This is a genomic window from Photorhabdus tasmaniensis (genome assembly GCF_011189505.1).
GTDB classification, from domain to species: domain Bacteria; phylum Pseudomonadota; class Gammaproteobacteria; order Enterobacterales; family Enterobacteriaceae; genus Photorhabdus; species Photorhabdus tasmaniensis.
The window spans coordinates 1-57,485 of the sequence record NZ_PUJU01000030.1 but is presented as its reverse complement, the minus strand read 5'-3'; the positions used below and the strand labels follow the sequence as shown (position 1 = coordinate 57,485).

Here is a 57,485-nt window from a genome sequence, read left to right as displayed (position 1 = left end):
TGTGCTGCGGTATACAGCGGGCGCTCACTATTTGCCGGGTTATCCGGGCCATCTTTACCCGTCAACCCACTTTGTGCCTGATAAGTGAAAGCAGATGTTGTTTCCAGTAATTTAAATGGGTTGCTTGAACCCAGGGTATCAGGATGGGCTAACAAGTCAGCCTCTTCAATATCACCGCCACGAGTATTGATGGTCAAAGAGAGCACATCAGTTTTAACCGTGATCAGTTTACCTTTTCCACTGCCTGGCACTGCCTGATTCTCACTGCTAGGCATATCCGTTTGTTGCGTGGCCTGTACTGTAGTTGGTTGCGGATTTTTATCTGCTTCCCATGCTTGCCAGACCAAGAAAGAAACGAACAGCAAAGCGATGAGAAGAAGATTACGTTGCGAATCCATCGTTAGTGTTCTCTGTTATCGTTGTTTTTTTCAGGTGGGACAGGATCATCACCACCTTCGTGTAAAGGATGGCATTTTAATATGCGTTTCACCGTTAACCAACCGCCTTTTATCATCCCAAACCTGCGCAGCGCCTCAATTCCATATTGAGAACACGTAGGATTGAAACGACAACGAGGTCCCAGCAGTGGACTTATCACTAACTGGTATCCTCGGATTAATGCGATCAGGAAGCGCGAGCCAAGCGACAGTGACGACGCCATAATTTACCCAAAGCTTCCGTTAACTCACGGTTATCAAGCTCAGCAACCCCTTTCTTAACCAATACCACAAAATCCATAGGAGGCAAATTATGTTGGTTCAAACGAAAACTCTCACGGGCCAACCTCTTAATCCGGTTACGCTCATGAGCACGTTTAACATTTTTTTTGGCTATAGTAAGACCGATACGGGGATGCCCCAGCTCATTAAGGCGACCAAGGATAGTAATCTCTGGTGAACTTGCCCGTTGGGGTTGCTGGAAAACATAAGTGAAATTCTTGGGAGTTAACAAGCGTAACTCCCTCGGAAAAGCGAGCGTAACCACTAGATGGTTAGCTTTATTACTTAGAAACGGTCAGACGAGCACGGCCTTTTGCACGACGGCGAGCCAGAACCTGACGACCATTTTTGGTGGCCATACGAGTGCGGAAGCCGTGAGAACGGTTACGCTTCAGTACGGACGGTTGGAAAGTGCGTTTCATAGCGATTTCTACCTAACTTAAAATTATTACTGATTCAGTAAACGCGTTGGCAACCAGTGAGAAGTAGACACCGATGCCTCAATCGCAACATCAATATAAAGAAGCGGGATTGTAATAAAATGTACAGCTATGAGTCAATTGGCATGACACAAGCCGGCCGGCTTTTCTACTGAGTTGAATGTTTACCAACAACCTGCCCGTGCTTACACCGGAACCCCTCACCAGCTACTACCGGCAAAAAACTCTGGCATTGCACGCAGGGTGCAATATTATACGGACTGTTGAGCAAAGCGCAATGATCACCCGTTGATCTTCGTTTTCTATTATGATCATAGGTCCGGTTTTGTCTTAAATATCGGCTTATCCTCGATCTTTGTTTGATATATGCCATAACCACATTAAAGCACCTTTTACAGCCCTTTATTTCACAGGCAATTTTAACCTGTGGATAAAAAGCGCTTAAACTGTGTAAAAGAATGAAGATCTATATCGTCTTTTGCGCTATGATCGCAGGTCATGATCTGGATCTTATCTGCGGATCATGGGTGAGCGATGACATTAAAAATCGCCATAAACATGACAATTGATCCTTCCCTGCCTTGAAGGAATCGTTGTTTTGTACCCAATATTAATGAGCTAACCACTCCGATTTCTTTAATTGTTAATTGGCCTTGTTTTAGGGGAGTCCGCCGTGTCACTTTCGCTTTGGCAGCAATGTCTTGCCCGATTGCAGGATGAGTTACCTGCCACAGAATTCAGTATGTGGATACGCCCCCTTCAGGCCGAGCTAAGTGGTAACACTCTGGCACTTTATGCCCCAAATCGGTTTGTTCTGGATTGGGTAAGAGAAAAGTATATCAACAATATCAATGGGTTGTTGAATGACTTTTGTGGAGCAGAAGTACCGTTATTACGTTTCGAAGTTGGCAATAAACCTGTTTCCCAAAACGACAGCCGACCACAGAGGGTTGTTGCTCATACACCGGTTACACCTGCACCACAGAGCGCCTCAGTACGTCCCAGTTGGGATAACTCTGCGGTACAACCAGAGCTGTCTTACCGCTCTAATGTTAATCCCAAACATAATTTTGATAACTTTGTTGAAGGTAAATCCAACCAGCTTGCCCGCGCTGCCGCAAGACAGGTAGCCGATAACCCCGGTGGTGCCTACAATCCACTATTCCTTTATGGTGGTACAGGTTTGGGTAAAACCCACTTATTACATGCCGTAGGTAACAGTATTATGGCACGTAAGGCAAACGCCAAGGTGGTTTATATGCATTCTGAACGTTTTGTTCAGGATATGGTCAAAGCATTACAAAACAATGCAATAGAAGAGTTCAAACGCTATTACCGCTCTGTCGATGCGTTACTGATCGATGATATTCAGTTTTTTGCCAATAAAGAGCGTTCTCAGGAAGAGTTCTTTCATACGTTCAATGCATTACTGGAAGGTAATCAACAGATTATTCTAACATCAGATCGCTATCCAAAAGAGATCAATGGGGTAGAAGATCGGTTAAAATCCCGTTTTGGCTGGGGGCTAACCGTTGCTATTGAACCACCGGAACTGGAAACCCGTGTCGCTATTTTGATGAAAAAAGCGGACGAAAACGAAATCCAGTTGCCAGGAGAAGTCGCTTTCTTTATAGCCAAACGCCTGCGTTCTAATGTCCGCGAGCTTGAAGGCGCATTGAACAGGGTAATAGCGAATGCCAATTTTACCGGCCGAGCGATTACTATTGATTTTGTACGTGAAGCATTACGTGACTTGTTAGCACTGCAAGAAAAACTGGTTACCATTGATAATATTCAGAAAACAGTCGCTGAGTATTATAAAATCAAGGTGGCTGATTTACTTTCCAAACGGCGTTCCCGTTCCGTTGCCCGACCAAGGCAAATGGCAATGGCGCTGGCGAAAGAGTTAACCAATCACAGCTTGCCTGAAATCGGGGATGCCTTTGGTGGACGTGACCACACAACCGTGCTGCACGCTTGTCGTAAAATCGAGCAACTGCGCGAAGAAAGTCATGACATCAAAGAGGATTTTTCTAACTTAATCAGAACATTGTCTTCCTAGCGCTATGAAATTTATCATCGAACGTGAGCAATTGTTAAAACCTCTGCAACAGGTCAGCAGCCCACTGGGCGGGCGCCCTACTCTGCCGATTCTGGGTAATTTATTATTACAGGTCACAGAAGGTTCTCTACTGTTGACCGGCACAGATTTAGAAATGGAAATGATGGCGCGTGTCGCGCTTTCATTGCCACACGAAGCAGGTGCAACCACTGTACCGGCACGTAAATTCTTTGATATCTGGCGCGGTTTGCCGGATGGTGCCGAAATCAGTGTGGAACTGGATGGAGACCGCCTGCTGGTACGCTCCGGCCGCAGTCGTTTTTCGCTTTCTACATTGCCCGCTGCTGATTTTCCAAATCTTGACGACTGGCAAAGTGAAGTGGAGTTTTCGCTGCCACAAGCCACACTGAAACGTCTTATTGAATCGACGCAGTTCTCAATGGCTCATCAGGACGTCCGCTATTACCTCAACGGTATGTTGTTTGAAACCGAAGGCGAAGAACTGCGGACAGTGGCAACGGATGGTCACCGTCTGGCAGTCTGCTCTATGGGAATTGGTCAAAATCTGCCTTCCCATTCGGTGATCGTGCCACGTAAAGGCGTGATTGAGCTGATGAGATTACTGGATGGCGGCGATACGCCGTTACAGTTACAAATCGGCAGTAACAATATTCGTGCCCACGTTGGCGACTTTATTTTCACCTCTAAACTGGTCGATGGGCGTTTCCCTGATTATCGTCGCGTATTACCGAAAAGCCCGGATAAAACCCTGGAAGCCAGTTGCGATATGCTGAAACAGGCTTTTTCACGTGCGGCAATTCTCTCTAATGAGAAATTCCGCGGAGTTCGCCTCTATTTTAGTGAGAACCAGCTAAAAATCACAGCAAATAACCCTGAACAGGAAGAAGCCGAAGAGATTGTCGATGTCAGCTATCAAGGTACTGAAATGGAAATAGGTTTTAATGTCAGTTATGTTCTGGACGTACTCAACACATTAAGATGTGAAGAGGTTCGTTTACTGCTGACCGACGCTATTTCCAGTGTTCAGATAGAAGACTGTGCCAACCACAATGCGGCTTATGTCGTGATGCCAATGCGCCTGTAACAGGATTTACATTTCAGGTATATGACTCTTACGCGTTTACTTATCCGCGATTTTCGTAATATCGCCGCCGCAGATTTGCCTCTGGCTACCGGATTTAATTTTCTGGTTGGTTCTAATGGCAGCGGCAAAACCAGTGTACTGGAAGCGATTTATACTCTGGGTCACGGGCGCTCTTTCCGCAGCATTCAGGCTGGGCGAGTCATCCGCCATAACTGTGATGAATTTGTTTTGCATGGACGACTAGGACAACAGAAGAATGAACGGGAACTATCTATCGGTCTGAGCAAAAACCGTCATGGCGATAGCAAAGTTAGAATTGATGGCAATGATGGCGGTAAAATTTCAGAACTCGCCAAGATGCTGCCTATGCAGCTTATTACCCCGGAAGGATTCACCCTGTTAAATGGCGGGCCAAAGTATCGCCGGGCCTTTATTGACTGGGGTTGTTTCCACAATGAGCCACGTTTTTTTTCTGCCTGGGTAAACTTGAAACGACTGCTTAAACAACGCAATGCAGCACTGCGACAAGTTACTCGCTACAGCCAGATACGGCCCTGGGATCAAGAACTAGCGCCCCTGGCTAATCAGATAAACCAGTGGAGAACTGAATATGTTACAAACATCACTCAGGATATTGCTGATACCTGTAAACAGTTCTTACCCGAATTTATATTGAGTTTCTCTTTCCAACAGGGATGGGACAAAGAGAGTGATTACGCTGAATTACTGGAACGCCAGTTTGAGCGTGACAGAGTATTAACCTACACGGCTTCCGGCCCGCATAAGGCAGATCTGCGCATCCGTGCGGAAGGAACGCCAGTAGAAGATATGTTATCCCGCGGTCAATTAAAATTGCTGATGTGTGCACTGCGGCTAGCACAGGGTGAATATTTCACCCGACAGAGCGGACAACAATGTCTGTATCTGCTTGATGATTTTGCCTCCGAACTGGATGCCGGCCGTCGTCAGTTACTGGCCGAACGTCTAAAATCCACGCAAGCTCAGGTCTTTGTTAGTGCGATAAGCCCTGGTCAGGTAACCGATATGCTTGATGGAAATAGCAGGATGTTTCGCGTGGAAAATGGCAAAATAGAGGTTCAACCACAGGATTAAAAATGAGCGAGAAACGTTGATGTCGAATACATATGACTCCTCAAGTATCAAGGTATTAAAAGGGCTGGATGCGGTTCGTAAACGTCCGGGCATGTATATCGGTGATACAGACGATGGTACCGGCTTACACCACATGGTCTTCGAGGTTGTCGACAACGCTATCGACGAAGCCCTCGCAGGCCACTGTAGTGAAGTTATCGTCACTATCCATGCTGATAACTCTGTCTCCGTACAGGATGATGGCCGCGGTATCCCTACCGGTATACACGAAGAAGAAGGTGTTTCAGCAGCCGAAGTTATTATGACGGTGCTGCACGCGGGGGGGAAATTCGATGATAACTCTTATAAAGTTTCCGGCGGCTTGCACGGCGTAGGGGTTTCTGTTGTTAACGCCTTGTCTGAAAAGCTGGAACTGGTTATCCGCCGTGATGGCAAAGTTCATGAACAGACTTATCACCTTGGTGTGCCGCAAAGCCCACTAAAAGTTGTCGGTGAAACCGAACAGACTGGTACTCGTGTCCGCTTTTGGCCGAGCATGGATACTTTCAGTAACAACACTGAATTCCAGCACGACATTCTGGCTAAACGTCTGCGTGAACTGTCCTTTCTGAATTCAGGTGTATCTATCCGCCTGCTTGATAAGCGCACCAATATTGAAGATCACTTCCATTATGAAGGTGGTATTAAAGCGTTTGTTGAATTCTTAAATAAAAACAAAACACCAATCCATCCCAATGTTTTCTATTTTTCAACAGAAAAAGATAGCATCGGTGTTGAAGTTGCCTTGCAGTGGAACGATGGTTTCCAGGAAAATATTTACTGCTTTACCAACAACATCCCGCAACGTGATGGCGGTACTCACTTAGTGGGTTTCCGTACCGCAATGACCCGTACCCTCAACAGCTATATGGACAAAGAAGGGTATAACAAGAAATCTAAAGTCAGTGCCACCGGTGATGATGCCCGTGAGGGTTTGGTCGCGGTTATTTCCGTTAAAGTCCCTGATCCAAAATTCTCTTCTCAGACCAAAGACAAACTGGTTTCTTCCGAAGTGAAAACAGCAGTTGAAACACTGATGAACGAGAAGCTGGTGGAATACCTGCTGGAAAATCCAAATGACGCCAAAACCGTCGTCGGCAAAATTATCGACGCGGCCCGCGCTCGTGAAGCAGCTCGTAAAGCACGCGAAATGACACGTCGCAAAGGAGCGCTTGATCTGGCCGGTCTGCCTGGCAAACTGGCAGATTGCCAGGAGCGTGACCCTGCGCTGTCCGAACTCTACTTAGTGGAAGGGGACTCTGCGGGCGGTTCCGCAAAACAGGGGCGTAACCGTAAAAATCAGGCAATCTTGCCACTGAAAGGTAAAATCCTGAACGTTGAAAAAGCGCGTTTCGATAAGATGCTCTCTTCTCAGGAAGTCGCAACCTTGATCACTGCGTTAGGTTGCGGTATTGGCCGTGACGAATACAACCCGGATAAGCTGCGTTATCACAGTATTATCATCATGACGGATGCGGATGTCGATGGTTCTCATATCCGTACTCTGTTGCTGACTTTCTTCTATCGTCAAATGCCAGAAATCATTGAACGTGGTCATGTATTTATTGCGCAACCGCCACTGTATAAAGTGAAAAAAGGCAAACAAGAACAATACATTAAAGATGATGAAGCGATGGATGAGTACCAACTGTCCATTGCATTGGATGGCGCATCACTTTACACCAGCAAACACGCCCCAGCCCTGAAAGGGGAACCACTGGAAAAACTGGTGACAGAATTCAATGGCGTGCAGAAAATCATTAAACGTATGGAGCGCCTGTACCCACTAAGTTTATTAAACAATCTGATTTATCATCCAAAGCTAACCGAAGAAAAGCTGTCTGATAAGGTCAAAGTTGAAGAATGGATTAAAACGTTGGTCACTCGTCTGAATGACCGTGAACAAAACAGCAGCAGCTACAACTATCGCCTCCATGAAAATCGTGAGCGCCAAATGCACGAACCCGTTCTGTGTGTTCGTACACATGGTGTTGATACTGACTATCTACTGGACTTCGATTTTGTCCACGGTGGTGAATACCATCGTATTACCCAATTGGGCGACAAACTTGCCAATTTGATCGAAGAAGACGCTTATATTGAGCGTGGTGAACGCCGCCAACCTGTCTCTGATTTTGAGCAGGCTCTGAACTGGTTAACCAAAGAGTCACGTCGTGGTCTGTCCATACAACGTTACAAAGGTCTGGGAGAAATGAACCCTGAGCAGTTATGGGAAACAACCATGAACCCGGAAACCCGCCGTATGATGCGTGTGACAGTAAAAGATGCTATTGCAACTGATCAACTGTTCACAACCCTGATGGGTGATGCTGTTGAACCTCGCCGTGCATTTATTGAAGAGAACGCTCTGAAAGCGGCCAATATTGATATCTAATTGCTATTCTTGACAATCTTCCAAAGCGCTCATATTTATTCTCTATGAGCGTTTTTTTATCTGTTATTTATAACCAATAAAGTGTAATTTATCTAATGTTTCTGTAAAACATAACTTAAATATAATCTAAGGATATAATATGGCTGACATGATTTACATGACGGTGAAGGGAAAAAAACAAGGGTTAATATCAGCTGGATGTTCTTCTGTTGATTCTATTGGTAATAAATATCAAGCAAACCACTTCGATCAGATATTAGTTTATAGCCTAAGCCATGCGATAACACGGGCTCAAAACGTCGATCATCAACCCATTGTTATCCAAAAACCCATCGACAAATCATCACCATTACTTGGTGTTGCTATTTCGGATAATGAGTCTCTTGAATGCTCTATTGATTTTTACCGAACTAATTCAAATGGTGCTCAAGAACGTTATTACAATATAAAGATCACTGGTGCCACAATCACTGAGATAAGTGTTTTACATCCGCATTCATTGAATCATAATGAGCTTCCACCACAGGAAAGTATTTCGTTAAAATATACAAACATTACCTGGAATCACCTTATCGCAGGTACTGGCGGTTATAGTATTTGGGATGACAGAATTTATTAAAATAGCGAAACAAGGCGTTTTAATTTCACGCCTTGTTTCATTAATGAACTTTTTTCGGTAGGACCAAAGCATATAAAATAGAGAATATCATACTTCCTATTTTAATCTCTTCACTATTTAAATTAATGAATTTCGATATAAAATCATGGTGCTCATTAAGGCCAACAACAAATAGTTGTATATAACCAAATATAATTATTAAAATAGAAACAAAAACATACAAAATATAATTACCTTTTTTGTCCACAATCTTTTTTATAAAATAAAATGAGATAAAAACAACTAAAGACATAATGTAATAAAGAGAAATATCCCACCAAGTTGGTTTGGTAGAAATTATAACATCGATATAATCCATATTTTTCCTATCTTAATAAACAAATACTCAAAATAGAATATTATAATTTTTTCAGTAATCAAATAGTTATTTTAAGCTTATCATATCCATTAACAAATTAATTTCATAAGCATCTGATCTAAAAATAATTTCAATATTTTCTTGGCAACATGCAAGCATATAAAACAGAAAACATTACACTACCCACTCTAATTATCTCACTATTTAAATTAATAAACATTGATATAATCTCATGATAACCACCATATTTAACAATAAACAATTGAATTGAACCTAACATTACTATAATAAAAAAACCAAGAACAGAGAGAATATAACTTCTTCTTTTCTCTATGGTCATTTTCATGAAAAAAAGAAAAAACAAAAGTGCTAATGATAAAAGATAGTACAGAAAAATATCCTGCCAAGTAGATTGAGTGGAAATTGTAACATCGATATAATTCATTATTTATCCTCTTGTAACTGATAAATACTCAAAATTGTAGAACTATCAACGATACCTTCTGTAGTTAAGCTCACAGTTCCCATTTCTCTCCACCCTCTGATAAAATCATTATCTATATTTCTGAATAACTTCCATGACTTCTCTCTTGGCTTCAAAACCTTTCTAAAAGCACCATAACCTGAAAGAGCTAAATCAACAGTTGCATAAGCAATATCTACATCTTTATCACTTAAACCGATTTTGTTAGCAATATACCTGTATCCTTCTCTGACACCACCATTAATATTTTCTCTGTACAGTAAATAATATCCATTTTCAACAACGTTATTGTATCCATGAGCCATTAATGGAGCACCGAATGAAGCACATGCTAACCCTAAAGAAGCCTCACAGACTGTGTAACCCGCAAGAACCTGAGTACCACCACCAACAAATCCGATCTGTTTTAATATAAGATTAGCATAACTTGATTTCTCTTTTTCCCTTTCAATTATTGCATATTGCTTTACTCTATTTGCTGTTAAATAGAAAACTTGCTCTTTCAGGTGATCTATTTCAAATTGGATAAACTCAATTGCACCACTTGAAGATAAACAATGAACACGAACCTGTCCCAATATATCCTCTATGAAAACATTTACATCTGAATTAAAATCTATTTTAATTTTACTATGACTGATATAGCGAAAAGATAACGTTCTTGCCAGCTCTCTTAATTCTCTTACTTTTAAACTCAGTAGCTTATCTTGTTCCATTCCCGTCATCTCCATAAAAATGATTTACCAGGCAGATACAAACCATAAATATAATTTATGAAATATAACAAAAATAAACCAATAAAGAAACAACCAACAAAACCATCAAATGCTATATAGAGAAATCCACCCGAATAACGAGTGGATTTTTACATAACTAAATAGATTAAAATGATTAAGCCAGAATACGTAGCATACGACGCAGAGGCTCTGCTGCTCCCCACAACAATTGGTCACCTACTGTAAAAGCAGATAAATATTCCGGGCCCATATTCAACTTGCGTAAGCGCCCCACAGGAGTATTCAACGTGCCTGTTACCGCTGCCGGGGTCAATTCCCGCATACTCAGCTCACGATCATTTGGGATCACTGTTACCCAGTCATTATGCGCAGCCAGTAATTGCTCAATTTCAGGAATCGGAATATCTTTTTTCAATTTCAAAGTAAATGCTTGGCTGTGGCAACGTAAAGCTCCGATACGTACACACAAGCCATCAACGGTAATAATCTTATTACCGGTATTGAGGATCTTGTTGGTTTCTGCCTGCCCTTTCCACTCTTCACGGCTCTGGCCGTTATCAAGCTGTTTATCAATCCATGGGATCAAACTACCTGCCAGTGGTACACCAAATTGGTCTGTTGGTAAAGAACCGCTACGGGTGAAATCTGTTACCTTTCTTTCAATATCCAGGATAGCAGATGCCGGATCCTGCAACTCTTTTGCTACCTGAGTATGCAAAGAACCCATCTGAACCAGTAATTCGCGCATATGACGGGCACCGGCACCAGAAGCTGCCTGATAAGTCGCAACAGAAGCCCATTCAACCAAATCATTAGCAAACAAACCGCCCAGAGACATCAGCATTAAGCTAACAGTACAATTACCACCAACAAAAGTTTTTATACCTTTATTAAGACCTTCCTGAATATGAGCATGATTGACCGGATCAAGAATAATGATGGAATCATCATTCATACGCAGCGCTGATGACGCATCAATCCAATATCCCTGCCAACCCGTTGCTCTTAACTTCGGATAAACCTCATTGGTATAATCGCCACCCTGACAACTAATAATAATGTCCAGAACACTAAGAGCCTCAATATCGAAAGCATTCTGTAAGGTACCCTGTTGACCGGTAAAATCAGGTGCAGTCTGCCCATGTTGTGATGTCGTGAAGAATGCAGGATGAATAATATCAAAATCCCGTTCTTCAATCATACGTTGCATTAATACTGAGCCAACCATACCGCGCCAGCCGATAAAACCCACATTTTTCATCATTATTGTCCTGCTTTGGTGAGTGTTGATAAGATATTCTGATTACACTAAAGCTGACAAAATATGACCGGGGACGCAAGTGAATTTATTCACTATTCACGAGATATTGAGCAACGTAGTTAATTGAGGAGCATAACAAGTCCGGCACACAATAAAAGCCACCTATTATCGGTGGCACACATCTGCAACCCACTTCTAATCTTCAAGCCAAATTCAGTTGAGTTTTAGGCTTTTCTTTGGGATGTGGCTTAACGCTTATCACTTCACCCGGCTTGGAAATAAAACGGACAAACGTTTCATGGCTAACGAAAGTTGCACCACAATTGATGTTTTGACACTGGTTATAACGTTCTTTTGTCTGACTAGAATGCTCAAAGCTACTGCGTGCATGAGCAGCTTTACCACAAAGAGGACACTTGATCATATTTCTCTACCCTTAACTAAAACATGAGCTCTCATCATGCGAACAATATAGCAATAAGGTCTTATTTTAAAAATAATTATTTCATATCGAGATCATCAATTTTTAATTCCAGAGTCAGTGCTGTTGTAAAACCTCCCCCCGATCCATTCATCGTGTGGATGACCGTCGTTAATGTCCATTCCGCAGCATCTATTTCTGATTTAAAACCAGTCACTTTTATGGGTATTTCAGGGTAGAGATCGGCACGTCCCCGAGCCAGTTGAATTGAAAATGTCGCAGCCCCACGTTGCATTTTTTCCCAGACAACTTTTGCAGCACGTTTAGCGCTGTCTTCATCAGCATAAACACGAGGAAGTTCCAGTACGTTATCTTTACTACCTACCAGATAGGAATTTGATCTATCAGAATTTTTCTGGTTTTTTCGTTCAATGGCTACAGTATGTTTTTCCTCCGGCTTACGGGTATTCAGCCAGTTTGCCACCACACCGGTATAAGCCTCACGGTCAGAGAGAGTAAAATTGTGGCTGTCCCCTGACTGACGCGTGATCACTAATGCAGGGATAACCTCACCGCTGGCTGTTTTATTCTGCCCTTGCCGAATGAATATCAACTTGCCATTTTTTACTGAGGCAATTGCTCCTTCCTGTTTCGCCAAGCGAGTAAGAAAACTACCATCAGACTCATTAGTCTGATCAATATGATTAATAAATACCTTCGCTATATCCTCATGTAAATCAGCAGTAAGGTTATTTCTGGCAGCAATAGTATGAACAATCTCACCAATCGTTTTCTCATGATAAGATTTTTCACGTCTCATATTGAGAGATTCACGGAAATCAGCACTACGGGCGCGGATAGTTAATTTATCCGGCGCTCCACTGTGCCCAATTTCATCCACAGTAAAACGCCCTTTACCAATCAATGACTGCCCCTGCCAACCCAATGCCAATGAAATCACATTACCTCGGGAAGGCAGCATCAAGGTGCCATCGGCATCATCCAATTCAATATCAAGCTGATCGGCCTCAAAACCGCGATTATCCGTCATCGTCAGTGATATCAGGCGCGATTGAATGCGCCCGCTGATATCTTTATTATCAATTTCCAGAAGAAATGCCGGTGTATTGCCCTTTTCGGTAACCCAGTCAAATTCAGACATCATGGCAATACCTCCCTGACTCTACCTGCCAAATTGTCTGTAATCATTGAGAATTGATCCTGAAGATCACCGAACATTTCACCCAGAGCACTATCAACTCGCCGTAATGTTAAAGTGAAATCAATTTTGCGCGCAGCACCATCCGACATAAATTCAGTTTTTGTCTGATCAATACTTTCAATCACAAACATGCCGTAAATCGTGCCACTGCCATCTATAAAGGACCACGCTTTACCGCTATCAGCCATAACTTGTAAAGCCACCAATGACAAACGACCACCTGTAATTTCGGGATATAACGAGCCGGAAAGTGTCATAGTGTCATTATCCGGTCCCAAAAATTGCCAAGCAGGCCGTATCCCGATACGGCTATTAAAAGCATGTCGCCATGACTGTTGATGTTGCAGACTCTGATATGGCGTCGTTTTTAACATAAAAACAAATAAACCCAGTGCAGCCATCATAATTAGAATTCTCCTCTATCAGAGAATGAACTGCGTAAACGAGCTTGCTGTTTACGTTCCCGATCATCCAGTTCGCGCCTAACCATTGCGGCAATATCCTGCGCAGATTGCCCCGGTGCACCATAGATATTTATATGATAGACCGGCGATTCATTGCGGTACTGTATTTGGCGTCTGTCCACCTTTTCCTGAATCTGTGAATAAGCATGAGCCGGTAAACTCTGAGTATGCAACGGTGCTGTTCTAGCAGCCACAGAGGGTGTCATCACGCTTAACGAAAATGCGGCAGCAGCAGCAAGTCTGGCAGTCTGCCGTCGGCTAATGACATTGACAGGCCCTGCGACAATCTCTGGTCCGTATTCGCCAACAATACCAAATCCTCCAACGGGAATAATTCCCCCTCTGTCATGTTTAGGCAGAATTGAACTGACATTAGGATTCATATTATTACTGACGCCTTTTGAAGCATCTTCCCATGGCCGCATCCAGTCAGGAATATAATCAGACAATGAAGTCAATTTCTTTTTCAACGCTTCCCATTTTTCATTAATCCCATCCAGCAAACCATTAACTATCTCGATGCCAAACTCTTTAAACTGATTGGGCAAATTCATTATACCGGTAATAATTTCATTCCATTTATCCGAAATCGATATTCTAATATTTTCCCAAGTTTCCAATGTGTTCTGTTTAACGGATTCCCAGGCATTACTGATATTAGTTTTAATATTCTCCCAGGTTTGCAGAACACTCTGTTTAATGGATTCCCATTTCTCACTTAGGTTGGTTTTAATATTTTCCCAAAGCTGAGAAAATTTCGGCCCCAATGTTTCCCAGTTTTGCCAAATATAAACAGCCGCCATAGAAATCAAACCAATAATGGCGAGGATTGGGTTAGCCATCATCAGGCGACCAACAATCATCATGGTACTTCCCAACATTTTCAGCGCATTGCCGACAAACCCCAGCGCTCTCACACCAGTACCACCAAAGAGGGTAAGGCTATATTTCGCTACCGCTAATGGAAGTAATATTGAAGCGATCGCCTGTGCCAATGCGCCGAAAACAGTTAACATCCCTCCGACTACCATCGTGATAGTCGCAAGCATTGCAGCCAAACGTGGGTTGGCCTTCATCCACTCACCGACTTTATTAACCACATTTGTTGCTTGCTGAGTCACTCCCCTTAAAGGACCTTCTACGCCGGAAAACATCTGTACCCCCAGATCACTCCAGGCGGCATTAAGCTTTTGGATATCACCGGTGAGGTTATTAGTCATTACAGATGCCACTTTTTGAGATTCACCTTGAGCACTTTTTAGTTCGGCGATAAAAGCCTGTAATCCTCCCTGTCCTGCTTGATTCACCAGCACATCCAAAGCTGGAGATGCATTTTCACCACCAATTGCCGTGAAATAACTCGTACGTTGCTCGCTATTCATTGACCGGGTTTTACTATCCAGTTCAGCAAGGATGTCCGGTAATTGCCGTAAATTACCTTTAGCATCACGGGTTTTAATATCGAGTTGTTTCAATGCGGCGGCGGCAACTTTAGGTGGTTCAGCCAATCGTCCTAGTACACGGCTCAGAGCCTCTCCAGCTTCACTTCCTTTGATATTGACATCACTCAGCTTTCTGGTAGCAGCAGCAACTGTTTCAATATCAATCCCCAAAGAAGAAGCGGTCGGCGCAACAAATTTCATGGTGTCACCCAATGCCGCCAACGTCGTTTTTGAACCAGTCAACGTTGCCGTTAAAACATCACTCACACGGCTCATCTCTTCAGATTGTAATTTGAACCCTTCCAGCACATTAGTGCCAATATCAATGGTAGCGGCGAAATCTGCACCACTAGCCTGTGACATTGATATCGTACCGGGCATCATATTCTTTATCTGAGCAGGGGAATAACCAGCAGAGGCATAAAGACTCTGCCCTTGCGCAATTTTGCTAGCATCAATTCCGGTACTTTTGCTCAACTCACGACTTTGATTGAGCAACATGGCATATTCAGGAGAATTTTTTTCAATATTAGTTTGTACCCGAATTTTGGCCATTTGAGCATTAAGATCGTAACCTGGCATTAAAAAGTTTTTGCTGGTTGTCAGTATCTTAACACCTGCCGATTTTGCATTAGCACCATGCTGGCTAATACGATCACGAAGATCTTTAGTTTTGCTATAGCGACTCTCTTCCTTTTTACTACTGTCATGCGCAGTTTCCTGCGCATATTCAGAAACAGAATAAGGTTTAATTGCTTCCCAAGTCTGATTTAACTGCTTGAGTTCACCACGGTTTTGCCGGATGGAATCCGCCAACCTTTTATTATTTTGCTGTGCGGATTTCAAAACGCTGGTCAGCTTATTAACGGACTGTATTACCCATTTAAGCTGTGACTGTGTATTACTCATTTTCTGCACCACTTCGTAAGATGGCCCGATGTCGCCAGTCCAGTAATTCCGTCAATGACATTTCACTTGTCACTGCCGGAGACCAGTGGAAAACGGTGGCAATATCTGCCACCAAGTCATCTACGGTTAGTCGGTCTGGAAACCGGACTTCGCCGACTTCGGTAACAAAAAATTGACCACCTCAACACTGAAATTAATCAGATCGCCCGGTGTCATTGCCAACAGGTCGCTTTTAGTGAGAGCGGGAGTGGTAACACGTGGCAAAACTAGCATCATTGAGTCCACATCCATCTCCAGCAAAGCCTGTAGCCGAGCACCACGCAGCGCTCCACTGTTAGGTTTGCGCACCACCACTTCAGTGATGTTGCTATTACCACGTGCAAGTGGTTCTTCTAATACGATTGTGCGCTGCTCGTCGTTTTGAGTAATGAGTGTTTCTGTCATGGTTCAACCTTGTTTATCCGATTAGATTAAAGACCCATAGCGCGGCGATGATCTGCCAGACGATCTTCACCATTAACAATTTCAACCATGTTAACGGTATCCACTTCGATCAGAACTTCACCATCCCACGTCAGTTTGAAATAGGTGTTTTTAGCACTGATTTTGGTCTGGGTGTTATCCCCTTGCTTATAAGTACCATGGTCAAACTCATGGAAGCGGCCACGCATCACGATTTCAACAGCAATCACATCATTGGTATCATCGCGCTGGTAGGAACCCGCAAAACGCAACATTACGCCGTCGGCTTTAGTTATTCCCCACTGCCGATAATGCTGAGCTTCCATACCTCCCAGAGTAAATTCAACATCCAATGCACCTTCATCTAGGCCCAAGTCCACTGTCGCGCTACCGTTCATACCACCGCCACGATAGGTTTCTAGTTTACGACTCAGCTTAGGCAGAATAAGTTCTTCCACTATTCCCTGATAACTATTGCCGTCATTAAACAAGTTCAGGTATTTAAGTTTGCGAGGTAATGCCATCTGTGTCCCCTTAGCCGTTTATGCTTTTCGCGAAATCCATCAGGTAACGATCTGTAATACGCTGGCGTAACATCATATTTTCCAGTGGTGGTACAGGTGTGTAGTCGTAATCGAGGGTCAATTTACCCGCTTTCAGAGTGTCTTTATCATTGGCATTTTCGTCGTACCAGCATTTACCATCAATGATGTACCCCCCGGACCTCAATTCACGGAACTTGGCGTTAACACCTTCGATAATGTCTCGTACCAGTGAAGCAGTCAGTGGCTTATCGATTGCCCACATATGTGCTTCCGCCATGGTATCAGCCAGTACTTGAGCAGTACGGGTGTAACTTTCGAACTGGAACAATGGATCATCAGCGCAGGTACGGGAACCCCAGAAACGGAATCCGTTCTTGCGGATAAGTGTCGTGATACCCTTTTCATTTAGATAACCAGCATCAGTTGCTGGATCTTGCAGATCCCAAAATACGTCTGCTGAAATACCAGTCACACCATTGACACCGATGTTTGACAGCGTTTTATGCCAACCGGTTTCTTCATCAATTTTTGCCCGCAGGCCCAGTGCACGGGCAGTAGCATAGGCGGTAGCTTCTTTTTTGGAAACAGTGTCCCAACTCAAGAAATCAGGCCAAATCAGCATCACTTCTCGCTGACCGAAGTTTTTACGATATTCAGCAACTTCTTCTTTATTCTTACAACCATAAGCACTGATATAAGCCATTGCTCTTAGTTTTTGTGCAATACTCGCCAGTTCAACAGCAACAGCTTTTGTATCCAGCCCAGGAACCCCCAGAATACGTGGCTTCACACCTAATTGGCCTTGTGCTGCCAACAGTGCCTGCATGCCGGTTTTCTTACCTTCACTCGTCGTAGTGCCAATGATGTTAGTGGTGGTATCACCTTCCGTTTCACCTTGTTCTACACGGACAACAACAGTAACGGGTTTAGCCTGGTCTGCGATAGCTTTGAGTGCCTGAGGCAATGTACCGGCATCACCCGCTTTGCCAATTGCCATCGAAACATCAGTAATCAAAACCGGGGTGTTTAATGGAAAAGCGTCTGCGTCTGCTTTAGGGCCAGTACAGACCATACCAACAATAGCGGTGCTAATTGTGGTGATGGTGCGTGTACCTTCGTTAATTTCCTGTACACGGACGCCATGATGATAATCTTGTGCCATATTAGCGGTTCTCCTATTAAGGTGTCCCGCTATGTTGAGGTATCAAAGTTATTAAATCATTCGATTAGAGATGTATGGCAGATGATACAAATTAGGTTGGTTAATTTATTGTTTTTTATAAAAATTTAACTGTAAGTGCTTTATAGATAAACAAGAAATGGAGCTTCTATAAATCAATGCATATTTCTTATTGTTGGGAATTTTTACCTCTGCTTATCAATTGTTTTTTTACAGATTTTTCCTGCAAAAATAGATTGTAATTTATACATATCAACACATTTCTCTGTAAATTACCGTTCTGGTCATTTGTTGACACCCGAATATAGCCAATCTTTTCCATATGTAACCCTGCTGAGTACCAATGAGAGACTATACTTTCAGAAATTTCACAGAATAGTGAGTTTTGAAAAATCTTGGTTTGGTGGAAATGGTGAATTTGGCTAAGACTGAGGGTTTATTAAACTCTAACGGTTACATAAATATTCCTTTGATGGCTAATGGTGTGCAAAAGAACTGGATATTTCAGTGGATGACTGGTCCAATTTGTAATACTGAGGATGTAACCTACCCGATATTGCAGTTTCCGCTCACTTTTCCGACTATGTGTTTAATAGCCCTAACTTCGACAAAAGGTAATGACACCAAATTATCTGACCAAGTATTTCAGGTATCTTCTTGGACAAATTCATCGGTAAAAGTATTCCCACAATGGTTTGGTACAGGAAAGCAGAGTCTATGCTATCCACTTATTATTGCTATCGGATACTAAGGATAAAAGGAGATGATCTATTTTTCAGCAACAACTCGGATCTTTTACCTAGAAAAATTAAAAGGCAGTTATCTTTCTGCGGAAAGTTGGTTCTCTAATGCAACCATTCTGAGTAACGAAGAATGGAATAGCTAGCTGGATTGATACTTCAAAAGCACTGAAAAATTGACTGGCCAACTCCACCATTATCATAACTGAAAGAAAGACCGGGGATAGACAGGTACCCGGTCTTAACCATTTTATTTATTCGGGTATTTGTGGCCACTCAATATCAGGAACCTGTGAAACATCAACCCGACTCAGTAATACCACATACTTTTTCCAAGCAAACAATGACGCTTTTTCTGCTTCTGATGCCATTTCAGTTTCAACAGCATATTGTAATAACGTCATGGCTTCATCTGCCTGTTGACGAAGAGTGGCACGTTGGTGTTCTGCCTGTTCAATCTGACTGGCTTTTTGGGCTTCAATATCCGTTACCCATTTTTCTCCATCCCATTTATCAAAATCGGTGCCTGGTTGTTTAAATGTTAGTGCTTCCGGTAATTCACCGGGTTTAATGATTTTCTGCTGTTCATGGGTTTGCGTGTTGTGAGCTGTTTTTCCGCGATAGTCGGGTACAATCAGCCAATGAGTTAAATCAGATGAACGGCAGGTGACATATCCCTCTTTAACTTCAGGTGGTGCATCTGTACATGAATTGGCAGGAAGACCGACACCGACAGAAATATATTCATCAGTACTGCTTAAATATTCTCGCGTGCTTGCATTGTAATTAAACACAATAATATTTCCGCTATTAATGGCAATATTATTTTTATCCAGTATAGCCTTATTCATCAGACAATCCTCACAATGTAATTAAATGCCACATTTCTCGGGCGTGTTTCATTTTCACCATTCATCCCAATAGATTTGTTTTCCCCTAAACTGCCCCGGTAGTTACGACTGCCAGTCATACCGCCACGCACGGGATCTGTATCCTCGAGACTAGTTTTATCACTGCTAGTGGTATAAATGCTGTGATTATGTCTTTTGAACGCATCAACTTGAATGCTCAGTAATTGGCGATCACTGTCAATGCCACGCGCATCATCCCACCCTCGGATAAACTCACCTCTTAAATCGGGTAATTTACCGTTAGGATAGGCTTCCGCTAATTTCGGATAGAGTGATTTATCAAAGATAGCACCATTACATTTAACCCATCCGTTTGGGGGGATGTCAGTCGGCCAAGGAAGCGGTATTCCTACAGGGATCACTTCGAATATAGGCATGCTCATTTATGCTGCTCTTACAATATAGTTAAATGCGACGTTGCGTGGCCTTGATACCCCTATATAAGCTGTACTAGGATTCCAAGTTGTTGCTGAACCAACACTCCTGGCTCTTACTGAAATAGCTTTATTTTGGGGAGTATCCCACTGTAACGCCACACGATCGTTCTGTGAGAAGTTAACAACATTATCAACTTGACCAACTTCCTGTACTAAATAAGATCCCTCCTGCCACACCAGCAATGAACGTGATGGATCGATTCCACGTTCATCATCCCAGCCGCGGATAAATTCACCACGTAAATCGGGTACATTACCACCCGGATAAAGCTTTGCTAACTCCGGAAATTTCGACTTATCAAAGGCCGCACCATTACATTTTATCCACCCCTCTGGCGGCATCGCTACTGGCCAAGGCAGCGGTACACCAACCGGAATTAACCTTTCCAATAAACCAAGGTTTTTCACAAAAGCATTTTTATCTGGGATATCCGCACCATTCTGATTTTTTGCTAAGGCGTTATCACTTGTTTTAGCTGCTAAGTCATAAGCTGTTTTTACCGCTTTAGGTGTTGCCGCTGTGGTTTCATCATTACTGTTAGTAGCACTATTGAGTTTCGTAAAACCTTTTTCTGTCAACGTAGCGTCTGGGTGATTGCGGCTTTTTTCATGTTTCTGAATAGAGCTATCTACGTAATCACGAGTTGCCAAAACTATGGAGGGATCAATTTTTAATGTCACTGATTCAGTACTGCTGACAATCAAGATCATCCTGACGGTTTGTGTTCTGCCTGAGCCTTCCTGCAATTGTGGTTTGTAGGTTTCCGGGCAATTTGCCACCGCAATCATGTTACCTTCACTGTCAAACAGACCAATCTCACGCATCCACCAACCACCTTCACCTTCTGGGATGATTTGCTCAGCAATAATTTGGTTGGTATTTACCGGATCGACACTCAACGTATTAATCGCAGCACGGCGCTTTTCATTAATTAATTTTGTCTGGTTGATGTCAGGATCAGGTAATTTACCACCTCCGTCACCAACGGCCATGTGAGTAATATCGACTTTTGTTCCCAAAGCAGCAGCGTTTGCCAGCTTTGCTGCTCCCAACTTGGTTAAAATTGCAAAGTATTTCATGGTGAAACCCTCAATGTATCTGTATCAATCAAATGAATTGCAGCCCCTAAAGGCGCATTGTTGCTAATAGTGATTACTTCAGGGATATACTGGTAAACAGTGAGTTCATCTCCGCTATAACTTGCCGCAGCACAATAAAATTCGCCCTTAACATCCAGATTGATTGACAAACCTATCAGATGACGACTTACAGGCTTAGCATCAGAAATTAACCTCTCCAACTCTAAAAAAGTTTCTTCGGTGATCCCATTTTCCTGTATTCCTATCGCCAGCCGGAATGTGCCCGGTGTTTCGTCGTTTTCCCACCATTCCTTTATTTGAATAAGATAGCCTAGCGGTTCTACCACGCGACGAACGGCACCAATGGTTCCCTTATGTTTGTGCAGAAACAGTGAGTTTTTTATAACTTCCCGCTTAGTACTCACCGACCAGTTTTCATCCCAGCGATCAACCGACCATGCCCATGCCAGATAGGGTAAAAGCTCTGGAGGGCAGGTGTCAGGATTCCAGAGTTTGCGAAGCGGTATTGGAATGTTTTGCAGTTGCGAACATGCTTTAGCAGCAGCCAACTCTAAAACGGTAGAACCTGTCGGCAACAGGCGGTCATTCATCATAACCTCCCTCGATTAGATCTGAATTTGGCCTGGAACAATCAGGAACTTGAGTTTTACGCAGTTCTAATTTTACACTAGTGCAATAAGAGGCCTGATCTTTACACAGAATTATATCCTCCGTCGGAACCCTCAATTCCACCTGTTCTATCTCAGTTACATGCAGTGCGGCATAAATGGCGGATAACCGGATATCTTGTCCCAACTTATGTTGATCTTTTACGTACTTATCTATACTTTTTTCAGCCAATTCACGAACAGACTCAGACTTAGGTGTCGGATTAAAATAGAGCACAGCATCAATCTGATATTCCACTATTTTGGCTGGTTGTACTTTTACCCGATCAGCAACCGGCCTGACATCTTTGTCATTGAGTGCTGCAACCACTTTATCCAGTAAATTTTGTGAAGCTACACCCTTATGTTCTTTATCTTCTTTAACATCCTTATCTTTTTCCCATTCCCATTTTCGCGACAAAATAGTTACGGTAACGTTAGCTGGTGATGGACTGACGACAGAAACATCCGCAACAGTTTGATATTCACCTTTGTATTCATCTTTATTAACACCAATACTTTCATTGACTTTAAGGGAATGATATTCATACGCACCTATTGGCCCTGCAACACTTAACCCTTCAAAGGCTCTTTGGATACGATCACGGAAGGTATTATCAGGTTCCAGGGCTGCCCGAATAACGTTATAGTTCGCCCCTAATTGGTCTAAATCGCTATTGGTTGCATAGGCAAGCATCACTGCACGAGCAGCTTCATTTACCCTCTGACGCAGTATCAATTCTCGGTAAGCATTTTCCTGAAGTAACTTAACCAGAGGTTCGGACTCCAATTCCAATGTTCGAGTAATAGCATCTCGTTCTTCTTTTTTTGAATAAAAAGATATCAGTTTGGCTTTACGTTCAGCCAATAGGCTTTCATAATCCAGTGGCTCGACGACATCAGGTGGTGGCAGTTGGCTTAAGTCAAGGTCAATGGTCGACATTGTTTTACCTCACAGGGATGGATAGAGAAAACTCCCCAGCGGACTGCTGATAATGACCGGCTATATCCACCGTCATTTTGCCGTCTTGTTGGGAATTTATGGTGATAGCTGTCAGATTAATTCGCGGCTCCCAGCGGCTGATAGCGGTATAACTGGCTGCCATAACTTGTAGGCGTACAGCTGCGTTCTGCGGCCAGTCAATTAATTCAGGTAGCAGAGAGCCGTAAGTGCGCCGTTCAACACGACTGCCTACAGGTGTTGATAAAATGTCACTGACAGACTGGCGTACATGTTCCAAATCTGTCAGGCTACGACCGGTTTGCCGGTTCATTCCAAGGTACATCATTATACTGGACCTCCTGTTGTTGCACCGCCTGACATGACGCCAGAGTGTTGATGAGAATGTAAGGTCACACCATTAGAACTGAGTTTTCCTCCGGTATTTTCAACATCACCTTCCAGTTTAGTTTTTCCTTTCAACGTCAGTTCTGATGCTTTCAGTTCCATTCCTTTTTTTGCTTCACACTTGACTTCATGTGCGCTCAGTGACAATTCTTTTTTGGCTCCTAGTCCAATTTTGTTGTCTGCCGACAATGAGATTTCGTTGTGCGAGGTTAATCCAATTTTGTTATCTGCCGATATTGAAATTTCGTTGTGCGATGACAATTCAATTTTGTTATTTGCCGACATTGAGATTTTATCATGTGCTTTTAATGTTATATTCGTTGCCTCAAGTGTTATGGAATATGAAGCTTGCACGCTAGCAGTCCTAATACCTTTTACCGTTAAAGCACCGAATTTCGGCTCATACTCCATTACTGCACCATCAGGGAAAACAATATGAACAGCTTGTTCAGAACGACCCGGTGGTGCCACAGATTGATCAGAATAAATGACCGGTAATCCACTATCAGGAAAATCAATATAGTCAGCTTCTGTAAGAAGAGTTGATGGTTCTGGAAATTGATCAGAATAAACAGCCGGTAATACAAAAGATGTGGTCAACTCACCACCAACAGATAATAGTAAAACCTGCTCACCACGGCTGGGAGCCCACCAAGTCCGGGAATTACCTGCTCGCATTGTCAACCAAGGCCGCCAGTCAGTTTCGAGATTGCCTGTCGCAATTCGACACACACCTCGTTGAGTATCAACCTCGGTGACAACACCAGTTCGAATCAGGTTACGCAGTAAGCGCAGAAGTTCAGTCAGTTGTGTGTCCATATATATCGGAAGAATGCCATCTAAGTAGTTGTGGGTTTATGTCTGAAAGAGTGCCATCAAAGATAGCTATCGACATCAAAAGCGAATTGTAGGAAAGATCAGACAAGTTTCTTGGAAAGGAAAAACGATAATAATATGAATTAGAAAGCCTTTCCCATAATTGAGAAAGGCTTTTATATAAACTGTAATTGTAGGTAGTTTTTTTATCAGAGTTTAACGTAATAATTCAAAAAATTTCGATCTTGCACTGTCTAACCACATACTAGATATAATATTGCAGGTGACTTGATTTGATCACTGATGATTCAAACTCGAATGTTACAAACAATGCATCCACAGTTGCTTCGATTGCTCACTTATCCAGTCCCTGACAGGCAAGCTTAGATTCAAACGTAAACTTAACTTTTAGGTTTTCCAAAATATCCTGCAAGATTCATGTACGCTTTATCTGCTCTTGGCGAGTTGATAAATAAGTCATGCCCCCCAAAACAACGCTGGCAAAAGCGCCAATTAAGAAAACTCTATTCATAGCATGATAATTCCATGAAAAAAGCCATCAAACTGGTAATATCATAAATGGCATAACTGTATTTATCCATTCGTTATCTTTAATCCCAAAGTTGCAGGATAGGTTTTGTTGTCGCTGACATAATCTCCGGCATTTCAACTTCAGTGCCATGTGGCAGGATTACGCTATATTCAGACAAGTTAGGAAACTTCTTAAATACCAATTCAACCAAGCCTGGGTTAGCCTCCAACACTCGTTCTGTCATGCCCTGAGTTCGGCCATAATGACGCCAGCATAAGGCATCAACTGTATCATTTTGCTGTGCAATTATTTTCATTAAAAGCCCTCTATATAGGAAGTATTGTTAAGTTAAAATGTCATGGTGTGCTAACAAGAGAAGGGAAACAATGAGGCAAGATTGTTAAGGGAATAGTACAAATGGAAGCAAGAAGCCACTTTTCAGTGGCTAATTCGACAACTCATCCATCTTCTCAAATAGACTGAACCATAGGAAAAATCTGTTTTTCAATTCATTTTCCAATGCAATTGGAACTTGGCTGAGAAACTTTAGATTGTTTATCACATAGAGTTTCCACTTGTATATCATTTACTTATCACATTTATTCTTCAAGTGCTTCGTGATGGTTAATAAGTTGTTTTGCAAGTGGTGTTGACAACTCAGCAATCCAAGCCAAAGCCAATTCTTTATCTTCAGCATGATTACATTCACAGCTTGTTGCCATTCTGGCAATAAAATTAATACGTTGAGCTGTTACTGATTCCATAAGAAAGTCCACTGACAAACTTACCCCCGTATAACATAACTGTATATAAGAACAGTACACGTTGATTAGAAAAAATTAAAGTGGTTTTTTATCATTTTTTAGAACTATATTTGATAGTGTTAATATATTAATTATTGTTTTTATTGAAATAATTAATGATTAAAAATGTTTCTTTCTGATTACAATTTACTGTAATTAATAAATTTTTCTTATTTTATAACTAGAGAATTTATTTCTCTTTATTCAGATGAATATAGTTTCACAAAGTATACAGATTGAAATTTCAATGCCTATGATGCAATATCTCTTATTGAATCTAATAAATTCATTTGGGATCACTCTGCTCTTGATTAGAGAACTTTGTGAAGACAGCAAACTCACTAAACTGTACTTTCAATGAAAAAAAACATAACTGAGATAAAAATGGGTGCAGATAGTGGAGGAAAACAAGCTATCGAACGCCTTGTTAGCGCATATGGATTCAAATCACGTCAGGCACTTAGTGATCATTTAGGTGTATCCAAAAGCACAATGGCAAACCGCTATTTAAGGGACAGCTTTCCAGCAGACTGGGTTATTCAATGCAACCTTGAAACTAATGCGTCATTGCTATGGTTAAGTACAGGGCAAGGCGAAATGTTCCCTAAAGGAGAAAGAGGAAAAGAAAACGTTATTGCTCCGACAATACAGTGTGTTAAATTAGTCGGTGGAAAGTTAAACACTGCCAACCCTGTGATTTTAGATAATGAATTTATTGCCAAAGAAATAAAAAAACCTCTCGTTGTAGATGACAACAACTCTTGGTATTTGCTAGATACAGAATGGCCTGATGTTCAGGATGGTTTATGGTTAATTGATATTCAAGGGATGCATAGCATTAAAAAGATCACAAAAATCCCAGTCTATAAAATCCGGGTCTGTGATAATAATGTGACCTTTGACTGTGCAATTGATGAAATTAACTTTATTGGTCGAGTTTATCTGACGATTTCCAAGTACTAACAACCTTTTTCATGGTTGATAAATTCATTTTTTAGATGTGTAAATCCATGCTTGATGGTAATCCGTTGCTTGAGAATATCCAAAAGCAATGGATTTCACATAAAATAGTTTTTTCTTAATCTATTTTTTCATAATGTGGCGGAAAAATCATCCCTATAGAAAAGCGATATATTTTGCATACATTAATATACCAACTGGCCTTAGATATTATATAGCATAAAATTAAACCGTTAATTAGCCACACCATAAAATATTAAGCTGATCAATAATCCGTTTTATTTACCGGAAAATATTTATATATCGTAGATAACGATGTATTGTAGATCAATGATAATTGTTTCCGCGAGTGGCCTTTCGCCAATAATCTTGCAGCTTGTTGTTGTTCAACAGATGAAAATGATACTGGTCTGCCACCAATTCTCCCTTGAGCACGGGCAGCTACCAATCCTGCATTTGTTCTTTCAACTATCAATTCCCGCTCCATTTCAGCCAAAGCACTCATCACATGAAAGAAGAATCTTCCCATAGAAGTGCTAGTGTCAATACTGTCAGTCAGGCTTTGGAAATGAATACCTCGTTCACTTAAATCAGAAATCAAAGTAACCATATTTTTCACGCTACGTCCTAGTCGATCCAGTTTCCAGACGACTAAAGTGTCATCTTTTTTAAGTTGTTTTAAAGCTCGTTTTAAACCAGGTCTATTGGCTGTTTTTCCACTGATTTTATCCTCAAAAATTCGCTCACAATTTATACTTATCAATGCATTTCGCTGTAAATCACTGTTCTGGTCATTTGTTGACACCCGGATATAGCCAATCTTCGCCATGTGTAACCCTGTTTAATACCAATAGGAGACTATTCTTATAGAAATTATCATGGATTAGGGAGTTTTGAAAAACCTTGGTTTGATGGAAACCGTCACCAAAGCTGCAGACGCGTTGCAACGTAATGGTGGCAATATAACAGGTAACATAACGATTACTACTGACTCTATGCTGAGTTGGAGCAGAAACACCGACTTTGCCTCTATCGGTTTTAAAAACATCGCAGATAATGATATAGACTCCTATATGTGGTTTAGAACAGGAGATAATGGCAACGAATATTTCAAATGGGAGCATACCCCCTCTGGAGGGACAACCACCGAATGGATGAGCCTTAAATCTGACAATCTTCGAGTTAGAGGATATAGGGTCTATCATGAAGGATATAAGCCAACAGCAACATCTATTGGTACTTACACTAAATCAGAGTTAGACACGCGTTATATTCAAGATATTCGCCTGGGTGCTAGAGAGAGTACTCAAATACAGAAAAATTCTGAATATATAGACGAAAGTGGATATGCCATTATTGCTGTAATAAATGGAAATAAAGATGAGTTAGTTGATATAGTAAACCGTAGGCCAATACAAAAGAAGATTAACAGCACATGGATGAATATATCCAATATTTAGTAAGGTAGTGAATATATGCAAAACATTAAAAATTTTTCCCAATATATACCTGACTCAAAACAAGCCAGAAAATTTATTGAAGATTTTAATATAATTTACTTGAAGTCAGAAGACGGACAAGATTGGTATGAGTGCCAGAAAAGTTTTAATTTTGATACAATCAAAATAATGTATGATTATAATAATGTAATTCGGTCCATATCAGGAGATGTATCAGCTTTTAATCCAGATGGAATGAATGTAGCTGAGGTGAGTATTTTACCTGATTCTTGTGATATTTCTGGTAAATGGCAATATATAAATGGTGCTATTGTTCCGCGTGAGTGCACAAAGGCCGAATTAGTTTCTCAAGCAGAAAGACGTAAAGAGGAATTGGCAGCCCTTGCCAGCAATTCTATCGTACTTTTACAAGATTCCATTGATTTAGGTATCGCTACCGATAACGAAATAACAATGCTGACAGAATGGAAAAAATATCGTGTCACATTAAATAGGATGGATACCACAGTACAGAATATTGAATGGCCGGAACAACCAGAATAAAATATTAACGGCCTGTTTTTCAGGCCGTATATTTAAAACTTATAAACTGATTTGTAGGTATCTATCGTTTCTGAAACCATTTTCTCCACATCAAACTCATTAACAGCTTTTTCTCTGGCTTTTTTAGAAAACTCTTTTAACTCTTGAAATGGCAAACTAGCAATTTATTTCAAAATGTTATGTATTGATACTTCATTTCCTGCTCTTGTGATCCAACCATTAACACCATGATCAATGTTTTCAGGTAGTCCACCAAAATCACTGACGATAACAGGCAGACCACAAGCCATCATTTCTCTACAGGAAAAACTAATAATACCGACTATCAGATTCCGCTTTGATATATACTCCCACATTGGCTGCGAGTATATATTCAGCTGCTGTTATAAACAAAATAACGTTGAATGATCCCAGCAGTTTTTAGCACAATAAGCAAGCCTGCAAGTAATTCCAGGTAATTAACACCATTTTCAGCATGAGCATTGTAATCTTGGTAATAAATATTAGGTATTTTGTAATTGTCCAAGTTGGCTTTATCGACTAAATAAATTGCCTGCTCATCAAGGATATCCAGAGAAGTAATAACAGGATTATCAATCAACTTTTTACTGTTGACAGTAGCAGTATTCGACACCGTATTTTTTGCTAACTTTATGATTTTTTCAAAACCCACTTATCTGTGAAATTTCCGAAAGAATAGCCTCGTATTAGTATTAAACAGGGTTACATATAGCGAAGATTGGCTATATTTAGGTGCCAATAAATAACCAGAACTGTGGTTTATGAAAAAAAGTGTTGATGAGGTTTCATTTTGCATAAAATATAAATTTTATTTAATTGAGTTAACTCCATTTCCAAACAAAGTTTAGGTCAGTTATTTTCAACGTAATCATAAATACAACTAATGGTAGAACTCGCAGCTTATAGCTGCGAGTTCTACCATTAGTATCAACGTTTCTTTTTCTTTCCCTGAACTGCCTTAAAACGTGGGTTGGATTTACAAATAACATACAACCGTCCACGACGGCGTACAATTTTGCAATCTGGGTGACGGGCTTTTGCCGTTTTAAGTGAACTTAACACCTGCATTTTTACGATCCTCAATTTACTTATTACCAATAAAACGCCCAAACTTTTTCTGGAATCGTGCTGTACTGCCTTCTTGAAACAAAGTTTTCTGCTTACCTGTATAGAAAGGATGTGATTCCGATGACACATCAACAATGACATACGGATACTGTTCCCCATTCAAGATAATTGTCCGTTCTGTGCGAATGGTAGAGCCAACTGTAAAGTAGGCATTAGCATTAGTATCGTGAAATACGACTACCCGGTAGTTTGGATGGATATCTGGTTTCATAATCTCACCAATAATGTAATAATATAACATTACAATAGCGTGATTTATTTTTATCAGCAAGAAAATAATGAGAAATTTTTTCAATTAAGTACAAAAAAGCCCCTGTGTTTTTAATGCACAGGAGCTTATTTAATTTATTGTTATTAAATAAATTATTCTACAGTCACAGACTTAGCCAAGTTACGAGGCTGATCAACATCAGTTCCTTTGATAAGAGCAACGTGATAGGAGAGCAGTTGCAGTGGCACGGTATAAAATATGGGGGCAATTAGTTCTTCAACATGCGGTAATGGAATGATTTTCATTCCTTCACTGTTTGTAAAACCAGCATCTTGATCAGCAAATACATACAGCAGTCCACCACGGGCACGTACTTCTTCAATATTGGATTTCAATTTTTCCAACAACTCATTGTTCGGAGCCACGATGATAACAGGCATATCTGCATCAATTAGTGCCAATGGGCCATGTTTTAATTCGCCGGCGGCATAAGCCTCAGCATGGATGTAAGAAATTTCTTTTAATTTCAACGCCCCTTCAACCGCAATCGGATATTGATCACCACGGCCAAGGAATAGAGCATGGTGCTTATCAGAAAAGTCTTCTGCCAACGCCGCAATAATTTTATCTTTCGATAACATGCTTTCGATGCGGTTTGGCAATGCATGTAATGCATGAACAATTTCTTTCTCCTGTTCGGCATTAATCCCTTTCAAACGCCCCAGATAAGCCACCAACATTAGCAATACTGTCAGTTGGGTTGTGAACGCTTTAGTTGAAGCAACACCAATTTCTGCACCAGCCTTAGTCATCAAAGCAAAATCAGATTCACGTACCAGAGAAGAGCCAGCTACGTTACAGACTGTCAACGATGTGAGGTATCCAAGCTCTTTGGATAAACGCAGGGCTGCCAATGTATCTGCTGTTTCACCTGATTGAGACAATGTAATTAATAAGCTTCCCGGACGACGTGCCGATTTGCGGTAACGGAATTCAGAAGCAATTTCCACATCACATGGAATACCCGCCAATGCTTCAAACCAGTAACGAGAAACCATACCGGCGTTATAGGATGTACCACAGGCAACAATCTGAATATGTTCAACTTTGGATAATAATTCAACTGCATTAGGACCAAGTTCAGACAAATCTACCTGCCCATGATTTAAGCGTCCTTCCAGAGTGCTTTTGATTGCCATTGGCTGCTCATAGATCTCTTTTTGCATATAGTGACGATAAACACCTTTGTCACCCGCATCATACTGAATATTGGATTCGATCTGCTCCCGTTCAACTGGCTTGCCCTGAGTATTAAAAATATGCACAGTACGACGAGTTATTTCCGCAATATCGCCTTCTTCAAGGAAAATAAAACGACGGGTAACAGGCAACAAAGCCAGTTGATCAGACGCAAGAAAGTTTTCCCCGACGCCTAAACCAATAACCAAAGGACTACCCGATCTTGCAGCGATTATTGTTCCAGGATCACGGCTATCTATGATAACTGCACCATACGCACCACGAAGCTGAGGAATAACACGCTGGACAGCCTCCAGCAAGGTACCACTCTGTTTTTGCTCCCAATGAACAAGGTGGGCAATAACTTCTGTATCAGTATCTGATGTAAACTGATAACCGAACTCAATTAACTGAGCCCGCAATTCTTCATAATTTTCAATAATGCCGTTGTGAACAACAGCAATATAATCGGATATATGCGGGTGAGCATTTTTCTCGTTTGGTTCACCGTGTGTAGCCCAACGGGTGTGCGCAATACCTGTCCCACCAAGGACTGGTTGCTTATCAACCTCATCAGCCAGCATTTGTACCTTACCGACCTCACGCAGGCGAAGCATATTATTTTCGTTATCAACAACCGCCAACCCAGCAGAGTCGTAACCACGGTATTCCAAACGACGAAGCCCTTCAATCAGGATTTCAGCAATATCTCGTTGTGCTACTGCACCAACAATTCCACACATCAGTTTTATTCCTAAAAACAGGGCTGATGAAAGCCCTTTATATGTCACGAGCCTGATTGTTTTCCGGCTTTGCCGGTCCCCGAGCCTGTAGAATGGGGATTATTATTTTATTTTTTCTTTACAGGGCGTTTCCAACCCTGAATATGGGTTTGCTTAATTCTGCTTACTACCAATTCATTTTCAGCGATATTTTTTGTCACCGTTGTTCCTGCTCCAATTGTAGCGCCTTTGGCAATAATCACCGGCGCAACAAGCTGAGTATCAGAACCAACAAAAACATCGTCGCCAATAACGGTTTTGAATTTATTCGCTCCATCGTAGTTACAGGTAATAGTACCTGCACCAATATTTACATTACGTCCAATCTCAGCATCGCCAAGATAAGCCAGATGTCCCGCTTTAGAGCCCTTACCCAGATAAGATTTCTTTATCTCAACGAAATTCCCGACATGGGCTTTTTCAGCGAGTTTAGAACCAGGACGTAAACGGGCAAAAGGACCAACAGTACAGCCAACTTCCATCTCAGAATCTTCAACAATTGTATATGGATTAAGAATAGAATCATCGCCAATAATACAATTCTTCAATATGCAACCTGTGCCAATTTGCACGTTATTACCAAGAGTTACATGACCTTCTATAATGACATTGGTATCAATAACCACATCACGGCCATGAGTCAGTGTACCGCGTAAATCAAAACGAACGGGATCCAACAGCATAACGCCCGCCAGCAATAATTTTGCTGCTTGTTCAGATTGATAAATACGCTCAAGAGCGGAAAGCTGGAGGCGATTATTCACACCTTCCATTTCACTCAAGCGGCTTGGATGTACTGTTTCAATTTTCCGGCCTTCTTTATAAGCCAGAGCAATCACATCAGTAAGGTAATATTCACCTTGAGCATTGTTGTTATTTAATTGGGATAACCAACGTTTTAAATCACCACCATTAGCGACCAGAATACCTGTGTTGATTTCATTGACTTTTCGTTGCTCTTCAGTCGCGTCTTTTTGTTCAATGATTCCGGTTACTTCTCCGTTTTCACGAACAATGCGGCCATAACCCGTTGGATTATCCAGAATTGCTGTCAGTAAACCAATACCACCTTCCGGTTTAACCACCAGCAGACGTTCAAGAGTATCTTCTCCAATCAGAGGCACATCGCCATACAGTATCAGAATATCTTCATCATCAGTAAAATAGGGTGCAGCCTGTTGCATTGCATGCCCAGTCCCTAACTGCTCTGACTGCAATACCCAATTCAATTTTTGATCAGATAAGGTATGTTTCATCAGATCACCACCATGTCCATAAACCAGATGAACATTTTTAGCATCCAACGCCATTGCAGTATCAATCACATGCTGAACCATAGGTTTACCGGCCAGCAAATGCAGCACTTTAGGGAGATCAGAATACATGCGGGTTCCTTTACCCGCGGCAAGGATCACAACACTTTTTGCACTGTTAGACATAAGAAACCTGATAACTCCAATTTGAGAGAAAAAAGTAAACCTGTTTGCGAGATAAATTACTACATATTTCGCAATACAAAAAAGCCAGTTAGCTTTCACCAACTGGCTTTTTTCTTTAACTGCCTGTATTACATCGCCTTTTTTGTCAACTCGATTACACGAAGTTTTGCAATCGCTTTAGACAATTCAGCTGATGCCTGAGCATAATCAACATCACCGTGAGAATTACGGATGTGTTCTTCAGCTTTACGCTTAGATTCCAGCGCCTTAGCTTCATCCAAATCTTTACCACGGATCGCAGTGTCAGCCAGTACGATAACGCAGCTCGGTTGTACCTCAAGGATACCACCAGAAAGGTAAATCACCTCTTCTTCACCGAACTGCTTAACAATACGTACCATGCCAGGTTTTATGGCAGTAAGTAGTGGAGCATGTCCAGGGTAAATACCCAACTCACCTTCACTACCTGTCACCTGAATTTTCTGTACCAAGCCTTCAAACATCCGGTTCTCAGCACTGACAACATTCAGATGGTAAGTCATTGCAGCCATGTCAACCTCCGGTCAGCCGTATTAAAGTTTCTTCGCTTTTTCCACAGCTTCTTCGATAGTTCCCACCATGTAGAACGCTTGTTCTGGCAAGTGGTCATAGTCTCCTTCCAAGATACCTTTAAAGCCACGGATCGTATCTTTCAAGGAAACGAACTTACCTGGTGAACCCGTAAACACTTCTGCAACGAAGAACGGCTGAGACAAGAAGCGCTGGATCTTACGAGCACGCGCAACCACCAGCTTATCGTCTTCTGACAGTTCATCCATACCCAGGATAGCGATGATGTCTTTCAGTTCCTGATAACGTTGCAGGATAGATTGAACGCCACGGGCAACATTATAGTGCTCCTGACCAACAACCAATGGATCGAGCTGACGGCTGGTGGAATCCAGCGGATCCACCGCAGGGTAAATACCCAGAGAGGCAATCTGACGGCTCAGTACTACAGTTGCGTCCAAGTGGGCGAAAGTTGTAGCTGGAGATGGGTCAGTCAAGTCATCCGCAGGTACGTAAACAGCCTGTACAGAAGTGATAGAACCAGTTTTAGTGGAAGTAATACGTTCTTGCAGAACACCCATTTCTTCCGCCAGAGTTGGCTGATAACCTACCGCCGATGGCATACGACCCAACAGTGCAGACACTTCGGTCCCTGCCAGGGTATAACGATAAATGTTATCAACGAACAGCAGAACGTCACGGCCTTCATCACGGAACTTCTCAGCCATTGTCAGACCAGTCAGCGCAACACGCAGACGGTTTCCTGGTGGCTCATTCATCTGACCATATACCAGAGATACTTTATCCAGTACGTTAGAGTCGGTCATTTCGTGGTAGAAGTCGTTACCTTCACGGGTACGTTCACCTACACCGGCAAATACGGAGTAACCTGAGTGCTCAATCGCGATGTTACGGATCAGCTCCATCATGTTTACGGTTTTACCTACACCCGCACCACCGAACAGACCCACTTTACCCCCCTTGGCGAATGGGCAAATCAGGTCCATTACTTTGATACCGGTTTCCAGCAGCTCTTGAGAGTTAGATAACTCTTCATAGCTTGGAGCCGAGCGGTGAATCGCCCAACGCTCTTCTTCGCCGATATCACCTTTCATGTCGATGGGTTCACCCAACACGTTCATGATACGGCCAAGTGTCGCTTTACCAACTGGAACTTCAATTGGGTGACCTAAATCAGTAACGCTTAAACCACGGCTTAAGCCATCAGAAGTACCCATTGCAATACAACGAACAACGCCGCCGCCCAACTGCTGCTGTACTTCCAGCACCAATTTAGCTTCGCCGTTTTGAACCTCAAGTGCATCGTATACTTTTGGTACGGCATCTTGAGGGAATTCGACGTCCACCACGGCGCCGATTACCTGGATAATCTTTCCAGTAGCCATCTTGAATCCTCTACGTAATTCGTAAACCTAGCTGTTAAACCGCGGAAGCGCCCGAGACAATCTCGGTCAGCTCCTGAGTTATGCTGGCCTGACGAGCTTTGTTATAAACCAACTGCAGCTCTTTGATCAGGCTGCCACCATTATCAGTCGCGGCTTTCATCGCCACCATTCGTGCGGCCTGTTCACTAGCCAGGTTTTCAACGACGCCCTGATAAACCTGCGATTCGACATAACGACGCAGCAGTATATCCAGCAACGCCTTAGGATCAGGTTCGTATAAATAGTCCCAGGATTTCTTCTTCAGTGTCTCATCATCTCCAGCAGGCAGAGGCAACAACTGAGTAATAGTCGGTTCCTGAGACATTGTATTGATGAACTTATTTGTCACCACATACAATTTATCCAGACGTCCTTCATCGTATGCCCGCAACATGATATTAACCGGCCCGATTAATTCGGACAGTGAAGGGTTATCTCCCATGCCTGTTACCTGAGCAACAACGTTGCCCCCAACAGAAGCAAAGAAAGAGGTCGCCTTAGAGCCGATAAGCGCCAGATCACACTGGACACCTTTATCAGACCAGTCTTTCATGTCTAACAACAGTTTTTTGAACAGATTCGTGTTCAAACCACCACACAAGCCACGATCGGTAGAAACAACCAGATACCCGACACGTTTGGTTTCACGTTCTTCAAGGTATGGATGTTTATATTCCAGATTACCTAACGCAAGGTGACCAATCACGCTGCGTATGGTTTCTGCATAAGGACGGCTGGCCGCCATGCGATCCTGCGTTTTACGCATTTTGGACGCAGCAACCATCTCCATCGCTTTAGTGATTTTTTGCGTGTTTTGCACGCTGGCGATCTTGGTACGTATCTCTTTTGCGCCGGCCATTCCTGATTCTCCTCATTAACCAGACGGCCCATGTTTAATTAAACCGGGCCGAATAGTGTTACCAGGACTGAGTTGCTTTGAAGGAATTAAGCAGAGCATTCAGCTTTGCTTCGATCTCATCATTGTAACCACCAGACTGGTCAATCTCTTTCAGAAGATCAGCATGTTCACGGCTGGCATACGCAAGCAGCGCAGACTCGAAATCAATAACTTTAGCAATTTCGATATCTTCCAGATAACCACGCTCCGCAGAAAACAGAGACAGTGACTGCTGGGCAACAGACATTGGCGCATACTGCTTCTGTTTCAGCAACTCAGTGACTTTTTGACCATGATCCAACTGCTTACGGGTTGCATCATCAAGGTCAGAAGCAAACTGAGAAAACGCTGCCAGTTCGCGGTACTGAGCCAAAGCAGTACGAATACCACCAGACAACTTCTTCACGATCTTAGTCTGAGCTGCGCCACCAACACGGGATACAGAGATCCCTGGGTTAACTGCCGGACGAATACCCGCGTTGAACAGACTGGATTCCAAGAAGATCTGACCATCAGTAATTGAAATAACGTTTGTCGGTACGAATGCTGATACGTCACCTGCCTGAGTTTCAATGATAGGCAGAGCGGTTAGAGAACCCGTTTTACCTTTCACTTCACCATGAGTGAATTTTTCTACATATTCAGCGTTAACACGCGCAGCACGCTCCAGCAAACGGGAATGCAGATAGAAAACGTCACCAGGGAAGGCTTCACGCCCTGGCGGACGACGCAGCAACAGGGAAATTTGACGATAAGCAACAGCCTGCTTAGACAAATCATCGTAAACAATCAGCGCGTCTTCACCGCGATCGCGGAAATATTCACCCATTGCACAACCAGAATATGGCGCCAGGTATTGTAATGCAGCAGATTCTGAAGCAGTCGCAACAACTACGATAGTATTGGCAAGAGCACCATGCTCTTCTAATTTACGAACAACGTTCGCAATAGTAGAAGCTTTCTGACCAACTGCGACATAGACACATTTAATGCCTGAGTCACGCTGGTTAATGATTGCGTCAATAGCCAGTGCTGTTTTACCCGTCTGACGGTCACCGATAATCAGTTCACGTTGACCACGACCGATAGGGATCATGGCGTCAACAGATTTATAACCAGTCTGTACCGGCTGATCAACGGATTGACGGTCGATAACGCCCGGAGCAATCATTTCAACAGCAGAGAAACCATCATGCTCAACAGGACCTTTGCCATCAATTGCCTCACCCAGCGTGTTTACCACACGACCAAGCAGACCACGACCAACAGGCACTTCAAGAATACGGCCAGTGCATTTGACCTTCATGCCTTCTGCTAAATCAGCATACGGGCCCATCACAACCGCACCTACAGAGTCGCGCTCCAGGTTCAATGCGATTGCATAACGATTGCCAGGCAGTGCGATCATCTCACCCTGCATAACTTCGGCTAAACCGTGAATACGAATGATACCGTCGTTAACGGATACAATCGTACCTTCATTGTGAGCTTCACTCACTACATTGAACTGAGCAATGCGCTGCTTGATCAGTTCGCTGATTTCGGTGGAATTCAGTTGCATATGCTCCAGTCCCCTTAAGACTGCAAGACGTCTGTTAAGCGATTTAAACGGCCACGAATACTGCCATCGATCACCAAATCACCTGCGCGGACTACCACACCAGCAATAACAGACTTATCAATTTTGCAATTCAGCTTAACTTTGCGTGACAGACGTTTTTCCATCGCTGCAGAAATTTTAGCTAGCTGTTGCTCACTCAGTTCGGTTGCAGAAATCACTTCAACATCAACGGTTGATTCAAGTGACGCACGCAATTGAATAAATTGCTGCAAAACTTCAGGTAACGCCAATAAGCGACCGTTTTCTGCCATAACACGAATAAAGTTCTGAGCATGTTCATCAACCTGTTCACCGCAAATTGCGATAAAGGCATTGGCTAATGTTTCCGATGCCAATGAACCGGAAAGCAGCTCACCAACTTGCTCATTACGAGTCACTTCAGCTGTGAACACCAGCATATTCTGCCATTGTTCTAGCGATTGTTTTTCCACAGCAAAGTCAAAAGCTGCTTTGGCGTAGGGGCGAGCTACAGTAGCGAATTCAGACATGCCCCTCCCTCCTTACAGTTCAGCGACCAGTTTATCAACGATGTCGCTGTTAGCAGCTTCATCCACGGAACGTTCGATGATTTTCTCGGCACCTATGATAGCCAACATAGCGACCTGCTTACGCAACTCTTCCCGAGCACGCTTACGTTCGGCATCAATTTCTGCCTGAGCTTGCGCTACGATTCTGTTACGTTCCTGCTCAGCTTCCGCTTTTGCATCATCAAGGATCTGGGCTTTTTGTTTATTAGCCTGTTCGATGATGACCTGAGCTTCCGCTTTCGCTTTCTTCATTTGGTCGGTCGCATTGGCTTGCGCTAAGTCCAAGTCCTTTTTGGCGCGTTCCGCAGAAGATAAACCGTCAGCAATTTCTTTTTGACGCTTTTCAATGGCCGCCATGATTGGTGGCCATACAAACTTCATACAGAACATAACAAACAGGACAAACGCAATGGCCTGGCCGAGGATTGTTGCATTAAGATTCACAGCACAATACCTCTTTTTAAATTAATGAGTTGACGTAGTTTCAGATTTTTTCTGCAAACTACGCGACAGCAAACATTACGTACAAGCCAAGGCCCACAGCAATCATCGGGATGGCGTCAACCAGACCCATAACGATAAAGAACTGTGTACGCAGCAGAGGGATTAAATCCGGCTGACGAGCAGCGCCTTCCAAAAATTTACCTCCGAGGATGCCGATACCGATCGCAGCACCGATTGCCGCCAGACCCATCATTACAGCGGCAGCCATGTACAGCAGATCCATATTCAGGTTTTCCATGACAATCTCCAGTTTGTTTCAGTTAAAACACAGTTATTGTGGTAAAAATTAATGTTCTTCAGATGCCATCGACAGATAAACAATCGTCAGAACCATGAAAATAAAGGCTTGTAACGTAATAATCAGTATGTGGAAGATAGCCCAAGGCAGGCTGAGCATCCACTGCGACCACCACGGTAACAGACCAGCTATAAGAATAAAGATCAATTCACCTGCATACATGTTACCAAACAGTCGCAGACCGAGTGATACCGGTTTTGAAAGCAGGCTAACCCCTTCCAGAATTAAGTTAACTGGAATAAACAATGGATGATTAAAAGGCTGTAAAGTCAGCTCTTTTGTAAAACCACCAACTCCTTTCATCTTAATGCTGTAGTAGAGGATGAGGACAAAGACACCAATAGCCATCGACAAGGTAATACTGACATCTGCTGTTGGTACAACACGCAGAGCAGGTAAGCCGAAGACATGTTCACCGATATAAGGGAGAAAATCGATTGGCAGTAAGTCCATCACGTTCATTAATAACACCCAGACGAACACGGTCAGTGCCAAAGGGGCAATAACTTTGCTCTTGCCGTGATACATATCACGGACACTGTTATCAACAAAACCCATGATTAATTCTATAGCAGTCTGAAGTTTGCCAGGTACGCCACTGGTGGCATTAACCGCAACCTTTCTGAATACATACAGAAATAAAATCCCTAATACGACTGAGAAAAAAAGCGAGTCAATGTTCAACGTCCAGAACGTTGCAGAACCACCAGAGTTGGGATCGACCAACTCAAAGGTACGTAGGTCCAACTGAAGGTTATTCAGGTGGTGGCCTATGTAGTCCCTTGCAGTTGAAACTTCTCCTGATGCAGACATGATGCCTCTTACCCTTTTGTTGTTGAAAACCTAACCGTTTATCACAGCTGGTGCGATGATCTGCACAACCAGCACCGCTAAATAAGCCAAACCCAGTGGTGCAAACGCCGCTTTAAACACGCCTAAAGCAACAATCAGCACAGCTATTGCAATAATAACCTTCAACCCTTCGCCAGCAGCGAAAGACCATGCAACACGTACAGGAACACCCTCTTCTTTTACTTTCTGAAAACTGGCAAACAGCATAAAAATGGCATTAGGTAACCAACATGCTAATCCACCAGCAAAAGCAGAAGCGCCCCATTCTATACTTTTGGTACAAAAAGCCACACTGAGAACAACAAAAGTCATTAACTGCAAAAAAAGCAGTTTCAGTGCAATTCTACCGCTGTAAAGGGATACAGACATGACTTTTATTTTCTCCCCTTGCACGCCTTGCATATCAGGTTTTGCTAAATGTTGTATAAAACTGCCTTTGCTTAAGTGTGTCAAGTGACAAAAACGTGCAAATTATACGGGCAGCCAAAATGAATTCAATCCATAAGTAGCGAAAAGGTGAACAATTATTTAAATTTTTTACTCTGGCACCCGATTGTAAGCTAATTATTGTGCTGATTTCCTATCTCTAATAATTTCATCCTCTCAAACTTAAATGTGATTTGAATCACATAAAATTTTCATTTGTTAGTTATATTTAACATTCACTGGGAATACAAATAGAAAACATTAACAATAAAATCAATAAGTTAATTTAAATTAATAGAAAAAGGTTATTATATTATTGACTTAAATTACCAAGCTAATTTTTAGCTGCTTTAAAAAAGCGAATCTGATGAAAAAACGCTTTATCTGATTTTTAAAGTCCCAACTATCTTAATATCAAGATAACGTTATTTTTATGTAATAACGCGGTAAATTAAAGCTGAAACGAGACAAATCATAATTGACGATGTTGACCACAGTATATTGTGCTCAACATCACTAATTATTTATAACTTTATTGACAAATAACAAACTTAGTTTGATTTAAGGATAACCAGATGGCGTTGCCCTTCCAGTTCAGGAACATCTAACTGAATAACTGAATCAACAACAATTCCGGAAGGTAACGTGGTAAATTCTTCCTCAGGGAGCACTCCTTTAAGTGCATAGAATCGTCCATGAACAGATTCAGGCAAATGGCAACACCAAGAGACCATATCCTGCAATGAGGCAAAAGCACGGCTTATGACTCCATCAAAAAGCGGCTCAGAGGAATACATTTCAACCCGGCTTTGCACTGGTTCAATATTCGCCAAACCAAGTTCATGCTGAACCTGGCGCAAAAATCTGACTCTTTTACCTAAACTATCCAACAATGTGAAATGAGAATTTGGACGAACAATAGCTAATGGGATCCCCGGCAACCCCGGACCTGTGCCTACATCGATAAAACGATGACCTTGCAGATAAGGACTGACAACAATGCTATCCATAATATGACGCACCAGCATTTGCTCTGGTTCACGGACAGACGTGAGATTATAGGCTTTATTCCATTTGTTGAGCATATCAACATAAGCCATGAGCAACTGTTTTTGCTGTTGTGAAAGCGCTATTCCTGCTTTAGTCAGCAAAAACTCCAGTTTATTAAGCACAATAAAAATCCTCTCAGGCACTACGACGCAGTAAGCCCTGTTTTTTCAGCCATACAAGTAAAATTGAAATTGCAGCCGGAGTTACCCCTGAAATGCGTGAAGCCTGACCAATTGAGTTTGGCTTATGATCATTGAGTTTAGCGATAACTTCATTAGAAAGACCACTAATTTGACGGTAATCGAGATCAATCGGTAATGACGTGTTTTCATTACGCAATTGTTTTTCAATTTCTTCCTGTTGACGGGCAATATACCCTTCATATTTGACCTGAATTTCAACCTGATCAGCTGCCTGTGGTTCTTTAAGGCCAGGTGAAAACAGTGGCAATGAAGTTAGGATTTCATAATTCATTTCAGGGCGACGCAGTAGATCTTCACCATTAGCTTCTTTCGATAATGGCATTTTTAATATGTTGTTGATGTCACCAAGATTATTTGAGTGAGGGTGGATCCAAATATTACGCAAACGCTGATGTTCCTGTTCAATCATCTCCACCTTACGGCAATAATGTTCCCAGCGGGAATCATCCACCAATCCTAATTCGTGGCCTTTTTCTGTTAGACGGAGATCTGCATTATCTTCACGCAACATCAGGCGATATTCAGCCCGGGAAGTAAACATACGGTATGGTTCTTTCGTGCCCAGAGTACATAAATCATCAACCAGAACACCAATATAAGCTTGATCACGACGAGGGAACCATCCCTCTTCTTCTGAAGCGTAACGGGCTGCATTAAGCCCTGCTAAGAGCCCCTGAGCGGCTGCTTCTTCATAGCCAGTCGTACCATTAATTTGCCCAGCGAAGAATAAGCCATGGATAAATTTACTTTCCAGTGTCTGTTTCAGATCTCTTGGATCAAAGAAGTCATATTCTATTGCATAGCCTGGGCGAACAATGCGGGCATTTTCCATCCCTTTCATGGAATGAACAATTTGCATCTGTACATCAAACGGCAAGCTGGTAGAAATGCCATTTGGGTAAATTTCATTACTGGTCAGCCCTTCTGGCTCAAGAAAGATCTGATGCGCATTGCGATCCGCAAAACGCATGACTTTATCTTCGATCGAAGGACAGTAACGTGGGCCGATCCCTTCAATGATCCCTGCATACATTGGGCTGCGATCTAAATTATTGCGGATCACATCGTGCGTTTTTTCATTGGTATGGGTGATATAACATGGCATCTGTTGTGGATGCTGCCCAATATTTCCGAGAAAAGAGAATACTGGAATTGGATTATCACCTAACTGTTGTGTTAACTGGCTAAAATCAATGGTTCTGGCATCAATACGTGGTGGCGTACCTGTTTTTAATCTATTGACACGTAAAGGTAACTCACGTAAACGCTGCGCTAATGAAATCGCGGGAGGATCACCAGCTCTTCCTCCACTGTAATTTTCCAGACCAATATGGATTTTACCATCAAGGAATGTACCTACTGTCAGAACAACGGCTTTGGCCCTGAATTTAAGTCCCATACGGGTGATTGCACCAGTGACAGTCTCGTTTTCGACAATGAGATCTTCTACAGATTGTTGAAAAATCATTAGGTTAGGTTGATTTTCTAATGCTCTGCGTATCGCTTGACGGTAAAGAACTCTGTCGGCTTGAGCACGTGTTGCTCGGACAGCCGGTCCTTTACTGGCATTTAAGGTTCTAAACTGAATACCAGCCTGATCGGTGGCTTTAGCCATTAAGCCACCAAGTGCGTCAATTTCTTTAACCAGATGCCCTTTACCGATCCCACCGATGGCTGGGTTACATGACATTTGGCCCAAAGTATCAATATTGTGAGTCAGTAATAAGGTTCGACAGCCCATACGAGCAGCTGCCATAGCAGCTTCAGTACCGGCATGACCACCACCGATAATGATGACGTCAAATTGCTCTGGATAAAACATGGTGATGAACCTTCAATTATAAGAATGCTTAGTGCTGCATTAAGGGAAGAGAATTCTACTCAAGTTTAGGCGATAGACCAAGTGGGTAAGATCGCCGGTAATTAAAAGAAGATCTTTTTTATTTAAAGATCTCTTTATTAGATCTTTTATTAGGATCGTGATCTTTTGTGGATAAGTCATTTTTACTTAGAAAGATCATAACATTGTAAAGGATCATTTACTGTGAATGATCCGTGATCCTAGTCGGTATAAACTGGGATCTAAACAGCAAGTTATTCACAGTGCGATCATGGACTGATAGTTATACTATGGATAACTACGGGTTAACCCCGGCTTTTTATATGAGTTATCCACAATCGTTCGCTGTTTTTTTGTTCAAATCAGAGTTTGTTTGCCCAATTTTTAACCCATTCTTCTGCGGGATCTTCGGGGATCTCATGTTGTTGGATATCAATTTCCAGACGATCGCCGAGGCGTTTGGCCCCATTTTCCACTAATAGTTGATCAAGAGATCTTATCGCCCCACAGAAAGTATCGTATTCAGAACTGCCAATGCCAACAGCACCAAATGTTACTTTGCTGAGATCCGGTTTTTGTTCAGAAATTTCTTCTGCCAGTGGTTGTATATTTTCTGGCAATTCCCCTGCTCCATGCGTGGACGTGACTACCAACCAGATCCCTTCTTGAGGAAGTTCATCAAGAGAGGGGCCGTGCAGCATTTCGGTGGAAAAACCAGTATCTTCCAGAATTTCAGCCATATGTTCAGCTACGTATTCAGCACTGCCCATAGTACTGCCGCTGATTAAGGTAATAGTGGCCATAGTGATCCCTACAGATTTCAAGAGCGGCTATTGTACGCTGTGAATCTGTTGGGATCTACCTGTGGATAATATGGTTATAACAAATTTTATCTTATGGCTTGATTGTTCGCATAATCGGGTTTTGCAAGGAGATCAGGGTTTCTGTTGATTGGATCTCATCGATAGTCTGTATTTTGTTGATAAGTACATCTTGAAGAGATTCAATTGAGCGGCACATAACTTTAGTAAAGATGCTGTAGTGACCTGTTGTGTAGTAGACCTCAACGACTTCATTCAGGTTACTTAATTTCTTTAGAGCTGATGGGTAATCTTTAGCGCTTTTAAGAATAATGCCAATAAAGCAACAAACATCATAACCAAGTTGTTTCGTACTGATATCAACTCTGGTACCGGTGATGATCCCTGCTTGCTTCATTTTTTCTACACGAACGTGAATGGTTCCTGGGCTGACGGCAAATTTCTTTGCCAGTTCGGCATAAGGTGTACGTGCGTTGTCCATTAAAGCGTGAAGTATGTCACGGTCCAGATTATCGATCTGATAAATTTCTGCCATTTCCAGCTCCATTTTTTATCGAATTTTCATTTTTTCTATATTAAAAATGAATTTTATAAAGAATAAAGACTATTTTTATTAAAGTATATTGAATTTATACCTTGTTCTATTGCTTAATGTTTGCAACAGGACATCAGGGCGACCTAAAAATTTGAGAATAATATTATGAAAAAGTCATTTATTGAGAAGCAGCAACAAATCAGTTTCGTGAAATCCTTCTTTTCCCGTTTGCTGGAAAACAAGCTGGGTCTGATTGAAGTACAAGGGCCAATTCTAAGCTGTTTAGGTGATGGTATTCAGGATAACTTATCCGGCCATGAAAAGGCGGTTCAGGTAAAGGTGAAAACTTTACCTGATTCAACTTTCGAAGTAGTGCATTCATTGGCTAAATGGAAACGTAAGACACTGGGCCGTTTTGATTTTCAGCCGGAGCAAGGGCTTTACACTCACATGAAAGCATTGCGTCCGGACGAGGATCGCTTAACACCAATTCACTCTGTTTATGTTGATCAATGGGATTGGGAAAAAGTGATGGGAGATGGGCAACGCTCACTTGCTTATCTAAAACAGACAGTAGGTAAAATTTACGAAGCAATAAAAGAAACAGAAAAAGCGGTCAGCAAAGAGTTTGGTCTGGCACCGTTCCTGCCAGATCAAATTCACTTTGTTCACAGTGAAACGCTTCTGAGCCGTTATCCTGATCTGGATGCAAAAGGTCGCGAACGTGCGATTGCTAAAGAGTTGGGAGCTGTTTTCCTCATTGGTATTGGTGCGAAATTATCTGATGGCCAATCACATGATGTTCGTGCACCGGATTATGACGACTGGACGACACAAAACAGTGATGGTTTTGCTGGTCTGAATGGCGACATCATTGTTTGGAACCCTGTTTTAGAGGATGCTTTTGAGATCTCTTCTATGGGTATCCGTGTTGACGCAGAAGCACTGGAGCGCCAATTGACGCTGACAGGTGATGAACAGCGCTTGCAATATGATTGGCATCAGGCGTTACTCAAAGGCGATATGCCACAGTCGATTGGCGGAGGTATTGGTCAATCCCGTTTGGTGATGTTACTGCTGCAAATGAAACATATCGGTCAGGTTCAATGCAGCATATGGTCACCTGAAGTACGCGAAACGGTAGAAGGCATGCTCTGATTCAATTCAGTGACGCCATTTTCGCAGTAAACGGTTTTTAAGTCCGGTATCAAAACGCCAGATATGATCGAATATCCGCATAATACCGGGCTTACCATATTGGGACATGGAGACCGCATGGAAGCGGTGTTGCTGATGCTGTTGCAGATTTTTTATCTGATGGATTAGTGGATCCGGTAAACGCTGGGCAATGAAATCTGAAATAACAACAGCATCAGCATCTTTCCAACATTGCTCTTTCATTTTTTCTATTGTGCTTGCCAGACAAAAAGTTAAATCTGTGCCGCCTCTAAAAGTCTGGCCGAGAAAACGAATAGCTTGCTCCAGGCCATCTGGTGAAGATAGTTCATAGTGCACAATTTCTGTAGTAAATAACATGATGTGACAGTTACGATCATCTGCTAATGCAATGCGTAACAGTGCCAGACAAAAAGCTTTGGCGCATTTTTCATTGAATCCTCCCATAGAGCCGGAAGTATCCACACAGACAATAAATGGTCCTCTTGGCTTTTCTTCCTGATTATAATGAGTGACTGGTCGTAATGTTGTTTTCTGTTGCCAACTATCTCCTTGTAAGCGATAGGTCAATAAGCGTTTTTCCACCAATCTGCGATAAAATTCATATTCCAGATCTTCAATTCCCAATATTGCCAGTTCTGTTGGTAACAGGCGTAAAATATCATCACTTTGCCCTATGCCATTTACCTGTTCAGGAACGGTATCGGGTGTCCGTTCAATGGTAGTACAGGGTTCGAGAAGATAGCTTTCCTGTGGCTTTGATTTTGCAGATTGGCTACGACCCAGTAATTGGGCCAGTTTTTCCAGTTCCGGTTGTTGGCGAAGAAATTCACTGTAGCGAATCAATAGCTGTTGATCATTTCGGGAATGATCTAATTGATTTTTACTCATATCCCATAATCGTCCCGCCGCCCTATCATTTTCACTGAAAATAGGATCAAGATTACCGCTTAGTGTTAGCCGTTGTTGCAATTCTGCCAGTAATTGCTCTTTTTCTTGTTCCAGTAATTTCTTGTGGAAAGTTGTGGTTTGCAAGATCAGACTGAGCCGCCATCGTTGGATAAATAGGATTTGTAATGTATTTGAATGATCAGTGGTGCCAGTTGCCAATTTCTGTGCTTCTTCAATAAAAGGGGATTTAATTCGGTTCAATATTTCCAAAATATCGGGAAGTTTAAGATAAAAATTATCGGTGTTGGTAGACTGCAATTGTTGGTATAACTGAAATTCTTCTGCCAAGGTTGCAGGAATCAGCGCTTCTTTAATTCTTTGTTGTAAATCTTGTTTCCAACCGGGAATGTCTTTTAATAGGGCACGTTTCAGTCGGGGATATTTTTCAAAAAAAATGGCTAATTGAGGCGAAGCCAGAAGAGTTAATATAAGCTCTTCTATCAGTTCACCTTCGTTTACTGATAGTAAAAGATCAAGGGTTGTTAGGCTTATCATTTAGTTAGTTGCCCATCTTTATTTTCAACTGATTGATTCTATCTGCTAGTTGGATAAAACTTTGCTCTATTGCCGCAAACCAATGGTTTTCAATGAATAAACATGGCTGATGTTGACTAAATAATTGGCGTTGATGGTAAATTTCTTGATTAATTTTCTCTAGTTTTTCCAACCACTCGCTGTTTTTTTCGTTTTGTTGATGTTGACCATCCGGTAAATATAAAGTAGAGGAACGACGGCTAATATCAAAAATCTCTGGTTGGTGTACTGAATTAATTTCGGCTGCTATATCTTGTGGAAAACCGATACCATTCAGGCGGGCTGGTAAACTTCCACCTTTATTTATCCAGGTATTTAGCGTCTTTTTTTCTGTTTCAATAAAATTGACTTGAATATCATGGATATGAAGAGGTGTATGCAGGAACAAAGTCAATTTTTCTTCATTAATGTGATCGGGTAGCGAATATTGTATTTTGCGTCCGAACAAACCTGTTTGTTTTTCCAGGTACAACGCCTGTTGATTGTTTTTATCCTGACGGGCTTGAATCCATTGGTGATAAAGTGAATCAATTTGCTGAGATGATACTCTTTGCTGATATGCTTGTTCGATCATGAGAGTATTCAGATATTGAGGTAATAATTTGAAAGAGTGAAGATCATACCACAGACAATCTTTTAACAATATTAAATCAAGTGGCGATATTTCTCTTCTACCATTGAAGAAAGCGCTAGCTTGTAATAAATGAATTGCTTTCTTCCAGCGTCGGTCTGAAACATAAGGTGAATGTTCCGTCGAATCAAGTTGCTGACGTAGATGATAGATAATATCAAAACAATTCTCTGGTAGAACTATTTTATTAATCTCTTTTTGCCATTGATGAAACTCTTCACTTGTTATCTGAATATTTTCTGGGACAGGGTTATCATTTTCATTTTTTTTGTTAGTAAGTAATGCCCGGAAGTTCTGTTTTTCTTGAATTTTATCCAACCAAATACGGATTAGCATTCGGTCATAAAGAGCCTCAAGGCTGCTATCTGCTTCAGGTAATTCATTAGATGCTGTTATCAGTAATCGCATCGGAATTTTCTCTTCTGTATCCCCATTCCTGAATTTTCTTTCGTTAATTGCAGTCAGCAAGGTATTGAGAATTGCTGGGCCGGCTTTCCATATTTCATCGAGAAAGACAATTTCAGTTTCAGGTAAATAGCCGGTGGTCAGTCGCTGATAACGTCCTTCTTCTTTCAATGCTTGAATAGAAAGAGGACCGAAAATTTCTTCGGGAGTGGAGAAACGGGTCATCAGATACTCAAATGCTCTGGCACCATGAAACGCAAATTTTAATCGGCGGGCTATCAGACTTTTTGCGATCCCTGGGGGACCAAGCAGGAAAACGCTTTCCCCGCACAGTGCAGCTAGCAGGCATAAACGAATCGTCTGTTGTCTTTCATACAGACCACTCTCCAGATAGTTACTTAAACAAGCTATTTTTTCCGTTATTTGCATAATTCGTACCAATATTATCTGTTGGGATAAATAAAATCTAATCACTCTTCTTCTCTTCATAGATTTTAATCATCATTTATTTATGAAGACTATATTTACCTTAAAAAACGATTCAGCGTCAAATATTCAATGAGTTAACGTTTATTTTTGGTTTTTTTATTGTCGAAACGTTATCGATAACGATCACACTTTTGTATTATTAATGTTGCATTTTAAATGTTACTTTCTATATTACTTTAATAGCGAAACGTTTCGCTAATGGAATAAAAAAATGAAAAAAGGTGTATTACTTAATTCTGAAATTTCAGCCGTAATTTCTCGGCTGGGGCATACTGACCAGATTACAATTGGTGACATTGGGTTATCAATTCCTTCTTCAGCCCAGCGGATTGATTTAGCGCTAACCCAGGGGATCCCTAGTTTTATATCCGTTCTTAATGTCGTGACACAGGAAATGCAGGTTGAAGCTGCATTTTTAGCTGAGGAGATCATTATCTATAATCCTTTGATACATAAATTAATATTATCTCAGATTAAGGAGCTGGAGGAACAACAAGGGAGTTCAATTATTGTGGAATATATCAGTCATAATATATTGAAAGAGAAAACGGAATATAGCCGAGCGATGATTCGTACTGGAGAGAATTCTCCTTATGCCAATATCATCCTTTGTGCTGGTGTGACTTTCTGAGGTGGTTATGCGACCTGCACTGGAACTAAAAGGAATTAGCAAATCTTTTCCTGGTGTTAAAGCATTATCCGGTGCGGCACTATGTGTTTATCCGGGTAAAGTCATGGCATTGGTAGGGGAGAATGGTGCAGGTAAATCCACGATGATGAAAGTATTGACCGGAATATATACCAAAGATACAGGCACAATTCATTATTTAGGAAAAGAAGTGATTTTTTCTGGTCCTAAATCCTCTCAGGACGCGGGTATTGGGATTATCCATCAAGAATTAAATCTTATTCCCCAACTGACTATTGCTGAAAATATTTTCCTGGGGCGTGAATTCGTTAATAAATTTGGTGCCATTGACTGGAAAAAAATGTATCAGGAAGCCGATCGCCTTTTGAAAAAGTTGAATTTGAGTTACAGCAGTCACTGGCGGGTAGCTGAACTTTCTATCGGTGATCAGCAAATGATTGAGATAGCTAAGGTGCTGAGTTTTGAATCCAAAGTTATCATCATGGATGAACCAACTGATGCACTGACTGATACAGAAACTGAATCATTGTTTAACGTAATACGTGAACTGACATCGCAGGGGTGCGGTATTGTTTATATCTCTCATCGTCTGAAAGAAATCTTTGAAATTTGCGATGATGTTACGGTATTCCGTGATGGGCAATTTATTGGTGAAAAGCCGGTAAAGCAGTTAAAAGAAGAGACTCTGATTGAAATGATGGTTGGGAGAAAACTGGAAGAGCAATATCCTCGCTTAAATTTGCCTCGTGGCAAGAAGCGGCTTGAAGTTAAGCAAATTTCGGGTCCCGGTATGACAAATGTTAGCTTTTCCCTTTATAGCGGAGAAATTTTGGGTATATCGGGGTTGATGGGGGCTGGCCGCACTGAATTAATGAAAATGATTTATGGTGCGTTGCCAAAAACTCAAGGACAAATCACTCTGGATGGGACGCCTGTTGTAACCCGTAATCCTCAGGACGGATTAGCTTGTGGGATTGTTTATATTTCAGAAGATCGAAAGTGTGATGGATTAGTTTTGGATATGTCAGTTAAAGAGAATATGTCTCTTACTGCTTTACGTTATTTTAGTAATAAATCAGGTGGCCTGAATCATAAAAAAGAGCAGCAGGCAGTCAATGACTTTATCAAGTTATTTAATATCAAAACACCTTCAATGGAGCAGACGATTGGCCTGCTTTCTGGAGGTAATCAGCAAAAAGTGGCAATTGCTCGTGGATTAATGACCAGACCAAAAATTCTTATCTTGGATGAACCGACTCGGGGAGTCGATGTCGGTGCAAAAAAAGAAATTTATCAACTCATTAATCAGTTTAAACAAGAGGGTTTGAGTATCATCCTTGTTTCTTCTGAAATGCCAGAAGTGATAGGAATGAGTGATCGTATTTTGGTCATGTATGAAGGTCACATCAGCGGAGAATTTTTTGCTGAACAGGCAACTCAAGAAATTTTGATGGCGGCGGCTGTTGGCAAACAATATGGAGCGATTCGGGAGTAATTCAGTATGAATTCGAACATATCACCGACATCTAAGCGTTGGTTTACTAAAGAATGGCTACTGAAGCAAAAGTCATTGATTGCGTTGTTAGTATTGATAGCCGTAGTTTCTTCTCTTAGCCCAAATTTTTTCACGTTAAATAATTTATTTAATATTCTGCAACAGACATCAGTCAATGCCATTATGGCAGTTGGGATGACATTGGTTATTTTAACATCGGGTATTGATCTGTCTGTTGGTTCATTGCTTGCATTGACAGGCGCAGTAGCAGCTTCATTGGTTGGTATGGAAGTTAATGCGCTGGTGGCTGTAGTGGGTGCTTTGGCTTTAGGTACTGCGATTGGTGCTTGTACAGGAATAGTTATTGCTAAAGGTAAAGTACAGGCTTTTATTGCCACTTTGGTCATGATGTTACTACTTCGTGGAATAACCCGCGTCTACACTGATGGTAGCCCAATAAATACAGGATTCAGTAATAATGCAGATCTGTTTGGCTGGTTTGGTATTGGTCGTCCATTGGGAATTCCTACTCCAATATGGCTAATGTTGATAGTTTTTGTTATTGCATGGTATCTCCTGCATCACACTCGTTTAGGTCGTTATATTTATGCTCTGGGGGGTAATGAATCGGCTACCCGTTTGTCTGGTATCAGTGTCGATAAAATCAAGATTATCGTTTACGCCTTATGCGGCTTACTGACGGCATTAGCAAGTATCATTGAAGTGGCTCGTCTTTCTTCTGCTCAACCAATGGCAGGGAGTGGTTATGAATTGGATGCTATTGCTGCTGTCGTTTTGGGCGGAACTCGTCTGGCTGGTGGTAAGGGATTAATTACGGGGACTTTGATTGGTGCGCTAATCCTCGGTTTTTTAAATAATGGCCTAAACTTATTAGGTATTTCTTCTAACTACCAGATGATTGTTAAAGCAAGTGTAATATTGTTGGCCGTTCTGGTTGATAACAAAAGTGGTAAATAACCTCATCCTATAGGAAATAAGACAATGAGAATGAAGAAATTAGTCACAATTTTATCTGCTGTTACACTAGGCGCGACTATAAGTGTAAATGCGTTAGCGAAAGATACTATCGCGTTAGTCATTTCTACACTAAATAATCCATTTTTTGTCGCCATGAAAGAGAGCGCTCAAAAAGAGGCGGATAAATTGGGTTATAACCTAATTGTGCTGGATTCTCAGGATAACCCAGCGAAGGAATTAGCTAATGTTCAGGATTTGACGGTACGTGGTACTAAACTAATGCTGATTAACCCAACTGATTCTGATGCTGTAGGTAATGCTATTATCATCGCTAACAATGCGAAAATTCCGGTAATTACTCTCGATCGGATAGCGAATAAAGGTACGGTTGTCAGCCATATTGCTTCTGATAACCGCCTGGGTGGTAAAATAGCGGGTGATTTTATTGCTGAAAAATTAGGGAATGAAGCCAACATTATTCAGTTAGAAGGTATTACTGGTACTTCTGCTGCCCGTGAACGTGGTGAAGGATTTAATAAAGCAGCACGAGAACATAAGTTTAATGTGCTGGCTAGTCAGCCTGCTGATTTTGACCGTACCAAAGGTTTGAATGTTATGCAGAACTTACTGATAGCTCATCCGGCTATACAAGCTGTATTTGCTCAGAATGATGAGATGGCGTTGGGGGCTCTGCGTGCTTTACAGACAGCAGGTAAAAGAGATGTATTAGTTGTTGGCTTTGATGGCACGCAAGAGGGTATCAAAGCTGTTCAGGGTGGGAAATTAGGTGCGACAATCGCTCAACGTCCTGATCAAATTGGTATCGTTGGCATTCAGACAGCAGACAAAGTGCTGAAAAGTGAAAAAGTTGATGCTGTTATTCCTGTAGAACTGGAGTTGGTTATTAAAAAATAAATCGGTATTACTGTGCTGTTGCTAATTGATGGTAACGGCATATATGGAATAAGGAATAGATTTAATGAGTACCGCAAAACTTGCAGTGCTTGGCAGCATTAATGCTGACCATATTTTGAATCTTGAGTCGTTCCCTCGTCCGGGTGAAACGGTGATCGGGAAACAATACCAGATTGCTTTTGGTGGTAAAGGTGCTAATCAGGCGGTAGCAGCAGGTCGCAGTGGTGCTGATATTGAATTTATTGCTTGTGTCGGTGAGGACGATATTGGTTCCCGTATCTGCCAGCAGTTAGCCATGGATAATATTAAAACTTCTGGCATTGAAGTTATTGAAGGGGAAAAAACCGGTGTAGCGCTGATTTTCGTTAATCAGCAAGGTGAAAATTTTATTGGTATCAATACGGGGGCTAATGCTGCACTGACACCAGAATATTTCTATCGCTACCAAAATATTATTGAGGAAGCGGATGCATTATTAATGCAACTTGAGTCTCCATTGGAAACTGTACAACTTGCCGCAGAGATAGCTAAACAAAATGATACTAAAGTAATACTTAATCCGGCGCCGGCACAAAAATTATCTGATCAATTGCTCTCGCTGGTGGATATCATTACTCCGAATGAAATTGAAGCTGAATACCTGACTGGAATTACAGTAAAAGATGATTCAGGTGCGGAAAAAGCGGCTCAGATATTGCATGATAAAGGTATTGCAATAGTCATTATCACGTTGGGTAGCCGTGGTGTATGGTTGAGTGAAAAAGGTCAGAAAGGAGAAATTGTTCCGGGATTTAAAGTTAAAGTCGTAGATACTATTGCGGCGGGAGATACTTTCAATGGCGCGTTCGCGACAGCTTTGCTGGAAGGAAAAGCAATGTTATCTGCGGTACGGTTTGCCCACTCTGCTGCTGCAATAGCGGTAACCCGTCAGGGAGCTCAGCCTTCTGTCCCATGGCGAAATGAAATTGATGCATTTTTAACTGAACAGGACTGACTGTGGCTACAATGAAAGATGTTGCCCGTTTTGCAGGCGTCTCCACATCAACTGTGTCTCATGTTATTAACAATAACCGTTATGTCAGTGATGGTGTAAAAAAGAAAGTTAATGATGCTATTGAGCAACTAAATTATGCTCCGTCAGCGCTTGCACGAAGTCTGAAAATCAAGCAGACCAAAACCATTGGGATGTTGGTAACAACCAGTAATAACCCCTTTTATGCTGAAATTGTAAGAGGGGTTGAAAGAAACTGTTATGAACGTGGTTACAGCCTTATCTTGTGTAATACAGAGGGTGATGCCAAACGGATGGATTACAGCATGGAAACGTTGCTGCAAAAGCGAGTAGATGGGCTGTTGATCATGTGTACTGAGAACCAGCACAATTCTTGTAATGTTTTACGCCGTTATCCCCCTGTACCGATGGTCATGATGGATTGGTCTCCATTTGATATTGTTAGCGATGTTATTCAGGACAACTCCTTATTGGGAGGGGAGATGGCCACCAATTACCTCATCAGCTGTGGTTTTAAGAAAATAGCCTGTATTGCGGGTCCGCAAGATAAAACGCCTGCTAGCTATCGGTTGGAAGGATATAAAAAAGCAATGGCAGACGCTGGCCTTGTTATTCCTGAAGGATATGAAATTTATAGTGATTTTGAATTTTCTGGTGGTTTTGCATCAATGCAAAAATTGCTGCAACATCCAGAACTACCTGAAGCTGTTTTTGCTGGCAATGATGCAATGGCTGTTGGTGCTTATCAGGCTCTTTATCAAGCAGGGTTTTCCGTGCCGGATGATATTTCTATCATTGGTTATGATGATATCGACCTGGCTCCTTATATGATCCCACCTTTAACAACCATTCATCAGCCAAAAGATGAATTGGGAAAACTGGCTGTTGATACTTTGCTTTATCGGATGGATAACCCGGAGAGTGATCTTAAGTTATTAGTATTAACTCCAACATTGATTGAGCGTAACTCAGTTTCTCGTTCTTAAGTATTCTGTCTCTTATTCTCGATCATATTTTCTCCATCTTCCTTATGTAATAACAGGAAGGTGGAAGACGAGAGTAAAGTGATTATTCCCACTGTCATAAAAGTGTTGTGGAAGTTATCGACGGTTGTTCCATAAGGTATGGACTCATAGAAACGGAGGATAGCAGCACTTACTGCAACACCGAAACTAATAGACAACTGCTGAGTTACCGCTAATAAACTATTTCCTGAGCTGGCATTATTATCGGTCAGATCAGCCAGAGTAATGGTATTCATCGAAGTAAATTGAGTGGACACTGCCATACCAAGTAAAAATAGTGGGATGACTAAAAAAACAACGGACATTTCTGGTGATTGCAGTGAAAATTGAGAAATCATTAATCCGATGATGAGGGTTATACTAACCAGAGTTTTACGATAACCGAAACGTGTTAATACATTAGTAACAAAAGATTTAGCTATAATAGAACCGATAGCTGTTGGTGCCATCGCCATCCCGGCAAGGATTGCTGAATAACCAAAACCAACTTGTAGCATCAGAGGCATCAGAAAAGGAATGCACCCAGTTCCCAGGCGAGTAGCAAGATTACCGATAATACCGATAGAAAATGTGCGAGTACGGAATAACTTCAGACTGATAAGTGGTTGAGGGTGTTTTCTGGCATGCATCAGGTAGCCAAATAATATCATAAAACCGCCGATCATAACTGTGAGAGGTATATAGCCTGGTAACGAACTCTCTCCCAGTAAATCTAAACTAACGGAAACCATGACTAAACTCAGCCCAAAAAGTATGAAGCCGAAAAAGTCGAATGAACGTTTTGGCATTGTGAAATTAGGCATATGCTTTTTAGCATAAATAATCCCCAATAAACCAATTGGGATATTGATAATAAATATCCAATGCCAGGTAGCATAAGTGACTAATAATCCACCGAGCATAGGACCCAGAATTGGTCCTACTAACCCTGGCATGGTGACAAAATTCATAACGGCTAAAAGTTCACTGCGTGGGTATGCGCGTAATAAAGCAAGGCGGGCAACCGGCATCATCATTGCACCACCAATTCCCTGAATTACACGGGAAATAACCAGAAAAGCCAAATTACCTGACAAAGCACAGGCTAGGGAGCCTAAAGAAAATAAGGATACAGCAAAAATAAATACCCGGCGGGTACCAAAACGATCTGCTAGCCAGCCACTAACTGGAATGAGTAAAGCAACAGTCAGAGTATAGCTGACAACAGCAGATTGCATTGCCAGAGGTGAGTGTTCGAGGCTTTCAGCAATAGCGGGCAATGCTGTGTTGAGAATTGTTGCGTCTAAAGCTTGCATAAAAAAAGCTATTGCAGCAATCCAGGGTAGCCCCGCCATATTACGAGCGGTTTTTACCATTAATAATCCTACGGTGTTTATCTAAACCATGTTTGATTAGATATTAATCTAATACATTACTATATAAGATCATTCATGCTCTGTTAATAACTTGTGACAAGCGAGAAGTGCGCTACGACTGTCACCTTTGATGATTGAATCGACAATTGTTTTATGGGCTTCCAGTTGTACAACTTTATCAGAAATAATAGCTTCGAAATAGTTCTGATAAACTGGGCGAAATAAGTTGGCAAAAGAACCTAAAAATGGGTTTCCACAGGATTTATAAATGGTGTGGTGGAACTGGTAATCAATATCTATCCATTTTTCCCGGTTAAAATTTTCTTTCAGCAGATACATTTCATCTATTAGATGTAAAAGCTGTTTCTTTTGTTCTTGTGTGGCATTTTTTGCAGCAAGGAAGCAGGTTTGTGGTTCTATTGCTAATCTCACTATATGGAAGTGTTCAATCACTTGGCTAAGATTATCACGATTCATCCACCATTTTAATAAATCCTGATCAAGGAAATTCCAGTGAATAGTTGGCATGATGCGGGTACCAATACGTGGGCGAGGTAATAGCATACCTTTGGCTGCAAGTATTTTTATCGCTTCACGAACAGAAGTCCTGCTGACGTCAAACTGTTCAGCGAGTTCTATTTCACCAGGAAGGATGGCTTCAGTTTTATATTCGCCAGACAAAATCTGTTGTCCGATTTTTTCAGCTAAAAGATAAGAAAGGTTTTTCTGGGAAGCTTTTCTTTGTTCTTTAAATTGCATAGTAGATTTGAACCTTTTCCCGTATTTATCTATTTATACTACTTTAGTTTGGGAATAATTACTGTCGATGATATCTATTTTTGTGTAAAAAAACTCCAAAAATACGCATTTCGTTGGAAAAATCGGCGAACAACAGTTTTTTTCAAATAAATACTTGCCAGCGCCGAAGAACGCCCTATAATGCGCCACCACTGACCGACACAACGCTGACAAAGCGTGTGAGGCCAGGCAGAGAAAAGTGAATTAAGCGCTTGACTCTGCGGGCGAAAAGCGTAGTATACGCAGCCCGGCTGAACGAGAATATCAATTTTTGTTTCAGCCTGCTCTTTAACAATTAATCAGACAATCTGTGTGGGCACTCACAAGACCGTATCACAAAAAAATACACTAAAGTCTTGAAGAGTGAACAACAGTTAATTCATGACGAAATAACAGTCAGTTTCTTTG

Annotated in this window: 66 protein-coding genes and 2 pseudogenes (1 of these 68 running past the window's edge); 18 read left to right on the top strand and 50 right to left on the bottom strand. The window is 41.8% G+C overall.

The window, feature by feature from the left end; all coding sequences use genetic code 11:
- The 4 genes in view from yidC to rpmH are tightly spaced (at most 16 nt apart) and all read right to left on the bottom strand, a layout consistent with a single transcriptional unit that may run on beyond the window.
- Positions 1-398, bottom strand: partial view of a membrane protein insertase YidC gene (yidC, locus tag C5471_RS14560; RefSeq protein ID WP_133814090.1) — the 5' end (the start) only. 1,243 nt of this gene lie to the left of the window's left edge; the window shows 398 of its 1,641 coding nt (coding positions 1-398); it begins with the start codon at positions 396-398; its stop codon lies beyond the left edge, outside the window.
- 2 nt (positions 399-400) lie between these two features.
- Entirely contained in the window at positions 401-661 is a 261-nt protein-coding gene (gene yidD, locus C5471_RS14555) for a membrane protein insertion efficiency factor YidD (protein WP_133814091.1), read from the bottom strand.
- Positions 625-984 carry a ribonuclease P protein component gene (gene rnpA / locus C5471_RS14550; protein WP_133814092.1) on the bottom strand — a complete coding sequence of 120 codons (360 nt, stop codon included), beginning with the start codon at positions 982-984 and terminating at the stop codon, positions 625-627. The genes yidD and rnpA overlap by 37 nt, the downstream gene beginning before the upstream one ends.
- A gap of 16 nt (positions 985-1,000) precedes the next feature.
- Positions 1,001-1,141: a 50S ribosomal protein L34 gene (gene rpmH / locus C5471_RS14545; RefSeq protein ID WP_036845347.1), complete on the bottom strand. Its 141-nt coding sequence runs from the start codon at positions 1,139-1,141 to the stop codon at positions 1,001-1,003.
- Positions 1,142-1,319: 178 nt separating this feature from the next.
- Here rpmH and C5471_RS24860 point away from each other — a divergent pair, with 178 nt between their 5' ends.
- From C5471_RS24860 to C5471_RS14520, 6 genes are all read left to right on the top strand, one after another.
- Complete coding sequence (locus tag C5471_RS24860; RefSeq protein WP_278250162.1) at positions 1,320-1,451, top strand: hypothetical protein; 132 nt, start codon at positions 1,320-1,322, stop codon at positions 1,449-1,451.
- A gap of 381 nt (positions 1,452-1,832) precedes the next feature.
- Positions 1,833-3,221, top strand: coding sequence for a chromosomal replication initiator protein DnaA (gene dnaA, locus C5471_RS14540; RefSeq protein WP_166296037.1), 1,389 nt, complete (start codon positions 1,833-1,835; stop codon positions 3,219-3,221).
- A gap of 4 nt (positions 3,222-3,225) precedes the next feature.
- Positions 3,226-4,326 carry a DNA polymerase III subunit beta gene (gene dnaN, locus C5471_RS14535; protein WP_133814093.1) on the top strand — a complete coding sequence of 367 codons (1,101 nt, stop codon included), beginning with the start codon at positions 3,226-3,228 and terminating at the stop codon, positions 4,324-4,326.
- Between the two features lie 21 nt (positions 4,327-4,347).
- Positions 4,348-5,439, top strand: a complete 1,092-nt coding sequence (gene recF / locus C5471_RS14530; protein WP_133814094.1) for a DNA replication/repair protein RecF — start codon at positions 4,348-4,350, stop codon at positions 5,437-5,439.
- 19 nt (positions 5,440-5,458) lie between these two features.
- Entirely contained in the window at positions 5,459-7,873 is a 2,415-nt protein-coding gene (gene gyrB, locus C5471_RS14525; protein WP_133814095.1) for a DNA topoisomerase (ATP-hydrolyzing) subunit B, read from the top strand.
- A gap of 139 nt (positions 7,874-8,012) precedes the next feature.
- Positions 8,013-8,492 carry an Hcp family type VI secretion system effector gene (locus C5471_RS14520; protein ID WP_046974571.1) on the top strand — a complete coding sequence of 160 codons (480 nt, stop codon included), beginning with the start codon at positions 8,013-8,015 and terminating at the stop codon, positions 8,490-8,492.
- A 40-nt stretch (positions 8,493-8,532) separates the two neighbouring features.
- Here the strand turns inward: C5471_RS14520 and C5471_RS14515 are convergent, their stop codons facing one another.
- From C5471_RS14515 to C5471_RS25345, 13 genes and pseudogenes are all read right to left on the bottom strand, one after another.
- Positions 8,533-8,850: a hypothetical protein gene (locus tag C5471_RS14515; RefSeq protein WP_133814096.1), complete on the bottom strand. Its 318-nt coding sequence runs from the start codon at positions 8,848-8,850 to the stop codon at positions 8,533-8,535.
- 130 nt (positions 8,851-8,980) lie between these two features.
- Positions 8,981-9,295 carry a hypothetical protein gene (locus tag C5471_RS14510; protein ID WP_133814097.1) on the bottom strand — a complete coding sequence of 105 codons (315 nt, stop codon included), beginning with the start codon at positions 9,293-9,295 and terminating at the stop codon, positions 8,981-8,983.
- The gene (locus C5471_RS14505) at positions 9,295-10,050 is read right to left on the bottom strand and encodes a DUF4225 domain-containing protein (protein WP_133814098.1); all 756 of its coding nucleotides are present in this window, start codon (positions 10,048-10,050) and stop codon (positions 9,295-9,297) included. The genes C5471_RS14510 and C5471_RS14505 overlap by 1 nt, the downstream gene beginning before the upstream one ends.
- A gap of 175 nt (positions 10,051-10,225) precedes the next feature.
- Positions 10,226-11,332 (bottom strand): aspartate-semialdehyde dehydrogenase, encoded by a 1,107-nt coding sequence (gene asd, locus C5471_RS14500; RefSeq protein ID WP_133814268.1) that lies wholly within the window; start codon positions 11,330-11,332, stop codon positions 10,226-10,228.
- Positions 11,333-11,534: 202 nt separating this feature from the next.
- On the bottom strand, positions 11,535-11,756 hold the full coding sequence (locus tag C5471_RS14495) for an ogr/Delta-like zinc finger family protein (protein ID WP_133814099.1): 222 nt from the start codon (positions 11,754-11,756) through the stop codon (positions 11,535-11,537).
- 76 nt (positions 11,757-11,832) lie between these two features.
- A complete protein-coding gene (locus C5471_RS14490) occupies positions 11,833-12,918 on the bottom strand; it encodes a phage late control D family protein (RefSeq protein WP_133814100.1) in 1,086 nt (361 codons plus the stop codon).
- Complete coding sequence (locus C5471_RS14485) at positions 12,915-13,379, bottom strand: phage tail protein (RefSeq protein WP_133814101.1); 465 nt, start codon at positions 13,377-13,379, stop codon at positions 12,915-12,917. Before C5471_RS14485 ends, C5471_RS14490 begins: the two co-directional genes overlap by 4 nt.
- 2 nt (positions 13,380-13,381) lie before the next feature.
- Positions 13,382-15,790 carry a phage tail tape measure protein gene (locus C5471_RS14480; protein ID WP_207627347.1) on the bottom strand — a complete coding sequence of 803 codons (2,409 nt, stop codon included), beginning with the start codon at positions 15,788-15,790 and terminating at the stop codon, positions 13,382-13,384.
- Positions 15,783-15,902, bottom strand: a complete 120-nt coding sequence (locus C5471_RS14475) for a GpE family phage tail protein (RefSeq protein WP_200905763.1) — start codon at positions 15,900-15,902, stop codon at positions 15,783-15,785. The genes C5471_RS14480 and C5471_RS14475 overlap by 8 nt, the downstream gene beginning before the upstream one ends.
- Positions 15,903-15,916: 14 nt before the next feature.
- Complete coding sequence (locus C5471_RS14470) at positions 15,917-16,234, bottom strand: phage tail assembly protein (protein ID WP_054478604.1); 318 nt, start codon at positions 16,232-16,234, stop codon at positions 15,917-15,919.
- 26 nt (positions 16,235-16,260) lie between these two features.
- Positions 16,261-16,776, bottom strand: a complete 516-nt coding sequence (locus tag C5471_RS14465) for a phage major tail tube protein (protein WP_133814103.1) — start codon at positions 16,774-16,776, stop codon at positions 16,261-16,263.
- 10 nt (positions 16,777-16,786) lie between these two features.
- The gene (locus C5471_RS14460) at positions 16,787-17,959 is read right to left on the bottom strand and encodes a phage tail sheath protein (protein ID WP_133814104.1); all 1,173 of its coding nucleotides are present in this window, start codon (positions 17,957-17,959) and stop codon (positions 16,787-16,789) included.
- Positions 17,960-18,194: 235 nt separating this feature from the next.
- Positions 18,195-18,299: pseudogene (locus C5471_RS25345) on the bottom strand (DNA-invertase); the annotation flags it as partial.
- Between the two features lie 63 nt (positions 18,300-18,362).
- On the opposite strand from C5471_RS25345, the gene C5471_RS14455 reads away from it, so the two are divergent.
- Both C5471_RS14455 and C5471_RS24855 read left to right on the top strand, forming a co-directional pair.
- Positions 18,363-18,728 (top strand): gp53-like domain-containing protein, encoded by a 366-nt coding sequence (locus C5471_RS14455; RefSeq protein ID WP_242688714.1) that lies wholly within the window; start codon positions 18,363-18,365, stop codon positions 18,726-18,728.
- Positions 18,729-18,740: 12 nt separating this feature from the next.
- Positions 18,741-18,863: a hypothetical protein gene (locus tag C5471_RS24855; RefSeq protein WP_278250161.1), complete on the top strand. Its 123-nt coding sequence runs from the start codon at positions 18,741-18,743 to the stop codon at positions 18,861-18,863.
- Positions 18,864-18,971: 108 nt separating this feature from the next.
- On the opposite strand, the gene C5471_RS14450 is transcribed toward C5471_RS24855, so the two are convergent.
- From C5471_RS14450 to C5471_RS14410, 9 genes and pseudogenes are all read right to left on the bottom strand, one after another.
- Positions 18,972-19,568: a tail fiber assembly protein gene (locus C5471_RS14450; RefSeq protein WP_133814105.1), complete on the bottom strand. Its 597-nt coding sequence runs from the start codon at positions 19,566-19,568 to the stop codon at positions 18,972-18,974.
- Between the two features lie 208 nt (positions 19,569-19,776).
- Positions 19,777-19,987 (bottom strand): annotated as a pseudogene (locus C5471_RS25340) (phage tail protein); the annotation flags it as partial.
- A 24-nt stretch (positions 19,988-20,011) separates the two neighbouring features.
- Positions 20,012-21,145 (bottom strand): phage tail protein, encoded by a 1,134-nt coding sequence (locus C5471_RS14440; protein ID WP_133814107.1) that lies wholly within the window; start codon positions 21,143-21,145, stop codon positions 20,012-20,014.
- On the bottom strand, positions 21,142-21,756 hold the full coding sequence (locus C5471_RS14435) for a phage tail protein I (protein ID WP_133814269.1): 615 nt from the start codon (positions 21,754-21,756) through the stop codon (positions 21,142-21,144). Before C5471_RS14435 ends, C5471_RS14440 begins: the two co-directional genes overlap by 4 nt.
- Positions 21,749-22,756 (bottom strand): baseplate assembly protein, encoded by a 1,008-nt coding sequence (locus tag C5471_RS14430; RefSeq protein ID WP_133814108.1) that lies wholly within the window; start codon positions 22,754-22,756, stop codon positions 21,749-21,751. The genes C5471_RS14435 and C5471_RS14430 overlap by 8 nt, the downstream gene beginning before the upstream one ends.
- A gap of 4 nt (positions 22,757-22,760) precedes the next feature.
- Entirely contained in the window at positions 22,761-23,102 is a 342-nt protein-coding gene (locus C5471_RS14425) for a GPW/gp25 family protein (RefSeq protein WP_133814109.1), read from the bottom strand.
- On the bottom strand, positions 23,102-23,980 hold the full coding sequence (locus tag C5471_RS14420) for a phage baseplate assembly protein V (protein WP_133814110.1): 879 nt from the start codon (positions 23,978-23,980) through the stop codon (positions 23,102-23,104). Before C5471_RS14420 ends, C5471_RS14425 begins: the two co-directional genes overlap by 1 nt.
- A 608-nt stretch (positions 23,981-24,588) precedes the next feature.
- Positions 24,589-24,825, bottom strand: a complete 237-nt coding sequence (locus C5471_RS14415; protein WP_133814111.1) for a tail protein X — start codon at positions 24,823-24,825, stop codon at positions 24,589-24,591.
- A 283-nt stretch (positions 24,826-25,108) separates the two neighbouring features.
- Positions 25,109-25,273: a hypothetical protein gene (locus tag C5471_RS14410; protein ID WP_166296034.1), complete on the bottom strand. Its 165-nt coding sequence runs from the start codon at positions 25,271-25,273 to the stop codon at positions 25,109-25,111.
- 396 nt (positions 25,274-25,669) lie between these two features.
- Here C5471_RS14410 and C5471_RS14405 point away from each other — a divergent pair, with 396 nt between their 5' ends.
- Positions 25,670-26,275 (top strand): phage repressor protein CI, encoded by a 606-nt coding sequence (locus tag C5471_RS14405; protein WP_166296031.1) that lies wholly within the window; start codon positions 25,670-25,672, stop codon positions 26,273-26,275.
- A 262-nt stretch (positions 26,276-26,537) separates the two neighbouring features.
- Here C5471_RS14405 and C5471_RS14400 read toward each other — a convergent pair whose 3' ends face one another.
- Complete coding sequence (locus tag C5471_RS14400; protein WP_133814112.1) at positions 26,538-27,101, bottom strand: recombinase family protein; 564 nt, start codon at positions 27,099-27,101, stop codon at positions 26,538-26,540.
- Positions 27,102-27,165: 64 nt separating this feature from the next.
- On the opposite strand from C5471_RS14400, the gene C5471_RS24000 reads away from it, so the two are divergent.
- Both C5471_RS24000 and C5471_RS14390 read left to right on the top strand, forming a co-directional pair.
- Positions 27,166-27,732, top strand: coding sequence for a hypothetical protein (locus tag C5471_RS24000; RefSeq protein WP_207627346.1), 567 nt, complete (start codon positions 27,166-27,168; stop codon positions 27,730-27,732).
- Positions 27,733-27,747: 15 nt separating this feature from the next.
- Positions 27,748-28,275: a tail fiber assembly protein gene (locus tag C5471_RS14390; protein ID WP_133814113.1), complete on the top strand. Its 528-nt coding sequence runs from the start codon at positions 27,748-27,750 to the stop codon at positions 28,273-28,275.
- Between the two features lie 164 nt (positions 28,276-28,439).
- Here the strand turns inward: C5471_RS14390 and C5471_RS25335 are convergent, their stop codons facing one another.
- The 19 genes from C5471_RS25335 to asnC form a co-directional block, all read right to left on the bottom strand.
- The gene (locus tag C5471_RS25335; protein WP_422630925.1) at positions 28,440-28,568 is read right to left on the bottom strand and encodes a glycosyltransferase; all 129 of its coding nucleotides are present in this window, start codon (positions 28,566-28,568) and stop codon (positions 28,440-28,442) included.
- A gap of 80 nt (positions 28,569-28,648) precedes the next feature.
- Positions 28,649-28,909 (bottom strand): pyocin knob domain-containing protein, encoded by a 261-nt coding sequence (locus tag C5471_RS14380; protein ID WP_207627344.1) that lies wholly within the window; start codon positions 28,907-28,909, stop codon positions 28,649-28,651.
- Between the two features lie 314 nt (positions 28,910-29,223).
- Entirely contained in the window at positions 29,224-29,364 is a 141-nt protein-coding gene (ykgO, locus tag C5471_RS14375) for a type B 50S ribosomal protein L36 (RefSeq protein WP_133814114.1), read from the bottom strand.
- A 16-nt stretch (positions 29,365-29,380) separates the two neighbouring features.
- Complete coding sequence (locus tag C5471_RS14370) at positions 29,381-29,635, bottom strand: type B 50S ribosomal protein L31 (RefSeq protein WP_133814115.1); 255 nt, start codon at positions 29,633-29,635, stop codon at positions 29,381-29,383.
- Positions 29,636-29,787: 152 nt separating this feature from the next.
- Positions 29,788-31,617 (bottom strand): glutamine--fructose-6-phosphate transaminase (isomerizing), encoded by a 1,830-nt coding sequence (gene glmS / locus C5471_RS14365; RefSeq protein ID WP_133814116.1) that lies wholly within the window; start codon positions 31,615-31,617, stop codon positions 29,788-29,790.
- A 107-nt stretch (positions 31,618-31,724) separates the two neighbouring features.
- Complete coding sequence (glmU, locus tag C5471_RS14360; protein WP_133814117.1) at positions 31,725-33,095, bottom strand: bifunctional UDP-N-acetylglucosamine diphosphorylase/glucosamine-1-phosphate N-acetyltransferase GlmU; 1,371 nt, start codon at positions 33,093-33,095, stop codon at positions 31,725-31,727.
- Positions 33,096-33,223: 128 nt separating this feature from the next.
- Complete coding sequence (locus C5471_RS14355) at positions 33,224-33,646, bottom strand: F0F1 ATP synthase subunit epsilon (protein WP_133814118.1); 423 nt, start codon at positions 33,644-33,646, stop codon at positions 33,224-33,226.
- Positions 33,647-33,667: 21 nt separating this feature from the next.
- Positions 33,668-35,050, bottom strand: a complete 1,383-nt coding sequence (atpD, locus tag C5471_RS14350; RefSeq protein WP_133814119.1) for a F0F1 ATP synthase subunit beta — start codon at positions 35,048-35,050, stop codon at positions 33,668-33,670.
- A 34-nt stretch (positions 35,051-35,084) separates the two neighbouring features.
- The gene (gene atpG, locus C5471_RS14345; RefSeq protein WP_023044944.1) at positions 35,085-35,948 is read right to left on the bottom strand and encodes a F0F1 ATP synthase subunit gamma; all 864 of its coding nucleotides are present in this window, start codon (positions 35,946-35,948) and stop codon (positions 35,085-35,087) included.
- A 58-nt stretch (positions 35,949-36,006) separates the two neighbouring features.
- Entirely contained in the window at positions 36,007-37,548 is a 1,542-nt protein-coding gene (atpA, locus tag C5471_RS14340; RefSeq protein ID WP_133814120.1) for a F0F1 ATP synthase subunit alpha, read from the bottom strand.
- Between the two features lie 14 nt (positions 37,549-37,562).
- A complete protein-coding gene (gene atpH / locus C5471_RS14335; protein WP_133814121.1) occupies positions 37,563-38,096 on the bottom strand; it encodes a F0F1 ATP synthase subunit delta in 534 nt (177 codons plus the stop codon).
- A 12-nt stretch (positions 38,097-38,108) separates the two neighbouring features.
- Positions 38,109-38,579, bottom strand: a complete 471-nt coding sequence (atpF, locus tag C5471_RS14330; protein WP_021325028.1) for a F0F1 ATP synthase subunit B — start codon at positions 38,577-38,579, stop codon at positions 38,109-38,111.
- A gap of 58 nt (positions 38,580-38,637) precedes the next feature.
- On the bottom strand, positions 38,638-38,877 hold the full coding sequence (atpE, locus tag C5471_RS14325; RefSeq protein ID WP_000429386.1) for a F0F1 ATP synthase subunit C: 240 nt from the start codon (positions 38,875-38,877) through the stop codon (positions 38,638-38,640).
- A gap of 48 nt (positions 38,878-38,925) precedes the next feature.
- A complete protein-coding gene (atpB, locus tag C5471_RS14320) occupies positions 38,926-39,750 on the bottom strand; it encodes a F0F1 ATP synthase subunit A (protein WP_036845268.1) in 825 nt (274 codons plus the stop codon).
- Between the two features lie 30 nt (positions 39,751-39,780).
- A complete protein-coding gene (gene atpI, locus C5471_RS14315) occupies positions 39,781-40,158 on the bottom strand; it encodes a F0F1 ATP synthase subunit I (RefSeq protein WP_133814122.1) in 378 nt (125 codons plus the stop codon).
- Positions 40,159-40,766: 608 nt separating this feature from the next.
- A complete protein-coding gene (rsmG, locus tag C5471_RS14310) occupies positions 40,767-41,387 on the bottom strand; it encodes a 16S rRNA (guanine(527)-N(7))-methyltransferase RsmG (RefSeq protein ID WP_133814123.1) in 621 nt (206 codons plus the stop codon).
- Between the two features lie 13 nt (positions 41,388-41,400).
- Positions 41,401-43,290, bottom strand: a complete 1,890-nt coding sequence (gene mnmG, locus C5471_RS14305) for a tRNA uridine-5-carboxymethylaminomethyl(34) synthesis enzyme MnmG (protein WP_133814124.1) — start codon at positions 43,288-43,290, stop codon at positions 41,401-41,403.
- A gap of 380 nt (positions 43,291-43,670) precedes the next feature.
- Complete coding sequence (gene mioC / locus C5471_RS14300; protein WP_133814125.1) at positions 43,671-44,111, bottom strand: FMN-binding protein MioC; 441 nt, start codon at positions 44,109-44,111, stop codon at positions 43,671-43,673.
- A gap of 91 nt (positions 44,112-44,202) precedes the next feature.
- The gene (asnC, locus tag C5471_RS14295; protein WP_023044946.1) at positions 44,203-44,664 is read right to left on the bottom strand and encodes a transcriptional regulator AsnC; all 462 of its coding nucleotides are present in this window, start codon (positions 44,662-44,664) and stop codon (positions 44,203-44,205) included.
- A gap of 165 nt (positions 44,665-44,829) precedes the next feature.
- Here asnC and asnA point away from each other — a divergent pair, with 165 nt between their 5' ends.
- Positions 44,830-45,822: an aspartate--ammonia ligase gene (gene asnA / locus C5471_RS14290; protein ID WP_133814126.1), complete on the top strand. Its 993-nt coding sequence runs from the start codon at positions 44,830-44,832 to the stop codon at positions 45,820-45,822.
- A 6-nt stretch (positions 45,823-45,828) separates the two neighbouring features.
- Here asnA and viaA read toward each other — a convergent pair whose 3' ends face one another.
- On the bottom strand, positions 45,829-47,286 hold the full coding sequence (viaA, locus tag C5471_RS14285) for an ATPase RavA stimulator ViaA (RefSeq protein ID WP_133814127.1): 1,458 nt from the start codon (positions 47,284-47,286) through the stop codon (positions 45,829-45,831).
- A gap of 4 nt (positions 47,287-47,290) precedes the next feature.
- The gene (gene ravA / locus C5471_RS14280; RefSeq protein WP_133814270.1) at positions 47,291-48,802 is read right to left on the bottom strand and encodes an ATPase RavA; all 1,512 of its coding nucleotides are present in this window, start codon (positions 48,800-48,802) and stop codon (positions 47,291-47,293) included.
- Positions 48,803-49,061: 259 nt separating this feature from the next.
- On the opposite strand from ravA, the gene rbsD reads away from it, so the two are divergent.
- From rbsD to rbsR, 6 genes are all read left to right on the top strand, one after another.
- Complete coding sequence (gene rbsD / locus C5471_RS14275; RefSeq protein WP_133814128.1) at positions 49,062-49,481, top strand: D-ribose pyranase; 420 nt, start codon at positions 49,062-49,064, stop codon at positions 49,479-49,481.
- 7 nt (positions 49,482-49,488) lie between these two features.
- Entirely contained in the window at positions 49,489-50,994 is a 1,506-nt protein-coding gene (gene rbsA / locus C5471_RS14270; protein WP_133814129.1) for a ribose ABC transporter ATP-binding protein RbsA, read from the top strand.
- Between the two features lie 6 nt (positions 50,995-51,000).
- A complete protein-coding gene (rbsC, locus tag C5471_RS14265) occupies positions 51,001-51,972 on the top strand; it encodes a ribose ABC transporter permease (protein ID WP_133814130.1) in 972 nt (323 codons plus the stop codon).
- A gap of 24 nt (positions 51,973-51,996) precedes the next feature.
- A complete protein-coding gene (gene rbsB / locus C5471_RS14260) occupies positions 51,997-52,887 on the top strand; it encodes a ribose ABC transporter substrate-binding protein RbsB (RefSeq protein ID WP_133814131.1) in 891 nt (296 codons plus the stop codon).
- Between the two features lie 64 nt (positions 52,888-52,951).
- Entirely contained in the window at positions 52,952-53,881 is a 930-nt protein-coding gene (gene rbsK / locus C5471_RS14255) for a ribokinase (RefSeq protein ID WP_133814132.1), read from the top strand.
- Between the two features lie 2 nt (positions 53,882-53,883).
- A complete protein-coding gene (rbsR, locus tag C5471_RS14250; RefSeq protein ID WP_133814133.1) occupies positions 53,884-54,885 on the top strand; it encodes a ribose operon transcriptional repressor RbsR in 1,002 nt (333 codons plus the stop codon).
- Here rbsR and mdtD read toward each other — a convergent pair.
- Positions 54,882-56,279 (bottom strand): multidrug transporter subunit MdtD, encoded by a 1,398-nt coding sequence (mdtD, locus tag C5471_RS14245; RefSeq protein WP_166296025.1) that lies wholly within the window; start codon positions 56,277-56,279, stop codon positions 54,882-54,884. The two genes, rbsR and mdtD, sit on opposite strands and share 4 nt — an antisense overlap.
- Positions 56,280-56,348: 69 nt before the next feature.
- On the bottom strand, positions 56,349-57,038 hold the full coding sequence (locus C5471_RS14240) for a FadR/GntR family transcriptional regulator (RefSeq protein WP_133814134.1): 690 nt from the start codon (positions 57,036-57,038) through the stop codon (positions 56,349-56,351).
- Positions 57,039-57,485 lie beyond the last annotated feature (447 nt).

Bases quoted from the DNA above. Each gene is read 5' to 3' on its own strand.
- atpI (WP_133814122.1), bottom strand. From the start codon at position 40,158: ATGTCTGTATCCCTTTACAGCGGTAGAATTGCACTGAAACTGCTTTTT.
- atpB (WP_036845268.1), bottom strand. From the start codon at position 39,750: ATGTCTGCATCAGGAGAAGTTTCAACTGCAAGGGACTACATAGGCCAC.
- C5471_RS14490 (WP_133814100.1), bottom strand. From the start codon at position 12,918: ATGATGTCTGAATTTGACTGGGTTACCGAAAAGGGCAATACACCGGCA.
- C5471_RS14415 (WP_133814111.1), bottom strand. From the start codon at position 24,825: ATGAAAATAATTGCACAGCAAAATGATACAGTTGATGCCTTATGCTGG.
- C5471_RS24855 (WP_278250161.1), top strand. From the start codon at position 18,741: ATGATCTATTTTTCAGCAACAACTCGGATCTTTTACCTAGAAAAATTA.
- atpA (WP_133814120.1), bottom strand. From the start codon at position 37,548: ATGCAACTGAATTCCACCGAAATCAGCGAACTGATCAAGCAGCGCATT.
- rpmH (WP_036845347.1), bottom strand. From the start codon at position 1,141: ATGAAACGCACTTTCCAACCGTCCGTACTGAAGCGTAACCGTTCTCAC.
- C5471_RS14430 (WP_133814108.1), bottom strand. From the start codon at position 22,756: ATGTCGACCATTGACCTTGACTTAAGCCAACTGCCACCACCTGATGTC.
- C5471_RS14405 (WP_166296031.1), top strand. From the start codon at position 25,670: ATGAAAAAAAACATAACTGAGATAAAAATGGGTGCAGATAGTGGAGGA.
- dnaN (WP_133814093.1), top strand. From the start codon at position 3,226: ATGAAATTTATCATCGAACGTGAGCAATTGTTAAAACCTCTGCAACAG.
- C5471_RS14440 (WP_133814107.1), bottom strand. From the start codon at position 21,145: ATGAAATACTTTGCAATTTTAACCAAGTTGGGAGCAGCAAAGCTGGCA.
- C5471_RS14240 (WP_133814134.1), bottom strand. From the start codon at position 57,038: ATGCAATTTAAAGAACAAAGAAAAGCTTCCCAGAAAAACCTTTCTTAT.
- C5471_RS14390 (WP_133814113.1), top strand. From the start codon at position 27,748: ATGCAAAACATTAAAAATTTTTCCCAATATATACCTGACTCAAAACAA.
- C5471_RS14520 (WP_046974571.1), top strand. From the start codon at position 8,013: ATGGCTGACATGATTTACATGACGGTGAAGGGAAAAAAACAAGGGTTA.
- C5471_RS14515 (WP_133814096.1), bottom strand. From the start codon at position 8,850: ATGGATTATATCGATGTTATAATTTCTACCAAACCAACTTGGTGGGAT.
- C5471_RS14510 (WP_133814097.1), bottom strand. From the start codon at position 9,295: ATGAATTATATCGATGTTACAATTTCCACTCAATCTACTTGGCAGGAT.
- atpH (WP_133814121.1), bottom strand. From the start codon at position 38,096: ATGTCTGAATTCGCTACTGTAGCTCGCCCCTACGCCAAAGCAGCTTTT.
- C5471_RS14465 (WP_133814103.1), bottom strand. From the start codon at position 16,776: ATGGCATTACCTCGCAAACTTAAATACCTGAACTTGTTTAATGACGGC.
- mdtD (WP_166296025.1), bottom strand. From the start codon at position 56,279: ATGGTAAAAACCGCTCGTAATATGGCGGGGCTACCCTGGATTGCTGCA.
- C5471_RS14495 (WP_133814099.1), bottom strand. From the start codon at position 11,756: ATGATCAAGTGTCCTCTTTGTGGTAAAGCTGCTCATGCACGCAGTAGC.
- mnmG (WP_133814124.1), bottom strand. From the start codon at position 43,290: ATGTTTTATCCAGAGCAATTTGACGTCATCATTATCGGTGGTGGTCAT.
- viaA (WP_133814127.1), bottom strand. From the start codon at position 47,286: ATGATAAGCCTAACAACCCTTGATCTTTTACTATCAGTAAACGAAGGT.
- asnA (WP_133814126.1), top strand. From the start codon at position 44,830: ATGAAAAAGTCATTTATTGAGAAGCAGCAACAAATCAGTTTCGTGAAA.
- mioC (WP_133814125.1), bottom strand. From the start codon at position 44,111: ATGGCCACTATTACCTTAATCAGCGGCAGTACTATGGGCAGTGCTGAA.
- C5471_RS14470 (WP_054478604.1), bottom strand. From the start codon at position 16,234: ATGACAGAAACACTCATTACTCAAAACGACGAGCAGCGCACAATCGTA.
- C5471_RS14435 (WP_133814269.1), bottom strand. From the start codon at position 21,756: ATGAATGACCGCCTGTTGCCGACAGGTTCTACCGTTTTAGAGTTGGCT.
- atpE (WP_000429386.1), bottom strand. From the start codon at position 38,877: ATGGAAAACCTGAATATGGATCTGCTGTACATGGCTGCCGCTGTAATG.
- C5471_RS14505 (WP_133814098.1), bottom strand. From the start codon at position 10,050: ATGGAACAAGATAAGCTACTGAGTTTAAAAGTAAGAGAATTAAGAGAG.
- C5471_RS24860 (WP_278250162.1), top strand. From the start codon at position 1,320: ATGTTTACCAACAACCTGCCCGTGCTTACACCGGAACCCCTCACCAGC.
- rbsA (WP_133814129.1), top strand. From the start codon at position 49,489: ATGCGACCTGCACTGGAACTAAAAGGAATTAGCAAATCTTTTCCTGGT.
- C5471_RS14450 (WP_133814105.1), bottom strand. From the start codon at position 19,568: ATGAATAAGGCTATACTGGATAAAAATAATATTGCCATTAATAGCGGA.
- rbsK (WP_133814132.1), top strand. From the start codon at position 52,952: ATGAGTACCGCAAAACTTGCAGTGCTTGGCAGCATTAATGCTGACCAT.
- glmS (WP_133814116.1), bottom strand. From the start codon at position 31,617: ATGTGTGGAATTGTTGGTGCAGTAGCACAACGAGATATTGCTGAAATC.
- ykgO (WP_133814114.1), bottom strand. From the start codon at position 29,364: ATGCAGGTGTTAAGTTCACTTAAAACGGCAAAAGCCCGTCACCCAGAT.
- C5471_RS14400 (WP_133814112.1), bottom strand. From the start codon at position 27,101: ATGGCGAAGATTGGCTATATCCGGGTGTCAACAAATGACCAGAACAGT.
- C5471_RS14485 (WP_133814101.1), bottom strand. From the start codon at position 13,379: ATGATGGCTGCACTGGGTTTATTTGTTTTTATGTTAAAAACGACGCCA.
- C5471_RS14460 (WP_133814104.1), bottom strand. From the start codon at position 17,959: ATGGCACAAGATTATCATCATGGCGTCCGTGTACAGGAAATTAACGAA.
- C5471_RS14370 (WP_133814115.1), bottom strand. From the start codon at position 29,635: ATGAAACCAGATATCCATCCAAACTACCGGGTAGTCGTATTTCACGAT.
- asd (WP_133814268.1), bottom strand. From the start codon at position 11,332: ATGAAAAATGTGGGTTTTATCGGCTGGCGCGGTATGGTTGGCTCAGTA.
- rbsC (WP_133814130.1), top strand. From the start codon at position 51,001: ATGAATTCGAACATATCACCGACATCTAAGCGTTGGTTTACTAAAGAA.
- atpD (WP_133814119.1), bottom strand. From the start codon at position 35,050: ATGGCTACTGGAAAGATTATCCAGGTAATCGGCGCCGTGGTGGACGTC.
- rbsB (WP_133814131.1), top strand. From the start codon at position 51,997: ATGAGAATGAAGAAATTAGTCACAATTTTATCTGCTGTTACACTAGGC.
- C5471_RS14420 (WP_133814110.1), bottom strand. From the start codon at position 23,980: ATGGACACACAACTGACTGAACTTCTGCGCTTACTGCGTAACCTGATT.
- C5471_RS14480 (WP_207627347.1), bottom strand. From the start codon at position 15,790: ATGAGTAATACACAGTCACAGCTTAAATGGGTAATACAGTCCGTTAAT.
- C5471_RS14410 (WP_166296034.1), bottom strand. From the start codon at position 25,273: ATGGAATCAGTAACAGCTCAACGTATTAATTTTATTGCCAGAATGGCA.
- gyrB (WP_133814095.1), top strand. From the start codon at position 5,459: ATGTCGAATACATATGACTCCTCAAGTATCAAGGTATTAAAAGGGCTG.
- C5471_RS25335 (WP_422630925.1), bottom strand. From the start codon at position 28,568: ATGATGGCTTGTGGTCTGCCTGTTATCGTCAGTGATTTTGGTGGACTA.
- C5471_RS14425 (WP_133814109.1), bottom strand. From the start codon at position 23,102: ATGATGTACCTTGGAATGAACCGGCAAACCGGTCGTAGCCTGACAGAT.
- yidD (WP_133814091.1), bottom strand. From the start codon at position 661: ATGGCGTCGTCACTGTCGCTTGGCTCGCGCTTCCTGATCGCATTAATC.
- rbsD (WP_133814128.1), top strand. From the start codon at position 49,062: ATGAAAAAAGGTGTATTACTTAATTCTGAAATTTCAGCCGTAATTTCT.
- glmU (WP_133814117.1), bottom strand. From the start codon at position 33,095: ATGTCTAACAGTGCAAAAAGTGTTGTGATCCTTGCCGCGGGTAAAGGA.
- C5471_RS14355 (WP_133814118.1), bottom strand. From the start codon at position 33,646: ATGGCTGCAATGACTTACCATCTGAATGTTGTCAGTGCTGAGAACCGG.
- asnC (WP_023044946.1), bottom strand. From the start codon at position 44,664: ATGGCAGAAATTTATCAGATCGATAATCTGGACCGTGACATACTTCAC.
- atpG (WP_023044944.1), bottom strand. From the start codon at position 35,948: ATGGCCGGCGCAAAAGAGATACGTACCAAGATCGCCAGCGTGCAAAAC.
- recF (WP_133814094.1), top strand. From the start codon at position 4,348: ATGACTCTTACGCGTTTACTTATCCGCGATTTTCGTAATATCGCCGCC.